The 45098-nt window shown below is 66.9% G+C and carries 41 protein-coding genes and 1 pseudogene; 28 read left to right on the forward strand and 14 right to left on the reverse strand.

The features are described from left to right. From BRAS3809_RS21225 to BRAS3809_RS21250, 6 genes are all read left to right on the forward strand, one after another. On the forward strand, positions 1-1001 hold a 1001-nt coding region (locus BRAS3809_RS21225), incomplete at its 5' end, for a 2Fe-2S iron-sulfur cluster-binding protein (RefSeq protein WP_035657444.1). Positions 1002-1049: 48 nt separating this feature from the next. Then, positions 1050-2141, forward strand: a complete 1092-nt coding sequence (locus BRAS3809_RS21230) for an aromatic/alkene monooxygenase hydroxylase subunit beta (protein WP_008964081.1) — start codon at positions 1050-1052, stop codon at positions 2139-2141. A 42-nt stretch (positions 2142-2183) separates the two neighbouring features. After that, entirely contained in the window at positions 2184-2540 is a 357-nt protein-coding gene (locus BRAS3809_RS21235; protein WP_008964082.1) for an MmoB/DmpM family protein, read from the forward strand. 105 nt (positions 2541-2645) lie between these two features. Then, positions 2646-3683, forward strand: a complete 1038-nt coding sequence (locus tag BRAS3809_RS21240; RefSeq protein WP_008964083.1) for an amidohydrolase family protein — start codon at positions 2646-2648, stop codon at positions 3681-3683. A 5-nt stretch (positions 3684-3688) separates the two neighbouring features. Beyond that, complete coding sequence (locus BRAS3809_RS21245; RefSeq protein WP_008964084.1) at positions 3689-4477, forward strand: metal-sulfur cluster assembly factor; 789 nt, start codon at positions 3689-3691, stop codon at positions 4475-4477. Positions 4478-4550: 73 nt separating this feature from the next. Beyond that, positions 4551-6179, forward strand: a complete 1629-nt coding sequence (locus BRAS3809_RS21250) for a molecular chaperone GroEL (protein ID WP_008964085.1) — start codon at positions 4551-4553, stop codon at positions 6177-6179. A 120-nt stretch (positions 6180-6299) separates the two neighbouring features. Here the strand turns inward: BRAS3809_RS21250 and BRAS3809_RS21255 are convergent, their stop codons facing one another. Further along, positions 6300-8231 (reverse strand): sigma-54-dependent Fis family transcriptional regulator, encoded by a 1932-nt coding sequence (locus tag BRAS3809_RS21255; RefSeq protein WP_008964086.1) that lies wholly within the window; start codon positions 8229-8231, stop codon positions 6300-6302. A gap of 353 nt (positions 8232-8584) precedes the next feature. Between BRAS3809_RS21255 and BRAS3809_RS21260 the strand changes: the two are divergent. The 5 genes and pseudogenes from BRAS3809_RS21260 to BRAS3809_RS37410 all read left to right on the forward strand — a co-directional run. After that, a pseudogene (locus tag BRAS3809_RS21260) lies at positions 8585-9382 on the forward strand (NAD(P)/FAD-dependent oxidoreductase); the annotation flags it as partial. Positions 9383-9408: 26 nt separating this feature from the next. Then, a complete protein-coding gene (locus BRAS3809_RS21265) occupies positions 9409-9756 on the forward strand; it encodes a RidA family protein (protein WP_035657452.1) in 348 nt (115 codons plus the stop codon). Positions 9757-9877: 121 nt separating this feature from the next. Beyond that, positions 9878-11269 carry a M20/M25/M40 family metallo-hydrolase gene (locus tag BRAS3809_RS21270; protein ID WP_008964089.1) on the forward strand — a complete coding sequence of 464 codons (1392 nt, stop codon included), beginning with the start codon at positions 9878-9880 and terminating at the stop codon, positions 11267-11269. A 201-nt stretch (positions 11270-11470) separates the two neighbouring features. Continuing rightward, complete coding sequence (locus BRAS3809_RS21275) at positions 11471-11701, forward strand: hypothetical protein (protein ID WP_008964090.1); 231 nt, start codon at positions 11471-11473, stop codon at positions 11699-11701. Between the two features lie 214 nt (positions 11702-11915). Further along, positions 11916-11996 (forward strand): hypothetical protein, encoded by an 81-nt coding sequence (locus tag BRAS3809_RS37410; RefSeq protein ID WP_240535732.1) that lies wholly within the window; start codon positions 11916-11918, stop codon positions 11994-11996. A gap of 179 nt (positions 11997-12175) precedes the next feature. Here the strand turns inward: BRAS3809_RS37410 and leuD are convergent, their stop codons facing one another. From leuD to BRAS3809_RS21290, 3 genes are read right to left on the reverse strand one after another with little or no spacing between them, the layout of a single operon-like run. Continuing rightward, positions 12176-12796: a 3-isopropylmalate dehydratase small subunit gene (leuD, locus tag BRAS3809_RS21280; protein WP_008964091.1), complete on the reverse strand. Its 621-nt coding sequence runs from the start codon at positions 12794-12796 to the stop codon at positions 12176-12178. Continuing rightward, entirely contained in the window at positions 12793-14211 is a 1419-nt protein-coding gene (gene leuC, locus BRAS3809_RS21285) for a 3-isopropylmalate dehydratase large subunit (protein WP_008964092.1), read from the reverse strand. Before leuC ends, leuD begins: the two co-directional genes overlap by 4 nt. A gap of 41 nt (positions 14212-14252) precedes the next feature. After that, a complete protein-coding gene (locus tag BRAS3809_RS21290) occupies positions 14253-16256 on the reverse strand; it encodes an oxidoreductase (RefSeq protein ID WP_008964093.1) in 2004 nt (667 codons plus the stop codon). Positions 16257-16401: 145 nt separating this feature from the next. Here BRAS3809_RS21290 and BRAS3809_RS21295 point away from each other — a divergent pair, with 145 nt between their 5' ends. From BRAS3809_RS21295 to BRAS3809_RS21345, 11 genes are all read left to right on the forward strand, one after another. Further along, on the forward strand, positions 16402-17226 hold the full coding sequence (locus BRAS3809_RS21295) for a GntR family transcriptional regulator (protein ID WP_008964094.1): 825 nt from the start codon (positions 16402-16404) through the stop codon (positions 17224-17226). After that, on the forward strand, positions 17223-18446 hold the full coding sequence (locus BRAS3809_RS21300) for an ABC transporter substrate-binding protein (RefSeq protein WP_008964095.1): 1224 nt from the start codon (positions 17223-17225) through the stop codon (positions 18444-18446). Before BRAS3809_RS21295 ends, BRAS3809_RS21300 begins: the two co-directional genes overlap by 4 nt. A gap of 247 nt (positions 18447-18693) precedes the next feature. Continuing rightward, a complete protein-coding gene (locus BRAS3809_RS21305) occupies positions 18694-19566 on the forward strand; it encodes a branched-chain amino acid ABC transporter permease (RefSeq protein ID WP_008964096.1) in 873 nt (290 codons plus the stop codon). Further along, positions 19563-20531 carry a branched-chain amino acid ABC transporter permease gene (locus BRAS3809_RS21310; protein ID WP_008964097.1) on the forward strand — a complete coding sequence of 323 codons (969 nt, stop codon included), beginning with the start codon at positions 19563-19565 and terminating at the stop codon, positions 20529-20531. The genes BRAS3809_RS21305 and BRAS3809_RS21310 overlap by 4 nt, the downstream gene beginning before the upstream one ends. After that, the gene (locus tag BRAS3809_RS21315) at positions 20531-21274 is read left to right on the forward strand and encodes an ABC transporter ATP-binding protein (RefSeq protein ID WP_008964098.1); all 744 of its coding nucleotides are present in this window, start codon (positions 20531-20533) and stop codon (positions 21272-21274) included. The genes BRAS3809_RS21310 and BRAS3809_RS21315 overlap by 1 nt, the downstream gene beginning before the upstream one ends. Further along, complete coding sequence (locus BRAS3809_RS21320) at positions 21267-21968, forward strand: ABC transporter ATP-binding protein (RefSeq protein ID WP_008964099.1); 702 nt, start codon at positions 21267-21269, stop codon at positions 21966-21968. Before BRAS3809_RS21315 ends, BRAS3809_RS21320 begins: the two co-directional genes overlap by 8 nt. A gap of 42 nt (positions 21969-22010) precedes the next feature. Continuing rightward, entirely contained in the window at positions 22011-22889 is an 879-nt protein-coding gene (locus BRAS3809_RS21325) for an isocitrate lyase/PEP mutase family protein (protein WP_008964100.1), read from the forward strand. After that, positions 22886-24619, forward strand: coding sequence for a hydantoinase B/oxoprolinase family protein (locus BRAS3809_RS21330; RefSeq protein ID WP_008964101.1), 1734 nt, complete (start codon positions 22886-22888; stop codon positions 24617-24619). The genes BRAS3809_RS21325 and BRAS3809_RS21330 overlap by 4 nt, the downstream gene beginning before the upstream one ends. Continuing rightward, entirely contained in the window at positions 24616-26673 is a 2058-nt protein-coding gene (locus BRAS3809_RS21335) for a hydantoinase/oxoprolinase family protein (protein WP_008964102.1), read from the forward strand. The genes BRAS3809_RS21330 and BRAS3809_RS21335 overlap by 4 nt, the downstream gene beginning before the upstream one ends. Continuing rightward, entirely contained in the window at positions 26670-27284 is a 615-nt protein-coding gene (locus BRAS3809_RS21340; RefSeq protein WP_008964103.1) for a cysteine hydrolase family protein, read from the forward strand. The genes BRAS3809_RS21335 and BRAS3809_RS21340 overlap by 4 nt, the downstream gene beginning before the upstream one ends. Positions 27285-27450: 166 nt before the next feature. Then, the gene (locus tag BRAS3809_RS21345) at positions 27451-28830 is read left to right on the forward strand and encodes an FAD-dependent oxidoreductase (RefSeq protein ID WP_008964105.1); all 1380 of its coding nucleotides are present in this window, start codon (positions 27451-27453) and stop codon (positions 28828-28830) included. A 1-nt stretch (position 28831) separates the two neighbouring features. On the opposite strand, the gene BRAS3809_RS21350 is transcribed toward BRAS3809_RS21345, so the two are convergent. From BRAS3809_RS21350 to BRAS3809_RS21370, 5 genes are read right to left on the reverse strand one after another with little or no spacing between them, the layout of a single operon-like run. Beyond that, positions 28832-29599, reverse strand: a complete 768-nt coding sequence (locus BRAS3809_RS21350; protein WP_008964106.1) for an ABC transporter permease — start codon at positions 29597-29599, stop codon at positions 28832-28834. Then, on the reverse strand, positions 29596-30363 hold the full coding sequence (locus BRAS3809_RS21355) for an ABC transporter permease (protein WP_008964107.1): 768 nt from the start codon (positions 30361-30363) through the stop codon (positions 29596-29598). Before BRAS3809_RS21355 ends, BRAS3809_RS21350 begins: the two co-directional genes overlap by 4 nt. After that, on the reverse strand, positions 30360-31163 hold the full coding sequence (locus BRAS3809_RS21360; RefSeq protein WP_008964108.1) for an ABC transporter ATP-binding protein: 804 nt from the start codon (positions 31161-31163) through the stop codon (positions 30360-30362). Before BRAS3809_RS21360 ends, BRAS3809_RS21355 begins: the two co-directional genes overlap by 4 nt. Position 31164: 1 nt before the next feature. Further along, the gene (locus tag BRAS3809_RS21365; RefSeq protein WP_008964109.1) at positions 31165-31860 is read right to left on the reverse strand and encodes a GntR family transcriptional regulator; all 696 of its coding nucleotides are present in this window, start codon (positions 31858-31860) and stop codon (positions 31165-31167) included. Continuing rightward, positions 31860-32798: an ABC transporter substrate-binding protein gene (locus BRAS3809_RS21370; protein ID WP_008964110.1), complete on the reverse strand. Its 939-nt coding sequence runs from the start codon at positions 32796-32798 to the stop codon at positions 31860-31862. The genes BRAS3809_RS21365 and BRAS3809_RS21370 overlap by 1 nt, the downstream gene beginning before the upstream one ends. A 97-nt stretch (positions 32799-32895) precedes the next feature. On the opposite strand from BRAS3809_RS21370, the gene BRAS3809_RS21375 reads away from it, so the two are divergent. Next, positions 32896-33885, forward strand: coding sequence for a fumarylacetoacetate hydrolase family protein (locus BRAS3809_RS21375; protein ID WP_008964111.1), 990 nt, complete (start codon positions 32896-32898; stop codon positions 33883-33885). Between the two features lie 209 nt (positions 33886-34094). Continuing rightward, positions 34095-34871, forward strand: coding sequence for a cyclase family protein (locus tag BRAS3809_RS21380; RefSeq protein ID WP_008964112.1), 777 nt, complete (start codon positions 34095-34097; stop codon positions 34869-34871). 479 nt (positions 34872-35350) lie between these two features. Here BRAS3809_RS21380 and BRAS3809_RS21385 read toward each other — a convergent pair whose 3' ends face one another. Next, entirely contained in the window at positions 35351-35959 is a 609-nt protein-coding gene (locus BRAS3809_RS21385; protein ID WP_008964113.1) for an SOUL family heme-binding protein, read from the reverse strand. 972 nt (positions 35960-36931) lie between these two features. Between BRAS3809_RS21385 and BRAS3809_RS21390 the strand changes: the two genes are divergently transcribed. From BRAS3809_RS21390 to ccoG, 3 genes are all read left to right on the forward strand, one after another. Further along, the gene (locus BRAS3809_RS21390; protein WP_008964116.1) at positions 36932-37726 is read left to right on the forward strand and encodes a fumarylacetoacetate hydrolase family protein; all 795 of its coding nucleotides are present in this window, start codon (positions 36932-36934) and stop codon (positions 37724-37726) included. A gap of 78 nt (positions 37727-37804) precedes the next feature. Further along, positions 37805-37966, forward strand: coding sequence for a hypothetical protein (locus BRAS3809_RS36715; protein WP_008964117.1), 162 nt, complete (start codon positions 37805-37807; stop codon positions 37964-37966). A 291-nt stretch (positions 37967-38257) separates the two neighbouring features. Beyond that, positions 38258-39751, forward strand: coding sequence for a cytochrome c oxidase accessory protein CcoG (gene ccoG / locus BRAS3809_RS21395; protein ID WP_008964118.1), 1494 nt, complete (start codon positions 38258-38260; stop codon positions 39749-39751). An 8-nt stretch (positions 39752-39759) separates the two neighbouring features. Here ccoG and BRAS3809_RS21400 read toward each other — a convergent pair whose 3' ends face one another. Further along, a complete protein-coding gene (locus tag BRAS3809_RS21400) occupies positions 39760-40698 on the reverse strand; it encodes an acetamidase/formamidase family protein (protein WP_008964119.1) in 939 nt (312 codons plus the stop codon). A gap of 307 nt (positions 40699-41005) precedes the next feature. On the opposite strand from BRAS3809_RS21400, the gene BRAS3809_RS21405 reads away from it, so the two are divergent. Beyond that, positions 41006-41377, forward strand: coding sequence for a transposase (locus BRAS3809_RS21405; RefSeq protein ID WP_008964120.1), 372 nt, complete (start codon positions 41006-41008; stop codon positions 41375-41377). Between the two features lie 74 nt (positions 41378-41451). Here BRAS3809_RS21405 and BRAS3809_RS21410 read toward each other — a convergent pair whose 3' ends face one another. The 3 genes from BRAS3809_RS21410 to gfa form a co-directional block, all read right to left on the reverse strand. Then, positions 41452-43785: a xanthine dehydrogenase family protein molybdopterin-binding subunit gene (locus tag BRAS3809_RS21410; protein WP_008964121.1), complete on the reverse strand. Its 2334-nt coding sequence runs from the start codon at positions 43783-43785 to the stop codon at positions 41452-41454. A 2-nt stretch (positions 43786-43787) separates the two neighbouring features. Next, entirely contained in the window at positions 43788-44240 is a 453-nt protein-coding gene (locus tag BRAS3809_RS21415) for a (2Fe-2S)-binding protein (RefSeq protein WP_008964122.1), read from the reverse strand. Positions 44241-44624: 384 nt separating this feature from the next. Next, on the reverse strand, positions 44625-45098 hold a 474-nt coding region (gfa, locus tag BRAS3809_RS21420), incomplete at its 5' end, for an S-(hydroxymethyl)glutathione synthase (RefSeq protein ID WP_035657456.1).

The raw sequence follows: 45098 nt of genomic DNA on the forward strand, positions 1-45098 counted from the left end.
TGGGCATCGAGATGGAGGTCGAGGAGGGTGAGACCGTGCTCGATGCTGCGTTTCGGCAGGGCATCTCGCTGATGCATGGCTGCAAGGAAGGGCAGTGCGGCAGCTGCAAGTCGAAGCTCGTCGACGGCGACATCGAGCTGCTGAAATATTCGACCTTCGCGCTGCCGGACTACGAAAGCGAGAACGGTCATGTCCTGCTGTGCCGGACGCACGCCTACAGCGACGTCAGCTTCGAGCTGCTGAATTACGACGAGGACATGCTGAGGCGATCGATCGCGGTCAAGACCTTCCGAGGACACGTCGCAGGCATCACCGCCTTGACCTCGGACATCCGGTTGCTGGAGATCGAGATCGACAAGCCGATGAAGTTCTGGGCCGGCCAATATGTCGACCTGACGATCGACGATGGTCGCATCACCCGGGCGTTCTCGATGGCCAACGCGCCTGGCGAGGGCACGCGGCTGAGCTTCATCATCAAGAAGTACCCGAATGGCGCCTTCTCGTCGCAGCTCGATGGCGGGCTCGGCGTCGGCAGCGTGGTGATGGCGAAGGGCCCCTACGGCACCTGTTTCCGGCGCGAGGAGCGGTCCGGCCCGATGCTGCTGATCGGGGGCGGCTCGGGGATGTCGCCGCTCTGGTCGATCCTGGCGGATCACATTGCGAGCGGCGAACAGCGGCGGATCCGCTTCTTCTACGGCGCGAGGTCGCGCGCCGACCTGTTCTATCTCGAGGAACTCGCGGCGATCGGGCGCGAGCTCAACGACTTCCGATTCGTGCCGGCGTTGTCGCACGCGACGCAGGAAGATCATTGGGATGGAGAGACCGGCTTCGTGCACGAGGTCGTCGCGCGCCATCTGAAGCAGGAGAAACTGGTCGGGGAGATCGACGCCTATGCCTGCGGCCCGACGCCGATGATCGACGCGGTGCTGCCGGTCCTCCAGGTCAACGGCATCGAACCGGATCACATCTATTTCGACAAGTTTACGCCGGCGATGCGATGACGGCGTCCGGACATCGTCGCAATCACAACAGCAAAGAGGGAGGTCGTCATGAGTGCACAGGCAAGCGGAGCCGCTGCGGAGCCGGTCGTCAAATCCGGCGCCGCAGGATCGGCGGTGTTTCCAGGTTCGGACAGCCGCAGGTACAATTATTTCGAGCCGAAGGGCCGCAAGGCGACGCATTACGAGGATATGACGGTCGACGTCCAACCCGATCCGGAGCGCTATCTGCTGCAGGACTGGATCATCTCCTTCCCGGACGGCACGCCGACCTACAGCAAGGACTGGACGGCCGCCAAGAGCTCCAACTGGCACAAGTTCCGCGCCGTCGATCAGGAATGGGAGCGGACGCATTACCAGCGGCAGTCGACGATCTGCGGCATGGTGCAGAACACCATTGAGAACGGCCGCAAGTCCGGCGCGCCGGCGCGCTTCGATCCCGCCTGGGTGAAGATCCTGCAGAACCACCTCGGCGCCTACAAGCATGCCGAGTTCGGCCTGGGCACGTCGACCATGCAGGCGCAGCGCTATGGCTACACCCAGATGGTCAACAACGCGATCCTGACCAACTCGTCCTACAAGCTGCGCTTCGCCCAGGACATCACGCTGTATCTCAGCGAGATCGCGCTCGACCTCCCCGGCTTCGACGTCAATGCCGGCAAGCAGCATTGGCTGGACGATCCGATCTGGCAGGGCGTGCGCAAGTCGATCGAGTCGGTGATGGGATCGAACGATTATCTGGAGCAGTATTTCGCCACCAACGTGGTGTTCGAGCCTCTTGTCGGCGAGCTGTTCCGGTCCGGCTTCCTGATGCAGGCCGCATCGGCCCAGAACGACTTCATCACGCCGGCCGTGGTCTCCGCGGCGGAGGCCGACTACGAGCGCAACCTCGCCAACACGGTCGAGCTGTTCCACATCCTCGGCACCGATGCGCAGCATGCGGCGCACAACATCGCGCTGTTCAACAAATGGCTGGCCAAGCATGCCGAGCTCGCGCTCGACGCCGCCAACCGGCTGCAACCGATCTGGTCGCAGCCGCGGGTCAAGGTCGTCTCGTTCAACGATGCCCTGAGCCAAGCCAAGAACCGCATCAGGGGCATCGCCGCCGAGCTTGGCCTGACGGTTCCGGCCAGCCTAGCCTAGCCGCTGTCCACGCCCTTCACTCAATTCGTCAGGAGAACGACCATGATGCAGGAAGCCGACAACATCTTCAAACCGATGAAGGACATCACGTTCGAGGACACGGTGTCCCACCAATGCGGGGTGACCATGAACGACAGCGTCGAGGCGCGCGCCATCGCCGACGTCATGAGCCGCCACGACCATATCACCGTGACCTACATGCCGGCGATGATCCGGATCGACGGCATCGGCAAGATGGAATTCAAGATGGACGAGATCTCGGAGGAGCTCGGCCGCGAGATGACGCCGCATCTGTTCGAGATCGCGACATCCACGCATTACGGCCGGATGGTGATGGTCGACGACAACACGGTCGTGCTGTTCGGCGACATGAACGAGATGATGAAATACATCGCCTGACCGGCGCCTGCGGATGCCCGGCCGGCTTCGCGCCGGCCGGGCCAAGCTGGCTCTGCCATCAACGGCAGGCCTCATCACAATCAATCTGGGAGCGGGAGACGCGCGATGTACAGGACGGCTGCGGGCGACGAGATATTCGTGATCGACGGGCACACCCACTTCTGGGACGGCAGCCCGGCCAACCAGAAGAACATTCACGGCAAGCAGTTCATCGACTGCTTCTATGCCTACCACGCCAACCTCAGCCCGCCCTCGGAGAAGTGGGAAAAGGAGAAGTTCGAGAAATACGACGCCAAGACGATGTTCGACGATCTGTTCGTGTCGGGCTATGACGACATGGCGATCCTGCAGCCGACATACCTGACCGACTTCTACAAGAACGGGTTCAACACCACCGAGCGCAACGCCGCGATGAAGAAGAGCCATCCCGACCGCTTCATCCTCAACGGTGCGTTCGATCCGCGGGACGGCAGCAAGGGCCTCGAGGATCTGCACGCGCTGGCGGAAAAGTACAAGCTGCAGGGCGTCAAGCTGTACACGGCGGAATGGCGCGGAGAATCCAAGGGCTACAAGCTCTCCGACAAGGACTCCTACAAATACATCGAGGCGGCTCAGAAGCTCGGCATCAAGAACATCCACGTTCACAAGGGACCGACGATCATCCCCTTGAACCGTGATGCATTCGATGTCGCCGACATCGACGATGTCGCCACCTCCTTCCAGGATCTCAACTTCATCGTCGAACATTGCGGGCTGCCGCGGCTGGACGATTTCTGCTGGATCGCCACCCAGGAGACCAACGTCTATGCGGGCATTGCCGTGGCCTTGCCGTTCATTCATTCGCGGCCAGGCTATTTCGCCCATGTGATGTCGGAGCTGCTGTTCTGGCTCGGGCCGGACAAGATCCTCTATGGCAGCGACTACGGCATCTGGACGCCGAAATGGCTGATCGACAAGTTCATGGCGTTCGAGATTCCGGAGGATCTCACCAAGGAGACCGGCTCCGTCCTGACCCTGGAGAACAAGACCAAGATCCTCGGTCTCAACGCCGCGCGGCTCTACGGCATCGACGTCGAAGCCCAGAAGAAGAAGATCCGCGCCGGCGGTGGCTACGCGCATCTGTCCCAGCCCGTGCCGGCGTGAATGCCATGAGCGGGCGGATCATATCGAGCCTGCCGGGAGATCACCGGCAGGCGGAGCATTGGCAGGTCGACACAAGGCAGGCCGATGTGTGGGCCTCGCTGCGGCGAGTCATGGATCCTGAGCTCGACGAGTCGGTCGTCGATCTCAACTTCGTCACCAGGGCCGAGGTGGACGGAAGCAACCACGTCCACATCGAATTCCGGCTTCCGACCTATTGGTGTGCCGCGAACTTTTCGTTCCTGATGGCGGACGACATGCGGCGCGCGGTGGGTACGCTGGACTGGGTCACCGGCGTCAGCGTGGTGCTCGGCGAGCACATGTATGCGGACACGATCAATGCCGGGCTGGCGCGCGGCTTGTCGTTCCAGGAGACATTCGGGGGCGAGGCCGATGGCGACTTGGAGGAGCTGCGGCGGACGTTCCTCGTCAAGGCGTTCCAGCGCCGCCAGGTCGCCTTGCTCAATCATCTCACCGGCACCGGGCATTCGCCGCAGACGCTCACGGCCCTCACTTTGTTCGAGCTTCGTGGCCTCCCGGTCGACGACGAGGGCGGCCGTTTGAGGCAACGTTATCTCGAGCGGCGCGATGTGGTGGCGGCGGCGCGCGACGAGATGCCGGCCTTCGTCGACGCCGCGGGATTGCCCCTGAGCGCCGAGCGCTTTACCGCCTACGTCTCGGGCTTGCGCCGTGTCTGCGTCAATGCCGAGTTCAACGGCGCGCTGTGCCGCGGCCTCCTGTCAGTGCGGTTCGATCTGGAGACGCCGTTCGTTCCGAAAGCACGTGCCTCGGCCTGACCGGCCGGGGAGACAACAAAAAGTCGCGCCGGTCAGCACGGCAAAAAGAGCAGGCCAGAGGGAGGTTGAGACCATGCCGAAGATCATGCTGCATGACGAGGCGGCGCGGGCCGCATTGGGACGGGGCGTCGCCAAGCTCGCCAAGGCGGTGCGCGGCACGCTGGGTCCGAAGGGAATGAACGCGATCATGGACCGCCCGATCGGGACGCCGATCGTGTCGCGCGACGGCGTCAGCATCGCCGCCGAGATCGAGCTGGAATGTCCGTTCGAGAACATGGGCGCGCAGGTGCTGCGCGAGGTCTCGAAGCAGACCAATGACACCGCGGGCGACGGCACCACCACGGCCACGGTGCTGGCCGACGTGCTGGTGCAGGACGGGCTGAAATGCCTCGCAGCAGGTGCCAATCCGGTGGAACTGGTCGAGGGACTCGAGCTTGCGGTGGCGGAGACGATCAAGCAACTGAAGCGCTCCGCGATCGCCGTGCAGGGCTCGGCGGGCCTGCGCGCGGTCGCGAGCATCGCGGCCAATGATGCCGCGCTCGGCGACATGGTCGCGGAAGCTTTCGAGCGCGCGGGCACGCACGGCATCGTCGCGGTCGAATATGGCAGCACGGTCCAGACCACGCTCGAAGTGATCGAAGGCATGGCGTTCGAGCGCGGCTATCTCTCGCACCACATGGTGACGGATGTGGAGCGCATGCAGGTGGTGCTCGACAATCCGTTCATCCTGATGACGGACCACAAGATCCAGAGCGGCGAGCAGCTCGCCGGCGTGATCTCGCTGGTCGAGAAGAGCGGCAGGCCGCTGTTGATCATCGCCGAGGAAGTCGCGCCGGTCGTGATCATGCAGCTCCTTGCGCGTCGCGAGAAGAACAACTTCAAGGTCGCCGCCATCCATCCGCCGGAGTTCGGCCATTGGCGCAAGGCCATGCTGGAGGATATCGCGATCACCACGGGCGGACGCGTGATCTCGGTCGATCTTGGCGGGCGGCTGGAAAAGGCCGAGCTGCAGGATCTCGGCGCCGCGCGGCAGGTCCGGATCTCCGCTTCCAAGACCCTGATCACGGCCGGCGCGGGCGATCCGGACAGAATTTCCGCGCGCCGTGAGCAGGTGATGCGGCAATATGAGGCGGCGCCGGAGAACATCGAGCGCGACAAGTTCCAGGAGCGCATCGCCAAACTGTCGGGTGGCACGGCGATGATCCTCGCCGGTGGAGCAACGCCCGTCGAGCAGAAGCGCCGCACGCAGTTGATCGAGGACGCGATCAATGCGACGCGGGCAGCGATCGAGGAGGGCATCGTGCCCGGCGGCGGCTTCGCGCTGCTCAAGGCGGCGCCGAAGCTCGACGAGCTGATCAAGGGGCTGGACGGCAGTGTGCGGCAGGGCGCCGAGCTGCTGCAGCGGTCGCTGAGCCGGCCGTTATTCCACATCGCCTCGAACGCGGGCCTGGACGCCGAGGCGGAGGTGAGGAAGGTGGCGAAGGGCGCCAACGGCCACGGCCTCGACGCGCGCAACGGCGCCTCGGTCGATCTCGTCAAGGCCGGTATCATCGATCCCGTCAAGGTCTGCTACAGCGCGGTGCGCAACGCCGCCTCCGTCGCCGGGCTGATCCTGACGACGCAGACATTGATCGCCAAGAAGCCGGACGATTACGACCCCACCGCGGGCCCGGCCCTGGGTGGCGGCGCGGAGCTGCTGTAAGCGCGCGCGGCCTGCGCAGGAAACTGGCCGGGCGTTCGCGCCCGGCTCGGGCTGGCCGATCTTGCGTCTCTTCTTTCCAGTCTCGTCACGGAGACGGGCGACGCTGAGCAGAGCGGCGGACTATGGCCGGGGCTGGCCGAGCGCGCGATAGATCGTGTTCCTGGAGACGCCGAGACGGCGCGCGGTCTCGCTGACATTGCCATTGGTCTCCGCATAGACCATCAGGATGCGGGCGCGCTGGACGTCGTGCAGCGATCCTTCCGCGTCGGGCGACGGCCGAGCGATCGGTTGGCCGATCGCTCGACCGATCATGGCGTCCACGCAGGCCTCGTCGATGATCCCGTTGGAGACGCCGAGCGTCAGCCGGGCCAGCATGTTGCCGAGCTCGCGAATATTGCCGTGCCAATGGTTCGGCGCCAGTCGGGCCAGCGCTCCCGCCGTGATGGCGCAGCCGGGATCGATCTTGTGCAGCAGCTGGCGAGCAATGGCGTCGAAATCGCAGCGCTCGCGCAGGCGCGGCAGCCGCACCTCGAGCGTGTTGAGCCGATACAGCAGGTCGGACCGGAAGCGTCCCTCGGCGATCGCCTTGTCGAGCGCGGCGTTGGTCGCCGACACCAGGAAGACGTCGACCTTGAAGGCGGCGCCGCCGACCGGCCGCACCGTCCAGTCATCGAGAAGGCGCAGCAGCACACCCTGCAGCGCCACCGGCATGTCGCCGATCTCGTCGAGGAACAGCGTGCCGCCGTCGGCCTCCTTGACCAGGCCCATGGCGCCGCCGGACCGTGCGCCGGTGAACGCGCCGTCGGCATAGCCGAACAGCTCGGCCTCGATCAGGCTGTCGGGCAGCGCGGCACAATTGACCGCGACGAAGGCGCCGGCGCGTCCGCTGGCGGCATGGGCGTGGCGTGCCAGCTGCTCCTTGCCGGTCCCGGTCTCGCCGCGGATCAGGATCGGCATCTTGCGCGCTGCCGCGCCCTCGACGCGCCGCACGATCGCGAGCACGTTCGGGTCCTCGGCAACAAATCGCGGCGTCTTGTTGCCGGCTGGCTTCGCCGCCGGCTGAGATGCCTGGGCCTGCCGCGGCGGCGTGGCATCGCGTCCGCGCATGGCCGCCGTGCTGCGCTCCCCGGGTGTCCGCCGCCGGGCATGCATCACGACGATCGCGCCGACACCGGTGTTGCCGTTCTTGACCAGCTCGAAGCTCGCATGGGGCAGGATCTCCCTGAGCTTCGCCGGCCAATCCTCGAAAGCCACCGTCTTCAGGAAGCGCGTCGGCGCGTCGCCATCGGTGTTGAGGCCGTTGTCCTTCATGGCCCGCAGCCCGCGCTCGGTGGCATGCAGAATGGCGCCGCGCCGGTCGAGCAGGATGCATTCCTCCGTGGCCCAGGAGGCGCGCTTGGCGATGAAATCGCACAGCAGCTGCTCCTTGTCCTGCCGTGCCAGCTGCGCGAGCACGCTCTCGACGTGATGGCCGACCGCAACCGCCAGCGCCAGACTCTGCGGATTGAACGTGCTGGCCGGGCCGGAGATGTCGACGACGCCGAGCAACTCGCCATCGTTCGGATCGTGGACCGGGACGGCGGCGCAGGTCCAGCGCTGCACCTCGGTGCAGAAATGCTCGGCGCCATGAATCTGCACCGGGCATGAGTCCGCCAGCGCCGCGCCGATCGCGTTGGTGCCGATATCGGCCTCGCTCCAACGTCCGCCATGCTCCAGATGCACGGTGCGCCCGGCATCGATCACCCGCGCATCACCCTGGGTGTCGATGATCAGACCGGTGGGATCGGTCAGGATCATGATCGATCCGGCATCCCTCAGGAACGTCTTCGAGTTCTGCAGCGCGGAGCGCGCGGCGTGGCGAAGCGCGGCATGCTTGGCCCGCTGGCGAGCTAATTCGTCCTCCGCGACCAGCGGCGCCTTGGCACGGTCGACGGTGATGCGGTGCTGCCGGGACCGCTGCCACGAAGCGGCCACAGTTGATCTCACGTCACCCGACAAGGTGCCGCGCTCGATGAATTTCTGCCATGCGGCCCGTACGTCCCGTTGGTCCATTCCGGTTCCTCCAACGTGTCGATGCCCGCTGCCCCCGTCGCTTTGCGATCAAACATCCGCGGCGGATGTCGTGGCCCACAGGCCACGCATCAGCCGCAATCGTCGAACCGCTCGAGCGTTTCGAACCTGATACCTCCAAAATGTCGGAAAACAGCAGCGCGTGCGACGACGCGGGCGACGAGCTCGGCCCGTCAACCACCTTGCTCGCGTTTCACATCCCCGACGTTCCAGCGCTTCGACGGCGCTGATAATGCCTGACCTTATACGCGTTGGTCGATCGCGCAAAGCCGAACTCATCGCGTTGCCGATCAATCATGCGACAATTTGAACGAGCATCGTATCTGTTCTGTCCAGCACCGTTGACGCCCCGCGGTTTTACGCACGAGGAGCTGATCGACGGCACCGAGTTGCGCCGGCTGGTGCCGGCCGTGGCGGAGAGCTGTCCGGGCGGCGTGGTGTCGCGCCGCGACGGCGCGGCGCAGCCGGCGCGGACCACGACGGCCTTCCGCCGCAAGGCGGAGCAGCTCGGCACCACCATTCGCGAAGGCGTCCTCGCAACGAACATTCGAAAAGAGCAGGGCCGGTGGCATGTCGACGTCGGCGCGGAGACCTTTGCGGCACCGGTGCTGGTCAACGCCGCCGGCGCCTGGGCCGGGCGGATCGCGGCGCTGCTCGGCGAGCCGGTGCCGGTCGAGACCATCGCGCCGATGCTGATGATCACCTCGCCGGTCGCGCATTTCATCGATCCCGTCGTGATCCTGCGCGGCCGCAAGCTGTCGTTCAAGCAGTTCCCGAACGGCACCGTGCTGATCGGCGGCGGCCATCTCGCCACGCCGGATCAGGACCGCAACGAGACCGTGCTCGACTGGCGCAAGCTCGCGGAGAGCGCGCGCACCGTCGCCGAGCTGTTCGAGGTGATGCGCGGCGCCACCATCACGCGCGCCTGGGCCGGCATCGAGGCGCGGATGCGCGACGACATCCCGGTGTTCGGTCCGAGCGCACTGCACGAGGGGCTGTATCATCAGTTCGGCTTCTCGGCGCATGGCTTCCAGCTCGGTCCCGGCGCCGGCGCGGTCATGGCCGAGCTGATCGTCCATGGCGGCACGCAGACCCGCATCAGCGGGCTCAGCATCGCGCGTTTTTCGCAATGATCCATCACCACCAGCATGAGGACCGCATGACCATCACCCGCAAGATCCGCTCGGCCATTCATCACCGCATCGTCGAGGCCAACGGCTTCGTCTTCATCGGCGGCACCATCGCCGACGACACCTCGGTGTCGATGGGCGAGCAGACCCGCAACATCCTCGGCAAGATCGACGGGTTCCTGAAGGAGGCGGGCACCGACAAGTCGCGCGTCGTCTCGGGCCAGATCTTCGTGACGGATCTGTCGAAGAAGAAGGAGATGGATGCGGCCTGGACCGCGTTCTTCGGCGACGATCTGCCGGTCCGCGCCACCGTCGGCGTCTCCGACCTCGGCGGCGGCGCGCTGATCGAGATCGTGATCACCGCCGTCAAGGGCTGAGCATCAAACGATCGATCGGTCGATGACGCGCGGGGCTCGCTTCGCGCGTCATTTGCTTTCCGGACGAATCCGATCGAACATGGCGGCTCTCTCATCGCACGGGCCAGGAGAAGCCAGCCGCATGAACGACAGCAGCAGCCTGCCATCTCCGTCCGCCGGCCTGGATGCGGTGTTCGCCCATATCGAGAGCAACAGGCAAGACTTTCTCGCCCGCGTGATGGACTATGTGCGTCATCCCTCGATCAGCGCGCACAATGTCGGCATCACCGAGGTCGCCGTGCTGCTCGTGAAGATGCTGCGGGAGATCGGGCTGGAAGCCGAGACGGTGCCGACCGCTGGCCATCCGATGGTGCTGGGACGTTGGCACCACAAGCCGGGCGCACCGACCGTGCTGCTGTATGGCCATTACGACGTGCAGCCGCCGGATCCGCTCGATCTGTGGCTGAGCCCGCCCTTCGAGCCGACCATCCGCGACGGCCGCATTTACGCGCGCGGCATCGGCGACAACAAGGGCCAGCATTTCGCGCAGTTGATGGCGATCGAATCCCATCTCAATGTGCACGGCGAGCTGCCCTGCAACGTCACCGTTCTGCTCGAAGGCGAGGAGGAGATCGGCAGTCCGCGCATCGCCGGTTTCGTCGCTGAACATCGCGAGCGGCTGACGGCGGATGTCGTCGTGACCGCGGATGGTCCGATGCATCCCTCGGGCCGTCCGACCATGACCTATGGCGTTCGTGGCATGTGCTCGTTCGAGCTGCGCGCCAGGCATGCGAATCGGGACGTGCATTCCGGCAATCTCGGCGGGATCGTGCCGAATCCGATCTGGACCCTGGTGCATCTGCTCGGGACGATGAAGAACGCCGCCGGTGAGATCACCATCGAGGGTGTGCATGATGCCATCGTGCCGCCCAGCGCGCTCGACGTCGCTGCGGTGAAGCGCCTGCCGCTCGATCTCGACGCTGCCAAAGCGAGCCTCGGCCTCAGCCGCCTCGATGCGCCGGCGGAGCGCGGCTACTACGAAAGGCTGATGTTTCATCCGACGCTGACCATCAACGGCTTTCACGGCGGCTATGGCGGACCTGGCAGCAAGACTGTCCTTCCCTGCGAGGCGTTCGTGAAGTGCGACATCCGCCTGGTCGAGGCCATGACGCCGGACGACGTGCTGTCGAAGGTCGAGGCACATGTGAAAAAGCATGCACCCGAGGTCGAGTTCATCCGGCGCGGCGGCATGCTGCCGTCGCGGGTGCCGCTCGATTCGCCCTTCGCTGCGATCATCCGCGACGCGATCACGCTGGCGCAGGGCGTCACGCCGCTCGAATTCCCCTGCACTGGCGGCAGCTTGCCGGACTACGTCTTCACCAAGATCCTGGGCGTGCCGGCTTTCGTCGTGCCTTATGCCAATGCCGACGAAGCCAACCACGCGCCCAACGAGAACATGACGATCGATTGCTTCACCAACGGCATCCGCACAGGGGCTGCGCTGCTCGACCGGGTCGGCGCGAGCTGCTTCTAGAGTGGAATCGGTCATCACGATTTTTTGCGCCGCGGATGTGGTCATCGCGCGGCCACGAAACGATGGCATTGAGCCCGCGTTTCCCCGGGGTCGGCACGAATCGATCGCGCGCGGCGACGTCGTGGTTGGATTAACGCAGTTGATATCGCCTCGTTTCGAATGAGGATTATGTACCGTCGCTTCAGGGCTCGGAGCTGGCAGATGCACGACCCCGTTGACAATTCGCGTGATCAGACGAGTTCCATCGGCGCCGGCTCGCCCAGCGAACCGGAGCGTACCGTGGCCGTGACGATTGCGCCCGACATCCATCCTGAGCCGTCGTTCGCGGTTGACCCGGCAACCGGCCGCAGGGTCGGGCCTGAGGATCATGAGGGCGACGATGACGATCAGTGTCGGAAGGCCCGGCTGGTGACGCCGACGATGTGGCGGTGATCGGCCCGCGGCAGGCGAGCTCCGCCAGTCCTGATCGGGAGTCCCGCCGGTTCAGAGCCGTCACCCGGTCTGTCGTTGTCGGCGGCGTGGTCTGCTCCTGCTGCTTGAGCTGCTTGTCGACATGCGATGCCGGGCGATGAGTTCCTGAAGAACACCTTCGTCGACTCATGCATTCGAGAACTTCGAGAACGCCGCCTACAAGTCGCTGCTGGCGCTGTGCCGCGCTGCCGGCGTCGAGCGAGCCCGCGGCCCGCTGCAGCAGTCGCTGCAGCGTGAGCAGCGGCAGGCGGCCTGATCGTCGGTATCTCAGGCTGGGGCGGGAACCCGTCAACCCCATCGCAACCTCCGGTATCATCCGGATACCCGCGAATCACCTGATCGGGTACACCAAATCCAGCCCTTCTTGGGGCGTTTCCTCCCTGGACTTGGGCCGCCTGCACTCCCGTGCGGGCGGCTTCTTTCTTTCCGGAGGGATCAGTCGGGTCGGTCCGGCAGCCGGGCCCATGGCCGTTCGGCCTGGTCGCGCTGTTCGAAGCGGCCGATGTCGCCGCTCAACGACAAGGTGAGGTCGAGATCGTCCCAGCCGTTGAGCAGCTTCGTTTGCCAGATCGGATCGATGGTGAACGAATAGTTGCGATTGCCGAACCTGATCAGGCAGTCATGGAGATCGACGGTCACCGCCGCGCCGGTCGTCTCGATCAGCCCAAGGATCTCCTCCGCGTCGGCCTCGCTGACCTTGGCCGGCAGCAGGCCGTTGTTGACGGCGTTCGACGCGAAAATGTCGCCGAAGCTCGGCGCGATCACGCAGCGGAAGCCGAAATCCACCAGCGCATAGACCGCCGCCTCGCGCGACGAGCCGGCGCCGAAATTGCGCCTTGTCACCAGCACCTCGGCGCGCTTTGCGGCGTCTGCGTTGAGCGGGAAATCCGGGCGCGGCGCGCCGGTCTCGTCGAAGCGCATGTCATGCAGGAGAAACTGTCCGTAGCCGTCGGCGCGCGAGCGCTTCATGAAGCGCGCCGGGATCAACTGATCGGTGTCGATGCTGGCGAGCGGCAAGGCGCAGGCCGATGTCGTGAGGCGATCGAAAGGTTTCATGACGCGCTCCTCAACAGCGGCCGCACGTCGGTCAGATGGCCCGCTATGGCCGCCGCCGCGACCATCGCCGGCGACATCAGATGCGTGCGCGCACCCGGACCTTGCCGGCCCTTGAAGTTGCGGTTGGTGGTCGATGCGCAGCGCTCGCCCGACGGCACGAGATCGCCGTTCATGCCGACGCACATCGAGCAGCCCGGTCCCACCCAGTCGAGGCCGGCGGCGATGAAGATGCGATCGAGGCCTTCCTGCTCGGCCTGCTGCTTGACGAGGTGGGAGCCGGGCGACACCAGCCCCGGCACGCGCGCCGTGCGGCCGGCGAGGACGCTCGCCGCGGCGCGCAGATCCTCGATGCGGCTGTTGGTGCAGGAGCCGATGAAGACGCGGTCGATCCTGATCGTGTCGAGCGCCTGGCCGGGCGCGAGGCCCATGTAGTCGAGCGCCTCGCGGACATGGCTCGCGCGCGACGCATCGTCCATGGCGGCGGGGTCGGGCACCGACGCGCCGATCGGCAGCGCATCCTCCGGGCTGATGCCCCAGGTCACGGTCGGCGCGATGTCCTTGCCATCGAGCAGGACCGCGCGGTCGAATGCCGCGTCGGCATCGCTCGTCAGCTCTCGCCAGGCCGCGATAGCGCCGTCGAGCACGTCGCCGGCGGGCGCGAGCGGCCGTCCCCTCACATAGGCGAACGTCGTCTCGTCAGGCGCAATCATGCCGCAGCGGGCGCCGCTTTCGATCGAAAGGTTGCAGAGCGTCAGCCGGCCCTCCATCGTCAGCGCGCGGATCGCGGATCCCGCATATTCGATGGCATGCCCCTGCGCGCCGTCGGCGCCGATCCTTGCGATGATCGAGAGCGCGATGTCCTTGGCGGTGATCCCCGGCGCGGTCGCACCGTCCACCGTGATGCGCATCCGCTTCGGCCTCTTCTGCCACAAGGTCTGCGTCAGCAGCACATGCGCGACCTCGGAGGCGCCGATCCCGAAGGCGAGTGCGCCGAAAGCGCCATGCGTCGAGGTGTGGCTGTCGCCGCAGACCATCGTCAGGCCGGGCAGGGTCAGGCCCTGCTCGGGACCGATCACGTGGACGATGCCCTGGCGCGGATCGTCGAAGCCGAACATGCGGATGGCGTTGGCGCGGCAATTGTCGTCGAGCTGACGGATCATGCCGGCGATGTCCGGCGCGACCTCGCTGAGCGCGCGCGTGCGTGTCGGCACATAATGATCCGCGACACCGATGGTGAGATCCGGCCGGCGCACTTTGGCGCGCTTCTCCTTGAGCTTGTTGAAGGCATGGAACGAGCCCTCGTGCACGAGGTGGCGGTCGATGAACAAGAGCTCTGCGCCGTCCTCGCGGCGCGTCACCACATGCGCATCCCATACCTTGTCGAACAGCGTTTGCGGCTGCCGCGTTGCCGTCATTCCCGAATGTCCTCACTTGATGGCGTCAGCGACGCACCCATTCATGTCGTGCCGTCCGCCGGCGAAGGGAAGGGGGCCCGCGCCGCCATGTGGCCTTGATAGATCGCCTCCAGCGCGGTGCGCGGCGCATTGTTGTCGCCGGCCTGCAGCACCGGCAGTCCCGCCCGTCGCAGCGAGAGATACAGTGTCTGATCGGTGCTGTTGTGGTCCACCGCGACCAGCGCGGAGAAGCCGGTCAGGCGCTCGATGTCTCCGGTCGAGAGATCCTCGACCGCCAGGATCTGGCCATCATAGGAGCGCACCGCGCGCAACGTCGCGATCCGCACCCTGCGCTCGCGCAGGCGGCGGCTGTTGGCGAGCGTCGAATAGATCGTGGTGCGCCAAGCGTAGCTGGTCGCCGGCACGAACAGGGTCACGGCCTTGCCGAGATCGGCGAAATGCTCAAGGGCTGCGAGCGTGCCCCATTCACCGGTGCGGTCGAACACCGCAACGCATGCGCCGAGCTGCTCCGGCGCGCGCAGCGCGTCGGGCAGGGTGAACACCGGCCCGTTCCCGGAAACTGGCAAAGCCGCCGTGGTCGAGCCCGTCGCCAGCACGATGCGGTCGGCGCCGAATGCCGAGATCCCCGCGGCGTCCGCATTCTTGTTGAACACGACGGTCGCGCCGAGCCGCGTCAGCGCCGCGCTCTGGAACTCGACGAACGCCTTGAAATTCGCGCGCTTCGGCATCAGCCACGCCGTGCGCAGCTGTCCGCCGAGCTGGTCACTGCGCTCCCACAGCGTCACCTCGTGCCCGAGCGCAGCCGCGACGCGCGCGGCTTCCAGTCCGGCGGGGCCGCCGCCGACGACGAGCACCTTCCGGGTGGCGCCGCGCGGCAACGCTTCCGGCTCATCGAAGCGTCCTTCGAGCCCCGCGATCGGATTGATCAGGCAGCGGATCGGCAGGTTCCGCTCCAGCATGCCGGCGCAGCCCTGGTTGCAGCCGATGCAGCGGCGGATCTCGTGCGTGCGGCCCTCGATCGATTTCCTCACGATCGCCGGCTCGGCGAGATGCGCACGCGCCATGCCGACGGCGTCCGCGTCGCCCGCGGCGATCATCGCGTCGGCTTCGTCGAGCCCCGTGAAACGGCACACCGCAAAGACGGGCGTTTGGAAACCGCGCGCGCGCAGCTCATGGCGGATGCGGGCGGGCAGGGCGCGGAACGGTGCCGGGTCGAACGCCATGTCGGCCATCTGCGTCGCCAGCGAATAGCTCGCGACATAGGCGGAATGCGAGACGTTGACGAAATCGATCTTCGTCTGCCGCGCCAGCATCGGCACGATCTGCGCGGCCTCGTCGATCCCAAGCCCGCCCTCGGCATATTCCTCGCCGCTGATGCGGATGCCCAGGCAGAAGGTGGCGCCGAGTTCCGCGCGCAGCGCCGCGAGCACGCGGGCGGGAAAGCGCAGCCGGTTCTCCAGGCTGCCGCCATATTCGTCGCTGCGCTTGTTCGACAAGGGCGACATGAACTGCTGCAGCAGATGGCCGTGCGCCATCTGCAGCTCGATGCCGTCGAAGCCGGCGGCGACCAGGTTGCGCGCGGTGACGAGATGGCCTTCGATCACCTGCTCCATGTCGAACTCGTCCATCGGCCGCGGCGGCAGCGCCGAGATCGACCATGGCACGGCCGAGGCGCCCCACGACACCGTGCGCTCGAAATCGCCCTCCACCTGCCGTCCGAGATGGATGATCTGGCCGAGCATGGCCGCGCCGTCCGCCTTCACGGGATCGGTGATGCGGCGGAACGGATCGATGCAGGCGGGATCGAAGCCGCACACCGCCTGCGGCCGGCCCAGCGAATTGGCGTGCACGCGGATGGATTCGAAGATGATGGCGCCGACGCCGCCGCGCGCGCGGGCGCGGTGATAGGCGAGGTGCTGCAGACTCGGCAGATGGTGCTCGCCGAAATTGGTGGTGTGCGCGGGAACGAAGATGCGGTTGCGCCAGCGCAGGGGGCCGACGTCGAGCGGGCTCAGCGCCTGTGCATATGGCTGATGCTGCGACAAATCGCGTGATCCTCCCGCTGCCCAATCCATGGCTCGATTGCTGCCTCGAGCGACACCGTCGAGCCCGTTGACCTAAGCTGTCATATTTTCTATACACCTACTGTATTGAAAGCAAGATAGCCTGCATCCACGGGACCTCTCACCCTTGCGCACCGCGTCCGAGCCGCTGAAGGCACGACGGATCTACCTGCTGCTGAAGGACAAGATCGCATCCGGCGAGCTTGCGGACGGCGAGCGGCTGCCGGGCGAGTTCGCGCTGGCCGAGGAGCACAACGTCTCCCGCGTCACCATTCGCCAGGCGCTCGACCTGCTGGCGTCCGAGGATCTGATCGCGAAGAAGAGCGGGCTCGGCACCTTCGTGCATCGGCCGCCCTCGAAGGTGCGCACGGTGCTCGCCGACGTTTCCAACGTGTTCGCGCATCTGATCGAGATGGGGCGGACGACCGATGTGCGGCTGCTGTCGTTCGACTATGTCGTGCCGCCCGAGCAGATCCGCGAGGCCTTGCAGCTCGCCCCCGACGAGCGCTCGCAGCGCTCGGTGCGCGTCCGCCTCGTCGACGGCGTGCCGTTCTCCTATCTCATCGCCAACGTGCCCGAGCGCATCGGCCGCAACTATTCGCGCGAGGATCTCGCGCGCATGCCGCTGCTCGAATTGATCGAGCGCTCGGGGCTGACCAGCGCGTCAGCCCGTCAGGAAATCAGCGCCGTGCTGTCGAGCCCCGACGTGGCTGCGGCACTCGACATCGATGTCGGCATGCCGCTCGTGGCCTTGCGCCGCACGGTCTACGGCAAGGACGGCCAGCCGATGGAGCACCTGCAGGCGCTCTACCGGCCCGACCGCTACACGTTGCAGATGAACCTCGAGCGGACGGGCGACGAAGGGCGCCGGCACTGGAGCCCGACCACCGAGGTGTACCGCAGGGAGCGCCCGCGCCGGCGGCCGCCAGTCAGGAAAGTGGGGAAGTCATGAGGCGTCATCCGAAGTCACTGTCACGCCGCACCGTGCTCAAGAGCGGTGTCGCGCTCACCTCGATGCTGGCGGCGCCCGGCCTGCTGCGCGCCGAGCCGGCGCCGGTCAAGGTCGGCCTGTTGCAGCCGATTTCCGGCGCCTTTGCGCTCGACGGAGATCTCGCCAAGATCGGCGCCGAGTTCGCGGTCAAGGAGATCAACGAGGCCGGCGGCATCAAGGCGCTGGGCGGCGCCAAGCTCGAACTGATCGTCGGCGACAGCCGCTCCAACGCAGAAGCCGGCGCCCAGGCGACCGAGGAGCTGCAGTCGGCCGGCGTCGCCGCCGTGCTCGGCGGCTTCGCCTCGGGCATCGCACTGACCGCGACGCAGACCGCCTCGCGCTACGATCTGCCGTTCGTCGTCGACTGCGCCGTGGCGGACACCATCACCGAGCGCGGGCTGAAGAACACCTTCCGCTTCAACCCGAATTTCAGCATGGCGACTGCGGTGGCGCTGAAGAACCTGGTTAAGCTCAACGACGACGCTGGCAAGCCGATCAAGACGGTGGCGATCGTGCACGAGGACGGCCTGTTCGGGTCGGGTCTCGCCAAGATCATGCAGGAGAAGCTGCCGCCGCTCGGCTTCCAGATCGTCGAGACCATCGCGCATCCGACGCCGGCGCGCGACATGACCAACGTCGTGCTCCGGCTGCGCGCGCTCAATCCCGATCTGATCGTGCCGTCGCATTACTTCAACGAGTTCGTGCTGATGGCCCGCACGCTGCAGCAGCAGCGCGTGCGTCCGAAGGGCATCTACGCCGTGTTCGGCGGCGCCGCCTCGAGCTATCGCTTCGTCAACGAATTCCCCGAGGCGGCCCAGGGCGTGATGGACTGCAACCATTGGGGCGATCCGAAGAGCCCGATCACGGCCAAGCTGCGCGAGACGGTCACGGCGGCGGGCAAGTTCTACGCCTACAACACGCCGATCAACTACTCGCTGGTCAAGGTGTTCGCCCAGGCCGTCGAGAAGGCGGGCAGCGCCGATCGTGCCAAGATCATCGAGGCGCTGGCAGCGAACGAGTTCGATAGCGGCATCATGCCCTATGGCAAGACCAAGTTCGACGCCAAGGGCCAGAACGCCAGCGCTCTGCCGCTCAACACCCAGGTGCAGGGCAAGGACATCAAGGTGATCTACCCCGCGGAGTACGCCGAGGCCAAGCCGGTGTTCCCGATCAACGGGTGATCGGACCGAGCGCACCAGCGCGCTACGGTGAGGAAGACTGTGGCGACTGCGGTGAGCGCGGCCTGGTCTGCAAGTCCTGCCCATGAGCGCGTTGCTCATGATTCGCATGCAACTCCGCTTGCGGAGTTGACCCTCATGGTGAGGAGCGCCGCTCGCGGCGCGTCTCGAACCATGAGGCCCCGATGTGCCGCCTTCGTTGGCAAAGATCCGAGGAAGCGCTGCGCTTGCTCGATGACCAGAGGACTCGATGTACTCGCCCCAGATCGTCGTGGAGGCGCTGTTGAACGGGCTGATGCTGGGCGCGATCTATGCGTTGATCGCGCTTGGTCTGACCCTGATCTACGGCGTGCTGCACATCGTGAATTTCGCCCACGGCGCGCTGCTGACCGTGGCGATGTTCATGGTGTGGCTGGCCTGCGCGCAGTATGGGATGGATCCGTACCTCGCCATCCTGTTCGTCGCGCCCGTCATGTTCGCGCTCGGCTATGTCCTGCAGCGCTTCATCATCGGCCCGGCCAGCCACGGCAAGGACAACGGCATCCTGCTGGTGACCCTGGGTCTCTCGATCATCATCGAAAACGCGCTGCTCGCTGCGTTCCAGTCGGATACGCGCACCATCACCAGCGACTATTCGTTCCGTGTCGTCGAGATCGGACCGCTGCTGCTGTCATTCCCGCGCGTCGTCGGCTTCGGCGTCACCATCGCCACCACGCTGCTGCTCTGGCTGGTGCTGCACCAGACCGACATCGGCAAGGCGATCCGCGCTGTCGCCAAGGAGAAGCTCGGCGCCAGCCTCGTCGGCATCAGCGTGCCGCATGTCTACGCCATGACCTTTGCGATCGGCTGCGCCTGCCTCGCGGTCGCGGCCGGACTGTTGATGCCGTCGTTCTACGTCAGCCCGAAGACCGGCGCGGCCTTCGTGCTGGTCGCCTTCACCATCGTCGTGCTCGGCGGCATGGGCTCGATCCCCGGCGCGCTGATCGGCGGGCTCCTGATCGGCGTTGTCGAAGCGGCGTCCAGCCTGTTCCTCGGCGACAGTCTCGGCCAGATCGGCATCTTCCTGATCTTCATCGTCACGCTGCTGGTGCGGCCGACCGGCCTGTTCGGAGCGCGCGCATGACCAGGCCGCGTCTTGCGACTCTCGCCATCATCGTCGTTGCGCTCGGCGTGATCGCGTTCGCGCTGTCGGGTGCGCTGCTGAACCTGATGATCTTCATGATGATCATTGCGCTCGCGGCGCAGGGCTGGAACATCCTCGGCGGCTATGCCGGCCTGTCGTCGTTCGGCCACGCCGCCTTCTTCGGCGCCGGCGCCTATGCGATGGCCGTGCTGCAGACCCGGTTCGGGGTCAACGCCTGGGTCGCGCTGGTCATCGGCATCGCGCTCGGCGCACTGGTCGGCGCTTTCATCGGCTTCCTCAGCTTCCGCTCCGGACTGAAAGGCTCATATTTCGCCCTGATCACCTTGGCCTTCGCCGAAGTCGCGCGCATCGTCGCCAACAGCACCAATTTCACCGGCGGCGCCGCCGGCATCCTGCTGAAACTGCAGAACGGTCTGCCCTATCTGCAATTCGCCGACCGGCGCTATTTCCTGCTGATCGCGCTCGGCTTCGTCGCGATCGGCCTCGTCGTCAGCTGGTGGCTGGAGCATTCGCGCTTCGGCGCCTATCTCGTGGCGCTGCGCGAGAACGAGCAGGCGGCGCAGGCGCTCGGCGTCGACGTGTTCGCGGTGAAGATGAAGGCGATCGCGATCTCCGGCGCGCTCACGGCGGCCGCGGGTTGCCTGTACGCGCAGAACTATCTGTTCATCGACGCCAACGTCGCGTTCGGCTCGTGGATCTCGATCGAGGCGCTGTTTGCCGCCATCGTCGGCGGCTCCGGCACCGTGCTGGGGCCGCTGATCGGCGCCATCGTGCTGCTCGGTCTCGGCGAACTGACCAAGGGACTGTCCCACGGCATTCCCGGCATGGATCTCATGGTGTTCGGCGTCATCCTGGTGCTGTCGGTGGCGTTCTCGCCGAATGGTCTGGTCATGCTGATGAAGAGCCTGGGCTTGCGTGCACCGGCGAAGGAGAGGGAGGCGTGATGCTCGAGGTCAAAGCCCTCACCAAGCGCTTCTCCGGCCTCGTTGCGGTCGACCAGGCTTCGCTGTCGGTCGCCAAGGGCTCCATCACCGGACTGATCGGACCGAACGGCGCCGGCAAGACCACGCTGTTCGCGATGGTTGCGGGCTTCCTGCAGCCCGATGGCGGCTCCGTCAGCTATGACGGCCGCGACATCACCGCGCTGGCCCCGCATGTCCGGGCCCGGCAGGGCATCGCGCGCACCTTTCAGATCGTGCAGCCGTTCGAAGGCCTGAACGTGCAGGAGAACATCGCCGTCGGCGCTTATTTGCACACGCCCGACGCCGGCGAGGCCATGCGACAGGCGGCCGAGATCGCCAGGCGCGTCGGCCTCGGCGCCGATCTCGCCAAGGCGTCGTCCGATCTTACCGTCGCCGGACGCAAGCGGCTCGAAGTGGCGCGCGCGCTCGCGACCAGGCCGCGCCTGCTGCTGCTCGACGAGGTGCTGGCCGGCCTCAACCCTTCGGAGATCCGCGACGTGCTGCCGCTGGTGCGCGAGATCCGCGACCAGGGCGTCACCATCCTGATGATCGAGCACATCATGCAGGCGGTGATGAATCTCTGCGACAAAGTGTATGTGCTGTCGCAGGGACGCATGATCGCCGAGGGCGAGCCGAGGGCCGTCTGCGAGGACCCGCAGGTGATCGAGGCCTATCTCGGGCATGGCGCGGCGGAGCGGTTGCGCGCGGAGCAGGCGCATGCTTGAGGTCCGTGATCTCCGCGCCGGCTACGGCGCCACCGAGGTGCTGCGCGGCGTCAGCCTCGACGTCAACGCCGGCGAAGTCGTCGCCGTGCTGGGCTCCAATGGCGTCGGCAAGACCACCTTGAACAAGGTGCTGTCGGGCGTGGTGCCGGCGACATCCGGCACCATTCGCTTCAACGGCGCCGCGCTGGAACGTGCTGCCGCGCCCGACATCGTCGGCGCCGGTCTGATCCACGTTCCCGAGGGGCGCAAGATCTTCCCCAATCTGTCGGTGCGCGAGAATCTCGAGCTCGGCGCCTATTGCCGGCCGCGGCGCGGCCGCGCCGAGAAGATCGAGCAGATCTACGCAACCTTCCCGAAGCTGAAGCAGCGCGCGCGGCAATATGCCGGCACGCTGTCCGGCGGCGAGCAGCAGATGCTGGCGATCGGCCGTGGCCTGATGGGCGAACCGAAGCTTCTCATCCTCGACGAGCCGTCGCTGGGCCTCTCGCCGCTGATGGTGGAGGAGATGTTCGCGCTGATCGCGCGGCTCGCGGCCTCCGGCCTCGCCATCATGCTGGTCGAGCAGAACGTGGTGCAGTCGCTCGAGCTCGCCGGGCGCGCCTACATCATGGAGAACGGCATCATCACGCTCTCCGGCCAGGCCTCCGAACTGAAATCCAATGCCGAACTGAAGCGCGCCTATCTCGGTCTCTAGGGATCGCGCGTCAGTGCAAACTTTGAGAACAAGGAAACGACAATGAGCCTGAGATCCACTCTGGCATCGGCCGAGCCGACGATCGCGCCCGGCGTCTACGACGCGCTGACCGCGAGCATCGCCGCCGAGGCCGGCTTCAAGGCGCTGTATCTCACCGGCGCCGGCATCGCCTATACCAGGCTCGGCCGTCCCGACATCGGCCTGGTGTCGATGATCGAGGTCGCCGACACCATCGCCATGATCCGTGATCGTGTCGATCTGCCTGTCGTCGTCGATGGCGATACCGGCTTCGGCAATGCGCTCAACGTGCAGCGGACGATCCGGCTGTTCGAGCGCATGGGCGCCTCCGCGATCCAGCTCGAGGACCAGACCACGCCGAAGCGTTGCGGCCATCTCACCGACAAGACCGTGATCGGCGCCAGCGAGATGGTCGGCAAGATCAAGGCCGCGCTCGATGCGCGCCAATCGCCGGAGACGCTGATCATCGCGCGCACCGATGCGTTGGCGATCGAGGGCATGGAGGCCGCGATCGAACGCGCCGAGCGCTATGCCGAGGCCGGCGCCGACGTGCTGTTCGTCGAGGCGCCGAAGAGCAGCGAGCAATTATCGGCGATCGCCGGCAGGCTGGCCTCGAAGCGGCCGCTTCTTGCCAACATGGTCGAGGGCGGTTCGACGCCGATCCATGCGGCGGCCGAACTCGGCGCGCTCGGCTTCAAGCTCGTGATCTTCCCCGGCGGCATCGTCCGTGCGCTCGCCTTCGCGGCGCGCGCCTACTACACCTCTCTCGCCGAGGCCGGCTCGACCAAGCCGTTCGCCGACCGCATGCTCGATTTCACCGGCCTCAACGCGATGCTCGGTACCGCCGATATCCTGGCGAACGGCGCCCGCTACGCGGCGGATGACGAGGGGGCGCGGGCATGACCACGCTGGATCCGATCACGCTCGCGGTGCTGAAGGGCCGGCTGGAGCAGATCGCCGACGAGATGGATGCGACGCTGTATCGCTCCGCCTTCAACCCGACGATCGCCGAGGCGCGCGATGCCTGCCACGGCATCTATCACGCGACGACGGGCGATACGCTGGTGCAGGGGCAGGGCGGCTTGCCGATCTTCGTCGGCGCGATGGCGTTCGCCGTGCGCGCCGTCATCGCCAAGGTCGAGAAGGACGGCGGGCTCGAGGAGGGCGACACCTTCATTTTCAACGATCCCTATGACGGCGGCACGCATCTCAACGACTTCCGCCTGGTGCGGCCGGTGTTCCGCGACGACAGGGTGTTCTGCTGGATCGCCTCGGTCGGCCACTGGCTCGACATCGGCGGCAACGTGGCCGGCGGCTACAATCCCAAGGCGGTCGAGAGTTTCCAGGAGGGCATGCGCATTCCGCCGGTGAAGCTGATTGCGGCGGGACGCATGAACCATGACATCCTCGGCATCATCGAGGCCAATTCGCGCGTGCCGATGTCGAACTGGGGCGACCTCAACGGCCAGCTCAACGCGCTCGATCTCGGCGAGATCAGACTGCGCGCGCTGCTCGACGACTACGGCGACAAGACCGTCTCCGGTGCGTTCGAGGCGTTCTCCGACCGCGCCGAGACCCTGATGCGCGCGGCGATCGCCTCGCTGCCCGATGGTGTCTATTCGTTCGAGGACGTGCTCGACAATGACGGCATCGTCGATGTGCCGCTGACGGTCGCGCTCGATGTCACCATCGCAGGCGACACGATGACGCTCGACTTCACGCGCTCGTCGGCGGCCTGCAAGGGGCCGATCAACATCTCGCGCTCGACCACGATTGCGGCCTGCTACGTCGCGCTCAAGCATGTCTTCACCGACGTGCCGGCGAATGCCGGCTGTCTCAGGCCGATCTGCTTCGCGATTACCGAAGGCTCGCTGCTCGCGGCCGGGCCACCCAAGCCCGTTGCCGGCTATACCGAGACCATCCTGCGCCTCATCGGCGTCGTGCTCGGCGCGCTCGCCAAGGCCGATCCGTCGCGCGCCACCGCCGCGCCGTTCGGCACCATCAACGCGCTGTCGATCGCCGGCCATCGCAAGGACAACAGCCGCTTCGTGATGTTCTCGTTCTTCGGCGGCGGCCTCGGCGGCAATCCCGCGACCGACGGCCTCAACCACGCCAACAACCCGATCTCGACCGCGACCATTCCGCCCGTGGAGATTCTCGAAGCGGCCTATCCCGTGATGTTCACGCAATGGGCGCTCCGCCCGGATTCCGCCGGCCCCGGCACCCATCGCGGCGGCGTCGGCGCGGTCTACGAGGTCGAGCTGCTGGCCGATGCCGACGTCGCGCTGCTCGGCGAGCGCGGCAAGGCGGCGCCGTTCGGCGTCGCCGGCGGCGGCAGCGCGGCACTCAATCATTTCGCCTGGCAGACCGAGCAGGGCGAGGCCAGCCCGCCGATGGTCTCCAAGATCACCGACCTGCATTTGAAGGCCGGCAAGCGCGTGCGGCTTGAGACACCCGGAGGCGGCGGCTGGGGTCCGCCGGAGGCACGGCCTGTCGCTGATGTCGTCCACGACGTCGCGCTCGGTTTCGTCTCGCCTGCGCAGGCGCGCGAGGTCTACAAGGTCGCGATGACCGCAGACGGCGCGGTCGACGAGGCCGCGACGCGCAGGCTCCGCGCCGGAGGTGCGGCATGAGCAGGCTCGGCACCATCGTCGGCGTCGATGTCGGCGGTACCTTCACGGACCTGTTCTATTTCGACGAGGCGAAGCGCAGCTTCCGCACCAACAAGGTGCCGTCGAACCGCGGCGACGAGGCCGTCGGCTTCCTCGAAGGCCTGCAAGGTTTCGGCGCGGTCTCGCATCTCACCTCGATCGTGCATGGCACGACGGTCGGTACGAATGCGCTCTTGGAGCGCAAGGGCGCGCGCATCGGTCTGATCACGACGCGGGGCTTCCGCGACGTGCTGGAGATGCGCCGCCGCGACCGCCGCAACACCTGGGGCCTGTGGGGCGATTTCGTGCCCGTGGTCGAGCGCGACATGCGCGCCGAGGTTGACGAGCGCGTGCTGTCGGACGGCACCATCCGCACCGCGGTCGATGTCGCGCAGGTCGAGGCAACCGCACGCGAACTCTTGGCAAAGGGCGCGCAGGCGCTGGCGATCGTGTTCGTCAACGCCTTCGCCAATCCCGACAACGAGCGCCGCGCGCTGGAGGCCGTGCAGGCGATCTGGCCGAACGACAATGTCGCGTGCTCCAGCCAGATCCTGCCGGAGATCCGTGAGTTCGAGCGGACGTCGACGACAGCGCTCAATGCCTATCTGCAGCCGGTCGTCGGCTCGTATCTGCAGAAGCTGCAGAACGCGCTCGCCGGCGAAGCGTTCGACGGCCGCTTCCACATCGTGCAGTCCAATGGCGGCGTGATGTCGACCGATGCGGCGCGGCGCTTCCCGATCCGCACCGCGTTGTCGGGTCCAGCGGCCGGCGTCATCGCAGCCGCGGAGATTGCGAAAGCGGCCGGCTTCCCCAACGTCATCACCGGCGATCTCGGCGGCACCTCCTTCGACGTGTCGCTGGTGGTCGATGGCGCGACCTCGCTGGCGGCGCAGACCACGATCGATTTCGGCCTCGTCGTGCGCACGCCGATGATCGAGATCACGACCATCGGCGCCGGCGGCGGCTCGATCGCGCATGTCGATGCCGGCGGCCTCTTGCAGGTCGGCCCGGAGAGCGCGGGCTCGCGGCCTGGTCCCGTCTGCTACGGCGGCGGCAATGAGCGGCCGACGCTCACCGATGCCAATGTCGTTCTCGGCCGCATCAATGCGGACCGGCCGATCGGCGGCAAGCTGAAGGCGCTCGATGTCGAGGCGGCCAAGCGCGCCATCGCCAGGCATGTCGGCGAGCCGCTGGGTCTCGGCGTGATGGAAGCTGCGGAAGCCATCGTGCGCATCGCCGACAGCAAGATGGCCGGCGCCATCCGGCTGATGTCGATCGAGCGCGGCCATGATCCCTCGCGCTTTGCCGCCGTGCCATTCGGTGGAGGCGGCGCGCTGCACGTCTCGGCGCTGATCAAGGATGTCGGGCTCAAGGCCGCGCTGGTGCCGCGCTATCCCGGCGTCACCTCGGCGCTCGGCTGCGTCATCGCCGACATCCGCCACGACCAGGTGCAGACGCTGAACATGTTCGTCGACGGCCTCGACATCGCGGGGCTGACGCGCTGGATGCTGTCGGAGGCCGAGCATGCGCAGGGCGTGGTGAAGGATGCGCGGCTCGCGGTCGAACGCATCGACACATTGTTCGAGCTCGACATGCATTATGTCGGGCAGACCCACACCATTCGCGCGACCTTGCCGGCGGAGATCCGCGACGGCGCGATCAGGCTCACCGTCGAGGATGTCCGCAAGGCGTTCGAGACCGCGTATCAGAAGAGCTTCAGCCGGCTGCTGCCGGGCGTACCGATCAAGATCGTGAACCTGCGCACCGCCGCAATCGGCGTGCGGCCGCGCTTCGATCTCGCCGCGCTCGCGCCCGATGCCGGGGCCGATCTCATGAACGCGCGGCTCGGCAGCCGCGAGGTCTGGTTCGACGGCAAATGGTGGAGCACCGCGATCTATGCCCGGCTCGATCTGCCCGTCGGCAGCGACATCGTCGGGCCAGCGATCCTGGAGCAACCGGATGCGACGACGGTGATCGCGCCGGGCTTCAAGGCGCGGGTGGACCAGTTCGGCAACGTCATCGTGGAGCGGACATGAGCGACCACAGTATTCCCTCTGATCAGAGCGCGCTCCTGATCGTTGACCTGCAGAACGACTTCCTCGACCCCAAGGGCGCCTATGGCCGCGCCGGCCAGACGGCGGCCGACATCGCCGCGCTGCCGCCGCGGATCAAGCCGTTCGCCGACCTGATGCGGAGCAAGGGCGGCTTCGTGATCTCGACGCAGTTCACCTTGGTGCCGGCCAAGGGCGGTGAGCCCCTGATCTCGCCGCATCTGAAGCAGCTGCGGCCGTTCCTCGCCAAGGGCGATTTCCTGCCCGGCGCCTGGGGCCATCAGCTCGTCGACCTGCTGCAGCCCGCGGATGTCACGATCGAGAAGATCGCGTACTCCGCGTTCTACATGACGCGGCTGGAATGGGTGCTGCGCAAATGCCGCGTCGAAAAACTCTACGTCGCCGGCATCGTCACCAATGGCGGCGTGGCGTCGACGGTGCGCGACGCGCATATCCGCGATTTCGAGACGGTCGTGCTGGAGGACGGCTGCGCGGCGTTCACCGCGGAGACGCATGTCACCGCGATCGCGGCGCTCAAGCCGGTATGCCGCGTGGCTTCGATCGCTGAGGCGATGACGGAGCTGGCGGCGGCATGAGAGGCACGAGCGCCGGCGATGGGGGCCTCATGGTTCGAGACGCGCCGAAGACGGCGCTCCTCACCATGAGGGGTGACATCAATGCCGCAACGAACATCCTCGTCCTGAGGAGCGCGCCGCAGGCGCGCGTCTCGAAGGACGGCCGCTTGCGTGGTGAGGGACGCACATGAGCGCGATCGAGATCATCGACCACGCGCCGGAGCTCGCCGTCGACTGCCTGATCATCGGCGCCGGTGCGGCGGGGCTCGTCGCGGCGCTGTCGGCGGTCGAGAGTGGCGAGAGCGTGCTCGTGCTGGAGCGCGATGCCGTGCCGCAGGGCTCGACGGCGCTGTCGGCGGGACTCATTCCAGCCGCGGGCACGCGCTGGCAGGCGGCGCTCGGTATCGACGACAGCCCCGCGCGCTTCGCGGCCGACATTATGCACAAGGCGCATGATGAGCCGGATGCGGCGCTGGTGCGGCTCGTCACCACGACCATCGGCCCGACGCTCGAATGGCTTGCCGACCGCCACCAATTGCCGTTCTCGCTGGTCGACAATTTCACCTATCCCGGCCATTCGCGCTACCGCATGCACGGTCTGCCGAGCCGCGCCGGACGCGAGCTGATCGACCGCCTGCGCACCGCGGCCGAGAGCGCCGGCATCGACATCCTCTGCGACGCGCATGCGACGACCTTGCTGGTCGATCGCGCGCAGCGCATCGTCGGGATGCGCTTCACGCGACCTGACGGCAGCAGCGACGAGATCGGCTGCGGCCGCCTGATCCTCGCCTGCAGCGGCTATGGCGGCAATCCGGTGTTGGTCGCCCGGCACATCCCCGACCTGGCGAGCGCAACCTATTTCGGCCATGTCGGCAACCAGGGCGATGCGCTGGTCTGGGGCGAGCAGCTCGGCGCGGCGACGCGCCATCTCGGCGGCCATCAGGGCCACGGCTCGGTCGCGCATCCCGCCGGCATTCTCATCAGTTGGGCCACCATCACCGAGGGCGGCTTCCAGGTGAATGCGAACGGAGAGCGCTTCTCCAACGAGGCCTCGGGCTATTCCGAGCAGGCGGCCCATGTGCTGTCGCAACCGGACGGCATCGCCTGGACCATCTTCGACGCGCGCATCGCCGGCATCGCCGCGCAGTTCGAGGATTTCCGCAACGCCGTCGCGCATGGCGCCGTGCTCGAGGCGGACGATGTTGCGAGCCTCGCCGCAGCGATGCGCGTGCCGCCCGCAGTTCTTGCCGCGACTTGCGCTGATGTGAACGAGGCCAAGGCGCAGCAGCGCACCGACCGCTTCGGCCGCAGCTTCGCCGACGTGCCGCAGCTCGCGCCGCCGTATCGCGCGGTGAAGGTCACCGGCGCGCTGTTCCACACGCAAGGCGGCCTCGTCATCGACGATCGCGCGCGTGTCGTGCGCAAGGACGGCACCGCGATCGAGAACCTCTACGCAGCCGGCGGCGCTGCCTGCGGCGTCTCCGGCGCCGATGCGTCGGGCTATCTCTCGGGCAACGGCCTGCTCACCGCCGTCGCGCTCGGCCGCGTTGCCGGGCTCGCGCGCTGAGTCAGCGCCGCGCGGCCTGCCAGCGCAGCAGCCGGCTCTCGGCGGCGCTCATCGCCAGCGCGGTGACGTAGCCGATCACGCCGAGCAGCATCACGCCGGCGAACAGATCGGCGGAGCGGAACGCGCGCGCCGACAGCAGCACCCATTGGCCGAGGCCGTCGAGGCCGGCAAGCATCTCGCAGACGACGGCAAGGATCAGCGCCACGGTCAGGCTCAGCCGCATGCCGGCGAGAATGTCGGGCGCCGCCGAGGGCAGCGCGATCTTGAAGATGACAGCGAGCCGCGGCATGTGCAGCACGCGCGCCACTTCATACAGCCGCGGCTCGACCGCGGCGAAGCCGTGGATGGTGCCGAGTAGCAGCGGCCACAGCGAGCCGAACGCGATCACGGCCAGCGCCATGCCCTGCGACAGGCCGAGCGCCGCAATCGCGACCGGAATGATCGCCGACACCGGCAGCGGCCGCAGCAGCTCCAGCGTCGGCGCGACGTAGAGGCGCATCGTCTTGGACGAGCCGATCATCGCGCCGAGCGCGATGCCGGCGATCGAGGCCAGCAGCCAGCCATAGGCCATGTGGGTGAGCGTGCCGACCAGCTTGGCCAGGAGATCGCCGCTCGTGAAACCGCGCATCAGCGAGGCCCAGGCGCGATCCGGGCCAGGCAGGAAGACCGGCGATATCCAGCGGTGATCGGCCGCGAACTGCCACAGCGCGATGACGCCGGCCGCGACGGCGAAGCTGGCGAGGCGCCAGCCGAGGACCGACCATCTCATGCGCCGTCTCCGGTCAAAGCCGCGCGGCCGAACAGCGTCGTCTGCGCGGCCATCAGCGCGGCATTGAGCACGAAGCCGGTGACGCCGATCCACACCAGATAGGCCAGCATCAGGTCCGGCCGCAGCGCCTGCTGCGCGGTCATGATGCCGGCGCCGAGGCCGAGCGGGTTGATCGCGATCTCCACCGTGACGGCCACGATCAGCGCGATGCCGGCGGCGAGCCGGAAGGCGAGGAAGATGCGGGGCAGGGCGGCGGGAATGACGATCTTCCTGACACGGTCGAGCTGCGTCAGCCGCAGCACGCGCGCGACCTCGATCAGCCGCGGCTCGATGCCGCCGACCGCGGCGCGCGTCATGATCAGCACCGGCCAGACGCAGGCGAAGGCGACGATCGCGATCTCCATGCGATAGCCGAAGCCGAGCGCGATCAGCGCGATCGGCAGCAGCGCCACCGAGGGGATCGGCCTGATGGCTTCGATCGTGACCTCCATCAGCCGGTTGAGGATGTGCGAGAGGCCGAGCGCGATGCCGAGCGCCAGCCCGATGGCGCCGCCGAGCGCGAGGCCGGCAAAGGCCGAGGCCAGCGTGTCGCGTGTTGCGATCAAGAGCGAGCCGTCGGTCAGCGCGCCCGCAAGCGCGAGCGCGATCGCGCTCGGCGGCGCCAGCGAGTCGCTCTGCACGGCAGCAAGCCGCATCGCAGCTTCGAAGGCGAGCAGCGCCGCGAGCGGCAGCAGCAGCGGCTTGAGACGCTCCGGCATGCTCATTCGCTCGCCTTGATGAAGTCGAACAGGGCGCGGCGCAGCCGCAGGAATTCCGGGTGCTCGCGCGTCGCCAATTGGTCGCGCGGCCGCGGCAGGTCGACCGTCAATTCCAGTCCGACCCGGCCCGGATGCGGCAGCAGGCCGACGACGCGGTCGCCGAGATAGATCGCCTCTTCCAGGTCATGCGTGACGAACACGACGGTGGCGCCGGTCGCGGCCACCAGCGCCAGCATCTCGTCCTGCAGGCCCTGCCGCGTCATCGCGTCGAGCGCGCCGAACGGCTCGTCCATCAGCAGCACCTTCGGATCCTGCGCGAGGCAGCGCGCGATCTGCAGCCGCTGCTGCATGCCGCCCGACATCTCCGTCGGATATTTCGCGGCATGGCCGGCGAGCCCCACCTTGGCCAGCAGCTCGGTGATGCGCGCTTCGCGCTGCGCGGCGGGCATGCCGATGGTCTCCAAAGCCAGCGAGATGTTGCCGGCCGCGGTACGCCACGGCAGCAGCGCCTTGCCGTAGTCCTGGAACACGACCGCGATCTCGCGGCGGGGCGCGCGCATCGGCTCGCCCTCGAAACGCACGCTGCCGCCGGTCGGCTGATACAGCCCGGCCGCGAGCCGCAGCGCCGTGGTCTTGCCGCAGCCGGAGGCGCCGACCACGCACAGGATTTCGCCGGCCGAGACCTCCAGGCTGATCGTGTCGATGATCGCCTTGCCGCCGAGGGTCAGCGCGACGTTGTCGAACGCGATCTGCGCCCGCGCAGGCGGGGGAGATGCTTGCACCAAAGCGAGGGCGGGCTCTGCCATCTCAGGTTCCCTTTGATGGAGGATAGACGATGCTGATCGTCGAGCGCAGATGCGCCTCGAGCCGCGCCTGGGCGGTGGCATCGCGCGCGAGCACGAGATCGGCCAGCGCCTCGTGCTCCCGGATGAAGCCGCCGCCATCGTCGAAGCTGCGCATCATCACGCGGCGATAGCGATAGGCCTGGTCGTAGAGGTCGGAATGGGCGGCGAGCAGGCGGGGCGATCCGCAGGCCTGCAGCAGCGCGGTGTGAAACGCCTTGTGCAACCGGTCGAACTCCGGCGCGCCCTCGCGAAACTCGCTTTGCATGCGCTGGATGTAGCGGCGCATCTGATGCAGCGCGGCGATGATGCCGGCCTCCCAGGAGTCACCGCCATTCTGCATCGCGAGAAGCAGCGCCTCCTTCTCCACCATTGTGCGCATGCGCGTGATGTCGATCAGATCCTCGCGGCTGACCTCGGCGACGCGAAAGCCGCGCTGGCCGATGCCGACGATCAGGCCGCGCGACACCAGCCGCGACAGTCCCTCGCGCACCGGCGTCGGTCCGATTTCGTAGCGCCTGGCGAGCTCGACGATCCCGAGCCGCGAGCCGGGGGGGAGCACGCCGGCGACGATGTCGCGCTCGATCAGCGCGGCGGCGCGCTCGCTCAGCGTGTCGCCGCCGGCCGGCTCGGTCTGCGGGATCGGGGGCGGGGCCGTCATCAGTCGAGGATCAGCTTGTTGAGGTCGAGCTCGCCCTGCAGCATCTTCTGCGTCGACATCACGTCGATCCACCACGCGAGTTGCTCGGGCTTCAGTACCGGCTCGGCGTGGTTCGGCGTCGTCAGCTTGACGAGGTCGAGCGGCTGCTTGGTGAACTTGGCGATCGCCGCCGAGGCCTTGTCGCGATCGTTGTTGACGATCGGGGCCGCCTCGGCGATCGCCGCTCGGAATTTCTTCACCGTCTCCGGATTCTTCTCCGCCCATTCGCGCGACGCCGCATAGAAGATGATCGGCTCGGTGCGCGCGAGCTCGGCGGCATAGCGCGCGCCGACGGTGCCGAGATTGGCATTGGTCATGCGCATCACGAACGGCTCGGCGGTGAGCACCGCGTCGACGCCGCCGGACTTGATGGTGTCGGCCATGGTCGGGAACGTCACCTCGACGAAGTTGATGCTCTTCGGGTCGACGCCCTTCTCCACCAGCCATTTCACGAACAACACGTGCAGGAACGCGCCGATGCCGGGCGCGCCGACCTTCTTGCCCCTGAAATCCTGCGGGCCGGTGATGGTGACGCCGTTGCGGACGAAGGCCGCGATCGCGTCGTTCGAGGTCTTGTTCATGATCGAGGCGCCGGCAACGGCGACGAGATCGAGCCCGCCGTCGGCGGCCTGCAGGAACACGGTCGAGGTCGGCCCGCCGATCTGGATCGAGTTGGAGAGGATGGCGGCGGGAATGTTCGAGTTGATGCCGATCAGCACCATCTCGGCGTCGAGGCCGTGCTTCTTGAAGAGACCCTCGTCGACCGCGATCATCGCGGACGCGCAGTCCGAGGTGGCCGTGCAGCCGATCTGGATCTTCTCGGCCTTCGCTGGGCTCAGCGCCAGGGCGAGCGCCGTGAGCGCTGACCCGACCAGCGCACGCATGACCAGATGACCCATCACTGCCTCCCTCCCGGAGATCCCTTCCGGACCCCTCTTGTTTATCGATATTTTGTATGTTTGTATATTTTCCAACAGAACACAAGGGGAGGCCGGCGTGAAACTTGCGACATTTCGAACCGAGGGCAGGGAGCGGATCGGCGTGGTCCACGCCGGCGATCGCAAGCTCTTCGACCTGGCCGCGGCCGCCGACCGCGCCGGTCAGGTCAATCCGGCCTTCGCCTCGATGCTGTCGCTGATCGACGCCGGCGATGCCGCGCTCGATGCGGCGCGCGCGCTGGTCGAGCGCTACGGTGGCGATGCGGATCTGTCGCGCGATGTCGCGGGCACGGAGCTGCTGGCGCCGGTGCCGGAGCCGCGCCAGATGCGCGACGGCATGTCGTTTCCGCTGCACATCCTGCAGGCGCCGCGCGGCCAGCGGAAGCTCGCGGCGCGCCAGCGCGGCGACACCGAGGAACTGGCGCGCATCGATGCCGAGCCGCTCGGCGAATTGCCCGACGTGTATCGCAAGGTGCCGATCTTCTACATCACCAACCGCTTCAGCGTGCGCGGCCCCGGCACGGTCGTGAAATGGCCGCGCTACAGCCAGGTGATGGACTACGAGCTGGAGTTCGGAATCATCACCAAGGGCCGCGGCAAGGACATCCCGGCCTCGAAGGCGCGCGACCACATCTTCGGCTTCACCATCTTCAACGACTTCTCCGCGCGCGACACTCAGCGCATCGAGATGGAGGGCCGCCTCGGCCCCTCCAAGGGCAAGAGCTTCGACGGCGGCAACGTCATGGGTCCGTGGATCGTGACGCCCGACGAGATCGGCGATCCCTATCGCCTGGCGATGGAGGCGCGCGTCAACGGCGAGGTGCGCTCGCGCGGCGTCAGCGAGGGCATGCTGTTCTCTTTCGAGGAGCTGATCGCCCATATCAGCAAGGACGAGACCCTGATGCCCGGCGAGTTCATCGGCTCGGGCACCGTCGGCAATGGCTGCGGCCTCGAGCTCGGCTGGTATCTCGCGCATGGCGACGTGATCGAGCTCGAGGTCGAGAAGATCGGCGTGCTCAAGAACAAGGTCGAGCGGCAGGACGTCTGATCCGGCCGACGAGACAACAACCGCCCTCGCAGTCATTCCGGGGCAAGGCCGCAGGCCTTGAACCCGGAATCCCGAGATTGCCTTGCGTCCGGTGTGACTCAGTTCGAGATTCCGGGTTCAATCGTCAAGGCAAAGCCTTGCCGATTGCCCCGGAATGACCGCACTCAGCTTCGTGATACTGAAACAACAAACGTAGAGAGGACCCGCCCATGGCCCGCAAGCTGATCGACATTTCCGTGCCGCTGCAGAACGATGTTCCCGCCGATCCACCGGGCAATCATCCGACCATCACCTATATCGACCACCAGCAGGGGCTGCCGCGCATGCTGCAGTTCTTCGACGGTCTGAAGGCTGCGGACCTGCCGGACGGGCAGGGCTGGGCGGTCGAGCAGGTCAGCCTGTCAACCCACAACGGCACCCATCTCGACGCGCCCTGGCACTTCCATCCGACGATGAACCGCGGCGAGCGCGCCTGGACCATCGACGAGGTGCCGCTGGACTGGTGCCTGCAACCGGGCGTGAAGCTCGACTTCCGCCACTTTCCGGACGGCTATGTCGTCACGGCCAAGGATGTCGAAGCCGAGCTGAAGCGCATCGGCCACACGCTGTCGCCGCTCGAGATCGTCGTCGTCAACACCGCGGCCGGCGCGCGCTTCGGCCAGGCCAACTACGTCAACTCCGGCTGCGGCATGGGCTACGAGGCGACGATGTACCTGCTGGAGCGCGGCGTGCGCCTGACCGGCACCGACGGCTGGAGCTGGGACGCGCCGTTCGTGTTCACGGCCAAAACCTATGCCGAGACCAAGGACGCCAGCATCATCTGGGAAGGCCACAAGGCCGGCCGCCATATCGGCTATTGCCACCTCGAGAAGCTGCACAATCTGGAGCAATTGCCGTCGACAGGCTTCATGGTGTCGTGCTTCCCGGTGAAGATCGAGCGCGCGTCGGCAGGGTGGACGCGCGCGGTGGCGATCATCGACGGGTAAGGGCAGAAAGCCGAGCCGCAGTCTCAAATGTTGCTGGTGGTTTGATCACAGCTCGCGCGGCGACGGGTAGTGTACCTAGCTCCGCTAGCGGCGGGGCTATCGCATAAGGCGATCCGGAGCCGTAGCGGCGAACAGTCCTGCTCACTTGTTACTCCGTCATGCCCGGGCTTGTCCCGGGCATCCACGTCGTTCTCAGGGCGCCGGACGACGTGGATGGCCGGGACAAGCCCGGCCATGACGACGTAGAACGAGACGAGCACATAGCCGCGATCTTCAAATGCGATAGCCCTGCCGTTTGCGAGGAGAGCGGGATTGCATCGAAGATGCGATCCGGGTCAGCGGGGCGGGTCTATCCGCGAGCACTTCCCGTGCGGCTACTCCCCAGCCCTCTCAGTGCGAGCGAAACTGGTCGCGCCCCCTGAAGAACGGTCTGAGGAACGGGGAGAGGAGGCGCAGCACCCACGCAGCGCATCGTTGAGCTAGCAATTGCACGCCAGCATCACCTCGTTCCGGCGCAGCATCGGCAGGGTCCAGGGCGGATTGTAGAAGGCGAGCAGCGGCGTGCCGGAGACGGTGATGCCCTGGCGCTGCGCGTAGTCGCGCAGCTCGCGGGTCTTGTCGGCCAGAATGCCGTCGGAATACGCGCCGGAGAACGTGATCGCGAGCATGCGCTGCGCCGGCAGGGGTGTCAGCTTGATCCTGGCATCCGCCGGCGGCGGCAGCGCCTCCAGTGACCAGCTCGACGGCATCACGAAGCTGACGCTCCAGTGGTCGCTGCCGGCGCCGTCGGCGGCGGCCGCCGTCGCCTGCTGCTGCACCGGCGCGGTCATCGCGATCTTCGCCTTGGCCTGGTTGGCGCCGAAGATGTAGCCGGCAATGATGCGAAAGCCTTCCTCGATCGCGGGCCTGCGCGCGCCCTGCACCTCGGCCTGCGCGATGATCATCGGCGCATAAGCGCGGATCTCGACATCGCCATCGCGCTTGACCACGTCGTATCTGGGATGTTCGACCCGGCTCATGATCGGCCCCGCGGCAATGGCGGCGCCGGCCAGCACGAGCACGACGAGACCGGTCAGCCCGATCAGCATGCGGCGTCTCCTCGGTGGTGTCGGCTCGGTCATGGCGTGCGCCGTTCGGTTGAAGATAACGAGGGAACGAGGCGGGAGGTCCCGCGGATCAGAGGAACCGGTCACCGTACCCTCTCCATGAACAGCCCGTCGACGTGTTTATGGTCAATGTGCAGCGCCGACCTCGGTGCCAGACCCTCATGGTGAGGAGCGCCGCGCCAATCAGGCCAATTGCGAATCAAGGTCGTCGTTCGCGGCGCGTCTCGAACCATGAGGCTCGACCGAGGCCTCGCCCTTCGCGACGCCCGCCGCAGGGCGGGCTCCTCAGGGTGAGGGTTTGGGGGTCGTGCAGGACGATAGGGATCGGACCGAAGCGAACATGTCCGCCCTGGGTACGACAAAAAAATTCTTGCGATTTTTCCGAAATTGTGATCATATCAGCGCATCCCGCCTCATGCAGAGGGGCGTACGCGTCGTCACGATACGTGAGAGGTGGGGAGCGGTGGCCGCGGGCCTGTCAGGCGCTGATGCGCTGGACGATGGGCAGCCCGCGGACGTTCAAGCCGCGTGGTCCTGGCGCCCCGAAGCTGGCGCCAAGCCTGCTGCGACATGATCCGTGACAGGACGTGTCGCGCAAGCGACGGGGGCAAACAAGCCGGTCCCCGGGGAGAGCGCGGAGCAGACGTTAAGCCCATCGCGCAGGGAAGGCCGGGTCTGTCCGGCTGAACCTGTGGTACCTGCCGCCTGCATTTTTTTTCGCAGGCGGGCCACGGGCCTCAGTCGAGGTCCGGTCTTCCCTGCGCCCTCGCATTGTCGCGCGAGGGTCTCGATCATCGCTTCGGGCGCGTGCTGCGCCGCGAGAGCGACGGCGCGTGCGCGCATGGTGGCGCTGGCATAATGAATATGCTTAGCAGGTGGAGGCGCGCTGAAGCCGGCGCGCGACCGCCAACAATTCAGCCGGCCGCAACGGCTCTGATCCCCAGGAGGAACCCTATGGCAGACACCTCACGCCGCGATCTTCTCGTCGCCGGCAGCGCCGCTGCGGCGGCCGCGATCATGACGGACACACCGCCGGCGGCGGCGCAGGCGGGACCGGCGCCGATTTTCGCCGTGCCGGCGACGACGATTCCGATCGCGGGCGAGCAGGGCGTCTTCCCCGTCCGCCGCATCTATTGCATCGGCCGCAACTACGCGGCGCATGCGATCGAGCGCGGCTCCGATCCGAACCGCGAGCCGCCGTTCTTCTTCCAGAAGCCGACCGATGCGATCCAGAACGTGGCGGTCGGCGAGGTCGCCGATCATCCCTATCCGTCGCTGACCAAGAACTATCACCACGAGGTCGAACTGGTCGCCGCGCTGAAATCCGGCGGCACCAACATCCCGGTCGACTCCGCGCTCGACCACGTCTATGGCTACGCGCTCGGCCTCGACATGACCCGGCGCGATCTGCAGAACGGCATGGCCGCCGAGAAGAAGCCCTGGGAGATCGGCAAGAGCTTCGATCATGCCGCCGTCATCGGCCCGATCCATCCGGTTTCGAAGGTCGGCCACTTCACCAAGGGCGCGATCTCATTGGCCGTCAACGGAACGGTGCGGCAGAACTCCGACCTCACCAAGATGATCTGGAGCGTCGCCGAGCAGATCGCGAAGCTGTCCGAGGCGTTCGAGCTCAAGGCCGGCGATATCATCTATTCCGGCACGCCGGAGAATGTCGGCCCGGTGGTCAAGGGCGACGTGCTGCTGTGCAAGCTGGAGGGCCTGCCGGACATGTCGATCAAGATCGTTTGAGAATGAAGGCGGTTGTCCTCGTAGCCCGCATGAGCGCAGCGACATGCGGGTTCTCCCGAGACACCGGTGAGATCCCGAATGTCGCTTGCGCTCATCCGGGCTACGGCACTGCCGCTGTCGATCATTTGCTCCGTCATGCCCGGGCTTGTCCCGGGCATCCACGTCGTTCTCAGCATGGCGATCGACGTGGATGGCCGGGACCGGCCCGGCCATGACGATGTGGAGACAGACGGGTATTGAACTCCGAACGTCATATGCGATTGCCCTGCCGCACGCGGGGAGAGGCGCGCAGCCGACATTGCCGCTGCGCGGCACCAGAACAACGCGGCAGGGGCCATCATCCCATCGGATGCTGCATCTGCCGCCACGGCACTCGCGGGGCCGCGCCCGTCATCACCCGCCGACGGCCGGCCATCGTTGTTCCCGCGCCAACAACCACTGCCACCCGTTCGCAAGTTTGTGGGCCGACAAAGAGCGCTCTCCCACCGCCGCCTATCGTCGCCCGCAACAGGCAAGCGAACGAGGGCAGACGTGGCCATCACCATCGAGATCGATCACGCCAGGACGCGCCGCATGGCGCAGGGACAGGGCCCAAGCCAGTCTCCGGCGCAAGGCAAGGCCCCCGCGCGCAAGCCGGCACGATCGCCGCGCCAGCCCGGCGGTCCCGTGGTTCCTCAAGGCGTCAGGGGGCCGATCCGCCGGCTCAAATGGCTGATCCTGATGCTCACGCTCACGGTCTACTACGTCACGCCCTTCATCCGCTGGAACCGCGGCCCGAATGCGCCGGACCAGGCGGTGCTGCTCGATTTCGCCCACGGCAAGCTCTATCTCGGCCCGGCCGAGATCTGGCCGCAGGACCTCTATCTCATCACCGCGGCGATGCTGCTGGCGACCTTGATCCTCATCCTGGTCAACGCGCTGGCCGGGCGGCTGTGGTGCGGCTTCGCCTGTCCGCAGACGGTGTGGACCGACCTGTTCCTGCTGGTCGAGCGCCTGGTCGAAGGCGACCGCCGGCAGCGGCTGAAGAACCTCAGTTCGCCGCTGACGGCGAAGCGCGTCGCGCAGATCGCGACCAAGCATGCGCTGTGGATGCTGATCGCGCTTCTCACCGGTGGCACCTTGATCTTCTACTTCACCGACGCGCCGGAACTGCTGCGTGATCTGGCCCATGGCGAGATGACGGTCACCGCCTTGACATGGACGCTCGTGTTCGCCGGCACCACCTACGGTCTCGCCGGCTTCGCGCGCGAGCAGGTCTGCACCTTCATGTGCCCGTGGCCGCGCCTGCAGGGCGCGATCTGGGATCCCGAAGCGTTCACGGTGAACTATCGCGACTATCGCGGCGAGGTCCGGATGTCGGCGAAGAAGGCCGCGGAAGCGCGTGCGCTGGGCGAGCCGGCCGGCGATTGCGTCGATTGCGGCGCCTGCGTCGCGGTCTGCCCGATCGGCATCGACATCCGCCAGGGGCCGAACTTCGCCTGCATCAATTGCGGCCTGTGCGTCGATGCCTGCGACGGCGTGATGGCCAGGCTCGACCGGCCGCGCGGGCTGATCGACTACGAGAGCTGGGAGAACATCGAGCGCGGCCGCGCCGGCGAGCCGCGCGTGTCTCGGCTGCTGCGGCCGAAGACGGTCGGGCTCGCGCTCGCCAGCGTCGCGCTGGCCGGCGTGATCGCGGTGTCGTTCGCGACCAAGACCAGCGCCGTGCTGTCGGTCCAGCACGACCGCGATCCCCTGTCGGTACGGCTCTCGGACGGATCGGTACGCAATGCCTACACCGTCAAGCTGCTCAACAAGTCGTCGGGCGTGCAGCGCTTCAAGCTCGGCGTCACCGGCGTCGATGCAGCGCTCGCGATCGTCGGCCATGCCCAGGCGGATGCGATCGAGGTCGAGCCGGACGGCTCGGAGACGCTGCGCGTGACGCTGACCATGCCCGAGCCTGGGGATGCCGACGTCACTTTCCAGGCCGTCGATGCCCGCAGCCGGGTCGTGCTGACCGCGCACGATCGCTTCGTCAACCGGTAGAGGAGGGACTACAAATAGGATTTCGGCAGCAGCATGTGGATGCCCTTGTTGCCGTCGACCAGCTGCGTGACGCGCAGATTGCCGGCCAGCGAGCACAGCATGTAGGCCTGGTTGCGCGACAGATTGGTGCGGGCGCAGACGTGCTTGACCATCTCGCGCACCGCCTGCTTGGCGGCGTCGTCGAGATCCTCGTCGAGGCCGATCGACATCAGGTGCGTCGCGTTCTCGGCGAATGGCCAGGTGATGTCCATGTCCTTGCGCACGGTCAGGCGGAAGCTGCCGGTGACGCCGGTCTCGAGCGCGGTGATGCAGACCTCGCCGTCGCCCTGCACGCCGTGGCCGTCGCCGGCGAAGAACAGCGCGCCCTCGTTGAAGACGGGCAGATACAGCGTGGTGCCGGGCCGCAGCTCCTTGTTGTCCATGTTGCCGCCGAAGCTGCGCGGCACCGGCGAGCCGCACCGTCCCCACGCCGGCGGCGGCGCGGTGGCGATGATGCCGAAGAACGGATCGAGCGCGATCTCGGTGCCCCAGGGCATGATGCAGACCTGGCGCTCGTGATCGACCTTGGGGTGGATGGTCTCGTAGTCGGTGAACTCGTCGGGCAGGGTGCCGAGCAAGGGCAGGATCGAGACGAAGCCCCAGTCCTGGCTGACCTTGACGTTGAGGATGTCGACCTGGAGCGTATCGCCCGGCTGCGCGCCCTTCACATAGACCGGGCCGGTGATGAAATGCGGGCCCGGCCCCTGGATCATGGTGTCGAGCGCAGTGAGATAGGCGGGAGGGACCAGACTGCGGTCCTCCGGCAAGGTCTCCTTGCCGCCGGCCGGAAACGAATGCAGCGTCACCGTGTCGCCGGAAGCGACCTCGAGCACCGGAGGCGTGGTGTGGTCGAGATAGCCCCACACCATGGTCTCATGTGTTGCGGGAATCTCGTGGCGTCTGGACATGGGCTGTCTCCCTCCGGCTGGGGTCTCGACACTGATAACACGGCAGGATGCGAGGACCGGCAACGCCAAAAACTGGTCAGTCTTGCTCACGGTCCCGGCAGGTCGGGGCGACGTCCTCCGCGGATGTCAATTTTGCCAATCGGTGACGAGGCACCGGCAAGACGCGACGATCTCACGCCGTCGCGCGGGGCCAACGCCGCGGCGCGCGGATGCGGCGCGCAGTCGCGCGGGGCATGCGCCGGGGTACTACCAAGCTCATGGAATTCATGCGAGAATGTCCGACATGGCCGCGTAGGGGTCTGTGAGCATGCGACGTTCCCTGCACACCGAGCACGAGATCCTGGTTCTGCTTTGCGAGGCGGAGTCGGGTGTTCCGATTGCCGAAATTTGCAGCACGGCCGGCGTGTCGCTGCGCACCTTCTATCGCTGGCGCCAGCGCTATGGCGGTCTCACGAGTCCTGCGCTGCGCCATCTGAAGGAGTTGGAGATCGAGAACCAGCGCCTGCGCGCGCTGGTGACAAGCCTCGTCCAGGGGCCGCCGAAGCCGGCCTCCGAGAGGCCGGCACCACGGCCCGTGCGCCAGGATTGCGGCAGCACGCCGCATGGCGTGGCCGGAGCGCCGGGGCAAGCCCGCGGCGCGGTGATCGGCCGCTACGCCTCGGTGCGCTACGGGCGCTGATCCCTTGTCTTCCCGCCAAGAAAAACATCGGCCGGATCGCTCCGGCCGATGTGAGTGTGGTGATCTCGCTGCTCTCACGTCGCGAGCTGATTGCCGATCGGCAGCGCCCGCAGGCGTTTGCCGGTGGCGGCAAAGATCGCATTGGCGAGCGCCGGCGCGAAGGGCGGAACCCCCGGCTCGCCGACGCCGCTTGGCGGCGTGTCGGCATCGGCCGGCACGATGTGCACGTTGGTGACCAGCGGCGCCTCGTCGATCCGGACCACCGGATGGTCGTCGAAGTTGCGCTGCTGCACCCGTCCGTTCTTGAAGCTGACCTCGCCGTATTTGGCGAGGCTCAGTCCCATGATCGCCGCGCCTTCGAGCTGCGAGGCGATGCGCTCGGGGTTGACGAAGGTGCCGCAATCGATCGCGCTGTCGACCTGGTGCACGGTCAGCTTGCCCTTGTCGTCGACCGACACTTCCACGATGGTGGCAATGTAGCTGACGAAGCTGCGATGGGCGGCGATGCCGAGCCCGTGGCCCTTGGGAACGCTGCGGCCCCAATTGCCCTTCTCGGCGACGAACTCGACGACGCGGCGCAGCCGGCCGGTATCGATCGGGTAGCTCTCATAGGGCTCGCCGTAGTTCCAGAGATCCTTCACCGAGGCGAGCTTGAGCACGCGCGGGCTGCCGATCAGCTCGAGCAGCATGTCCTTCTGGTCGCGGCCGGTGGCGGCGGCGATCTCGCCGACCATCGACTGCACGGCGAAGGCGCGCGGAATGTTCGAGACCGAGCGGAACCAGCCGATGCGGGTCATCGCCTTGGCGGCGGGGTTCTCGCACTGGATGTTGGCGATCTCGAACGGCATGTCGACGAGGCCCATGCCGAGCTCGAACGGCGCGGCGTGATCGGCGCCGGCGGCAAAGGTCGACAGAATGGTCGGCGCCACGCTGCGGTGGCGCCACGCCACCACCTTGCCGCTCTTGTCGAGCCCGGCCTCGATGCGCTCCACCGACACCGTGTGCAGGAAGTCGTGCTGGATGTCGTCGTCACGCGTCCACTGCACCTTCACCGGTGCGCCCAGGGTCTTGGAGAGCAGGGCGGCCTCGAGCGCGAAGTCGCATTTCGATTTGCGCCCGAAGCCGCCGCCGAGCAGGGTGACGTTGACGGTCACGTTCTCCGGCGGGATCTGCAGCGTCTTCGCGACATCCTCGCGGGTGCCGCCTGGGCTCTGCACCGGCGCCCAGATCTCGGCCTTGTCGCCCTTGACGTCGGCCACCGCGACCGGCGGCTCCATGCTCGCATGGGCGAAGTGCGGCAGATAGTACTCGCCGGTGATCACCTTGTCGGCCGACTTCAGCGCGGCATCGGCATCGCCCTCCTGGCGAACGACGAGGCCCGGCTGGCGCGCGGCGGCTTCGAGATCGGCGCGATAGGCGACCGAATCGTAGGCGGCGTTGGGGCCGTCCTCCCATTCGACCTTCAGGGCGTCGCGGCCCTTGATCGCAGCGCCCGTGTTGCGGGCGATCACGGCGACGCCGCCGAGCGGCTGGAACTTCGATGGCCACGGCCAGCCCTTGACCTCGAGCACCTGTTCGACGCCGGAGACCTTCAGCGCCTCGGCAGCGTCGAACGACTTCACCTTGCCGCCGGTGACCGGCGGCCTGGCGATGACGGCGTATTTCATGCCGGGCAGGCGGACGTCTGCGCCGTAGCGGGCCTTGCCGACAGTGATGTCGCGCAGGTCGACGATGCTGACCTGGCCCTTGCCGAGATAGCGGAAGTCCCGAGGCGACTTCAGCTTGATGCTGTCGACGGCCGGGACGGGCTGGTTGGCCGCGTCAGAAGCGAGTTCGCCGAAGCCGATGCGCTTGCCGCTGGCGCTGTGCACGACCTCGTGGTTGACGGCTTTCACCTCGCTGGCGGGCACGCCGAGCTTCTGGGCGGCAGCAGCCTCCAGCATCGCCCGCGCCATCGCGCCGATCTGGCGCATCGGCAGCAGATAATGCCGCGTGCTGCGCGAGCCGTCGGTGTCCTGGTTGCCGAACTTCACCTCGTCGCCGGGCGCCTGCACGACGCGGACCTTGCTCCAGTCGGCTTCCATCTCCTCCGCCACGATCAGCGGCAGGCTGGTGCGGACGCCGGTGCCCATCTCGGAGCGATGCGCGAGGATGGAGACGATGCCGTCGGGCGCGATCGACACGAAGACCTTCGGATCGACCACGGTGCCGTGCGGCATCTTGCCGGCGCCGGTCTCATAGGCGGCGAATGCGGGCCGCGAGAGCAGGGGCGCAGCGAGCACGAAGCCGCCCGCGAGACCCAGCGTCTGCAGGATGGCGCGGCGCGAGACGTTCTCGACCTTGAGATGCCGCTCGAAGCCGCGGCGCGGGTTGGACTTAGCGGTGTCGGGATTTGCGATGATGCTCATGATCAAACCCCCGTCGAGGCCAGATGGACCGCGTTCTCGATGCGCTGATAGCAGCCGCAACGGCAGATGTTGCCGGACATCGCGTCCCGGATCTGGTCATGCGACGGCTTCGGATTCTCGTTGAGCAGCGCCGCTGCCTGCATGATCTGGCCGGCCTGGCAGAAGCCGCATTGCGGCACGTTGACCTGCCGCCACGCCTTCTGCACCGGGTGGTCGCCGGTCGGGTGCAGGCCCTCGATGGTCGTGACCTCGCGGCCCGCCACGTCGGAGATCGCCGTGATGCAGGAGCGTGCGGCCTCCTTGTCGACCATCACGGTGCAGGCGCCGCACAGCGCCTGGCCGCAGCCATATTTCGAGCCGGTCAGTCCGAGCTCGTCGCGCAGATACCACAACAGCGGCAGGCTCGGATCCCCATCCCAGCTCTGCTCCTGTCCGTTGATTTTCACCTTGATCATGTCGCCCTCGCTCTGTCGGACCAATGGTCGCTGGTTCTGATCGCTGGTGGACGCGCGCGGGACCACATGTCCTGTCGTGCACGCGCCGGATCAATTGAAAGTTGTCGGAAAGCGTCTCAGGATAGCAGACGTCGACTGCCGCCGGTGTACACAGCCGCGTGTGCTGCAGGAGCTGCCTGGACGAGCGCACAGGCGCTGCGTTGCAAATGTTGCCGGCGCGGCCGCGCAGGCGGCGCGGCGCGGCTCGGGACGGTGCGGCAAGATGGCGCGGAGCTCGCCGCGCGGCCGCATAAAGAAAGAATGCCCCGCCGGCACGAAGGCAGGCGAGGCACCAAGTCTTCAGGAAGGAACGCTTCAGTCGTTACGCTTGGTACGCTGCGGCCGTCAGGCCGCCTTTGCTTTCGCCACGTGTGTGGCAATCGCATCCATCAGCGCCGGCGACAGGCAGTCATAGGGCTCGAGCCCCAGCTCCTTCAGCCGCGCGCGAATCTCGCCCATCTGTTCCGGCTTCACGCCCGATTCGATCACCGAGGAGACGAAGGCGGCAAAGCCGGGGGCTGCCGAACCCTGTTCCTGGAACAGCTCGGGATGGATGAAGTCGAGGCCGTAGAATGGATGACCCGTGTTCTCGATCCGCCCGTACATGTGGGTGCCGCAGCCGGTGCAGGCGTAGCGCTGGATGACGGCCGAGGGATCGACGATCTTCAGCTTGTCGCCATTCTCCAGAACCGTGACGTTCTGCCGCGGCACGACGGCGACCACGGAGAAGATTGCGCCGGACGGCTTCCAGCACTTGGTGCAGCCGCACGCATGGTTGTGCGCGACGTCGCCCTTGATGCCGACCTTCACCGGCCGGTC

It is taken from the genome of Bradyrhizobium sp. STM 3809 (assembly GCF_000239795.1).
Taxonomy (GTDB): Bacteria; Pseudomonadota; Alphaproteobacteria; order Rhizobiales; family Xanthobacteraceae; genus Bradyrhizobium.

Excerpts from the sequence above, each read along its gene's own strand:
- BRAS3809_RS21230 (WP_008964081.1), top strand. The coding sequence starts at position 1,050 with ATGAGTGCACAGGCAAGCGGAGCCGCTGCGGAGCCGGTCGTCAAATCC.
- BRAS3809_RS21235 (WP_008964082.1), top strand. The coding sequence starts at position 2,184 with ATGATGCAGGAAGCCGACAACATCTTCAAACCGATGAAGGACATCACG.
- BRAS3809_RS21240 (WP_008964083.1), top strand. The coding sequence starts at position 2,646 with ATGTACAGGACGGCTGCGGGCGACGAGATATTCGTGATCGACGGGCAC.
- BRAS3809_RS21245 (WP_008964084.1), top strand. The coding sequence starts at position 3,689 with ATGAGCGGGCGGATCATATCGAGCCTGCCGGGAGATCACCGGCAGGCG.
- BRAS3809_RS21250 (WP_008964085.1), top strand. The coding sequence starts at position 4,551 with ATGCCGAAGATCATGCTGCATGACGAGGCGGCGCGGGCCGCATTGGGA.
- BRAS3809_RS21255 (WP_008964086.1), bottom strand. The coding sequence starts at position 8,231 with ATGGACCAACGGGACGTACGGGCCGCATGGCAGAAATTCATCGAGCGC.
- BRAS3809_RS21265 (WP_035657452.1), top strand. The coding sequence starts at position 9,409 with ATGACCATCACCCGCAAGATCCGCTCGGCCATTCATCACCGCATCGTC.
- BRAS3809_RS21270 (WP_008964089.1), top strand. The coding sequence starts at position 9,878 with ATGAACGACAGCAGCAGCCTGCCATCTCCGTCCGCCGGCCTGGATGCG.
- BRAS3809_RS21275 (WP_008964090.1), top strand. The coding sequence starts at position 11,471 with ATGCACGACCCCGTTGACAATTCGCGTGATCAGACGAGTTCCATCGGC.
- leuD (WP_008964091.1), bottom strand. The coding sequence starts at position 12,796 with ATGAAACCTTTCGATCGCCTCACGACATCGGCCTGCGCCTTGCCGCTC.
- leuC (WP_008964092.1), bottom strand. The coding sequence starts at position 14,211 with ATGACGGCAACGCGGCAGCCGCAAACGCTGTTCGACAAGGTATGGGAT.
- BRAS3809_RS21300 (WP_008964095.1), top strand. The coding sequence starts at position 17,223 with ATGAGGCGTCATCCGAAGTCACTGTCACGCCGCACCGTGCTCAAGAGC.
- BRAS3809_RS21305 (WP_008964096.1), top strand. The coding sequence starts at position 18,694 with ATGTACTCGCCCCAGATCGTCGTGGAGGCGCTGTTGAACGGGCTGATG.
- BRAS3809_RS21310 (WP_008964097.1), top strand. The coding sequence starts at position 19,563 with ATGACCAGGCCGCGTCTTGCGACTCTCGCCATCATCGTCGTTGCGCTC.
- BRAS3809_RS21315 (WP_008964098.1), top strand. The coding sequence starts at position 20,531 with ATGCTCGAGGTCAAAGCCCTCACCAAGCGCTTCTCCGGCCTCGTTGCG.
- BRAS3809_RS21320 (WP_008964099.1), top strand. The coding sequence starts at position 21,267 with ATGCTTGAGGTCCGTGATCTCCGCGCCGGCTACGGCGCCACCGAGGTG.
- BRAS3809_RS21325 (WP_008964100.1), top strand. The coding sequence starts at position 22,011 with ATGAGCCTGAGATCCACTCTGGCATCGGCCGAGCCGACGATCGCGCCC.
- BRAS3809_RS21330 (WP_008964101.1), top strand. The coding sequence starts at position 22,886 with ATGACCACGCTGGATCCGATCACGCTCGCGGTGCTGAAGGGCCGGCTG.
- BRAS3809_RS21335 (WP_008964102.1), top strand. The coding sequence starts at position 24,616 with ATGAGCAGGCTCGGCACCATCGTCGGCGTCGATGTCGGCGGTACCTTC.
- BRAS3809_RS21340 (WP_008964103.1), top strand. The coding sequence starts at position 26,670 with ATGAGCGACCACAGTATTCCCTCTGATCAGAGCGCGCTCCTGATCGTT.
- BRAS3809_RS21345 (WP_008964105.1), top strand. The coding sequence starts at position 27,451 with ATGAGCGCGATCGAGATCATCGACCACGCGCCGGAGCTCGCCGTCGAC.
- BRAS3809_RS21350 (WP_008964106.1), bottom strand. The coding sequence starts at position 29,599 with ATGAGATGGTCGGTCCTCGGCTGGCGCCTCGCCAGCTTCGCCGTCGCG.
- BRAS3809_RS21355 (WP_008964107.1), bottom strand. The coding sequence starts at position 30,363 with ATGAGCATGCCGGAGCGTCTCAAGCCGCTGCTGCTGCCGCTCGCGGCG.
- BRAS3809_RS21360 (WP_008964108.1), bottom strand. The coding sequence starts at position 31,163 with ATGGCAGAGCCCGCCCTCGCTTTGGTGCAAGCATCTCCCCCGCCTGCG.
- BRAS3809_RS21365 (WP_008964109.1), bottom strand. The coding sequence starts at position 31,860 with ATGACGGCCCCGCCCCCGATCCCGCAGACCGAGCCGGCCGGCGGCGAC.
- BRAS3809_RS21370 (WP_008964110.1), bottom strand. The coding sequence starts at position 32,798 with ATGGGTCATCTGGTCATGCGTGCGCTGGTCGGGTCAGCGCTCACGGCG.
- BRAS3809_RS21380 (WP_008964112.1), top strand. The coding sequence starts at position 34,095 with ATGGCCCGCAAGCTGATCGACATTTCCGTGCCGCTGCAGAACGATGTT.
- BRAS3809_RS21385 (WP_008964113.1), bottom strand. The coding sequence starts at position 35,959 with ATGCTGATCGGGCTGACCGGTCTCGTCGTGCTCGTGCTGGCCGGCGCC.
- BRAS3809_RS21390 (WP_008964116.1), top strand. The coding sequence starts at position 36,932 with ATGGCAGACACCTCACGCCGCGATCTTCTCGTCGCCGGCAGCGCCGCT.
- BRAS3809_RS36715 (WP_008964117.1), top strand. The coding sequence starts at position 37,805 with ATGTCGCTTGCGCTCATCCGGGCTACGGCACTGCCGCTGTCGATCATT.
- BRAS3809_RS21400 (WP_008964119.1), bottom strand. The coding sequence starts at position 40,698 with ATGTCCAGACGCCACGAGATTCCCGCAACACATGAGACCATGGTGTGG.
- BRAS3809_RS21405 (WP_008964120.1), top strand. The coding sequence starts at position 41,006 with ATGCGACGTTCCCTGCACACCGAGCACGAGATCCTGGTTCTGCTTTGC.
- BRAS3809_RS21410 (WP_008964121.1), bottom strand. The coding sequence starts at position 43,785 with ATGAGCATCATCGCAAATCCCGACACCGCTAAGTCCAACCCGCGCCGC.
- BRAS3809_RS21415 (WP_008964122.1), bottom strand. The coding sequence starts at position 44,240 with ATGATCAAGGTGAAAATCAACGGACAGGAGCAGAGCTGGGATGGGGAT.